53 protein-coding genes and 1 pseudogene (1 of these 54 running past the window's edge) are annotated in these 56075 nt (G+C 69.9%); 19 read left to right on the top strand and 35 right to left on the bottom strand.

Annotation, left to right across the window (positions count from 1 at the left end):
* The 5 genes from AC1DG4_RS15480 to AC1DG4_RS15460 all read left to right on the top strand — a co-directional run.
* On the top strand, positions 1 to 1214 hold the 3' portion of the coding sequence (locus tag AC1DG4_RS15480) for an erythromycin esterase family protein (RefSeq protein ID WP_477380875.1). The gene continues 109 nt to the left of window position 1, outside the view; 1214 of the gene's 1323 nt are visible here — the last part of the coding sequence; the start codon falls outside the window, past its left edge; it ends in the stop codon at positions 1212 to 1214.
* 65 nt (positions 1215 to 1279) lie between these two features.
* Entirely contained in the window at positions 1280 to 2203 is a 924-nt protein-coding gene (locus AC1DG4_RS15475; RefSeq protein ID WP_477380877.1) for a hypothetical protein, read from the top strand.
* Positions 2200 to 2547 carry a GntR family transcriptional regulator gene (locus AC1DG4_RS15470; RefSeq protein WP_477380879.1) on the top strand — a complete coding sequence of 116 codons (348 nt, stop codon included), beginning with the start codon at positions 2200 to 2202 and terminating at the stop codon, positions 2545 to 2547. The genes AC1DG4_RS15475 and AC1DG4_RS15470 overlap by 4 nt, the downstream gene beginning before the upstream one ends.
* A gap of 98 nt (positions 2548 to 2645) precedes the next feature.
* Positions 2646 to 3350, top strand: coding sequence for a nucleotidyltransferase domain-containing protein (locus AC1DG4_RS15465; RefSeq protein ID WP_477380881.1), 705 nt, complete (start codon positions 2646 to 2648; stop codon positions 3348 to 3350).
* An 87-nt stretch (positions 3351 to 3437) separates the two neighbouring features.
* Entirely contained in the window at positions 3438 to 4946 is a 1509-nt protein-coding gene (locus AC1DG4_RS15460) for an HNH endonuclease signature motif containing protein (protein WP_477380883.1), read from the top strand.
* Positions 4947 to 4963: 17 nt separating this feature from the next.
* Here the strand turns inward: AC1DG4_RS15460 and AC1DG4_RS15455 are convergent, their stop codons facing one another.
* Genes AC1DG4_RS15455 through ispG form a run of 4 tightly spaced genes read right to left on the bottom strand, consistent with a single transcriptional unit; the run spans position 4964 to position 7967 of the window.
* Positions 4964 to 5536 (bottom strand): nitroreductase family protein, encoded by a 573-nt coding sequence (locus AC1DG4_RS15455; RefSeq protein WP_477380885.1) that lies wholly within the window; start codon positions 5534 to 5536, stop codon positions 4964 to 4966.
* Positions 5537 to 5550: 14 nt separating this feature from the next.
* Positions 5551 to 6411 (bottom strand): alanyl-tRNA editing protein, encoded by an 861-nt coding sequence (locus AC1DG4_RS15450; protein WP_477380887.1) that lies wholly within the window; start codon positions 6409 to 6411, stop codon positions 5551 to 5553.
* A gap of 37 nt (positions 6412 to 6448) precedes the next feature.
* Entirely contained in the window at positions 6449 to 6775 is a 327-nt protein-coding gene (locus AC1DG4_RS15445) for a nuclear transport factor 2 family protein (RefSeq protein WP_477380889.1), read from the bottom strand.
* A gap of 40 nt (positions 6776 to 6815) precedes the next feature.
* On the bottom strand, positions 6816 to 7967 hold the full coding sequence (gene ispG / locus AC1DG4_RS15440) for a flavodoxin-dependent (E)-4-hydroxy-3-methylbut-2-enyl-diphosphate synthase (RefSeq protein WP_477380891.1): 1152 nt from the start codon (positions 7965 to 7967) through the stop codon (positions 6816 to 6818).
* Between the two features lie 182 nt (positions 7968 to 8149).
* Between ispG and AC1DG4_RS15435 the strand changes: the two genes are divergently transcribed.
* Positions 8150 to 10048 carry a chorismate-binding protein gene (locus tag AC1DG4_RS15435; RefSeq protein WP_477380893.1) on the top strand — a complete coding sequence of 633 codons (1899 nt, stop codon included), beginning with the start codon at positions 8150 to 8152 and terminating at the stop codon, positions 10046 to 10048.
* Between the two features lie 4 nt (positions 10049 to 10052).
* On the opposite strand, the gene AC1DG4_RS15430 is transcribed toward AC1DG4_RS15435, so the two are convergent.
* The 3 genes from AC1DG4_RS15430 to AC1DG4_RS15420 all read right to left on the bottom strand — a co-directional run bounded on the left by AC1DG4_RS15430 (position 10053) and on the right by AC1DG4_RS15420 (position 13617).
* Positions 10053 to 11384 carry a M50 family metallopeptidase gene (locus AC1DG4_RS15430; protein ID WP_477380894.1) on the bottom strand — a complete coding sequence of 444 codons (1332 nt, stop codon included), beginning with the start codon at positions 11382 to 11384 and terminating at the stop codon, positions 10053 to 10055.
* An 85-nt stretch (positions 11385 to 11469) separates the two neighbouring features.
* Positions 11470 to 12555 (bottom strand): 1-deoxy-D-xylulose-5-phosphate reductoisomerase, encoded by a 1086-nt coding sequence (gene dxr, locus AC1DG4_RS15425; protein WP_477380896.1) that lies wholly within the window; start codon positions 12553 to 12555, stop codon positions 11470 to 11472.
* Positions 12556 to 12648: 93 nt separating this feature from the next.
* A complete protein-coding gene (locus tag AC1DG4_RS15420) occupies positions 12649 to 13617 on the bottom strand; it encodes an FKBP-type peptidyl-prolyl cis-trans isomerase (protein ID WP_477380898.1) in 969 nt (322 codons plus the stop codon).
* A 261-nt stretch (positions 13618 to 13878) separates the two neighbouring features.
* Between AC1DG4_RS15420 and AC1DG4_RS15415 the strand changes: the two genes are divergently transcribed.
* Positions 13879 to 14568 (top strand): lysophospholipid acyltransferase family protein, encoded by a 690-nt coding sequence (locus tag AC1DG4_RS15415; RefSeq protein ID WP_477380980.1) that lies wholly within the window; start codon positions 13879 to 13881, stop codon positions 14566 to 14568.
* 9 nt (positions 14569 to 14577) lie between these two features.
* Here the strand turns inward: AC1DG4_RS15415 and AC1DG4_RS15410 are convergent, their stop codons facing one another.
* Complete coding sequence (locus tag AC1DG4_RS15410; protein WP_477380900.1) at positions 14578 to 15072, bottom strand: OsmC family protein; 495 nt, start codon at positions 15070 to 15072, stop codon at positions 14578 to 14580.
* Positions 15073 to 15151: 79 nt separating this feature from the next.
* Here AC1DG4_RS15410 and AC1DG4_RS15405 point away from each other — a divergent pair, with 79 nt between their 5' ends.
* Both AC1DG4_RS15405 and ald read left to right on the top strand, forming a co-directional pair.
* The gene (locus AC1DG4_RS15405; protein WP_477420377.1) at positions 15152 to 16147 is read left to right on the top strand and encodes an asparaginase; all 996 of its coding nucleotides are present in this window, start codon (positions 15152 to 15154) and stop codon (positions 16145 to 16147) included.
* A gap of 48 nt (positions 16148 to 16195) precedes the next feature.
* A complete protein-coding gene (ald, locus tag AC1DG4_RS15400) occupies positions 16196 to 17311 on the top strand; it encodes an alanine dehydrogenase (RefSeq protein WP_477380904.1) in 1116 nt (371 codons plus the stop codon).
* On the opposite strand, the gene AC1DG4_RS15395 is transcribed toward ald, so the two are convergent.
* From AC1DG4_RS15395 to prmC, 17 genes are all read right to left on the bottom strand, one after another.
* Positions 17283 to 20225, bottom strand: a complete 2943-nt coding sequence (locus tag AC1DG4_RS15395; RefSeq protein ID WP_477380906.1) for an FtsK/SpoIIIE domain-containing protein — start codon at positions 20223 to 20225, stop codon at positions 17283 to 17285. The two genes, ald and AC1DG4_RS15395, sit on opposite strands and share 29 nt — an antisense overlap.
* A 57-nt stretch (positions 20226 to 20282) precedes the next feature.
* The gene (locus AC1DG4_RS15390; RefSeq protein WP_477380907.1) at positions 20283 to 21101 is read right to left on the bottom strand and encodes a PP2C family protein-serine/threonine phosphatase; all 819 of its coding nucleotides are present in this window, start codon (positions 21099 to 21101) and stop codon (positions 20283 to 20285) included.
* A gap of 82 nt (positions 21102 to 21183) precedes the next feature.
* Complete coding sequence (locus tag AC1DG4_RS15385; protein ID WP_477421325.1) at positions 21184 to 22155, bottom strand: aldo/keto reductase; 972 nt, start codon at positions 22153 to 22155, stop codon at positions 21184 to 21186.
* A gap of 119 nt (positions 22156 to 22274) precedes the next feature.
* Positions 22275 to 23102, bottom strand: a complete 828-nt coding sequence (locus AC1DG4_RS15380) for a large exoprotein (RefSeq protein ID WP_477380911.1) — start codon at positions 23100 to 23102, stop codon at positions 22275 to 22277.
* A gap of 116 nt (positions 23103 to 23218) precedes the next feature.
* The gene (locus tag AC1DG4_RS15375; protein ID WP_477380913.1) at positions 23219 to 23983 is read right to left on the bottom strand and encodes a YaaA family protein; all 765 of its coding nucleotides are present in this window, start codon (positions 23981 to 23983) and stop codon (positions 23219 to 23221) included.
* 79 nt (positions 23984 to 24062) lie between these two features.
* Complete coding sequence (locus AC1DG4_RS15370; RefSeq protein WP_309357286.1) at positions 24063 to 24323, bottom strand: F0F1 ATP synthase subunit epsilon; 261 nt, start codon at positions 24321 to 24323, stop codon at positions 24063 to 24065.
* A gap of 2 nt (positions 24324 to 24325) precedes the next feature.
* A complete protein-coding gene (gene atpD / locus AC1DG4_RS15365; protein ID WP_477421324.1) occupies positions 24326 to 25762 on the bottom strand; it encodes a F0F1 ATP synthase subunit beta in 1437 nt (478 codons plus the stop codon).
* A 23-nt stretch (positions 25763 to 25785) separates the two neighbouring features.
* A complete protein-coding gene (locus AC1DG4_RS15360; RefSeq protein WP_477380917.1) occupies positions 25786 to 26685 on the bottom strand; it encodes a F0F1 ATP synthase subunit gamma in 900 nt (299 codons plus the stop codon).
* A 21-nt stretch (positions 26686 to 26706) separates the two neighbouring features.
* On the bottom strand, positions 26707 to 28347 hold the full coding sequence (gene atpA, locus AC1DG4_RS15355; RefSeq protein ID WP_477380919.1) for a F0F1 ATP synthase subunit alpha: 1641 nt from the start codon (positions 28345 to 28347) through the stop codon (positions 26707 to 26709).
* 49 nt (positions 28348 to 28396) lie between these two features.
* Positions 28397 to 29185: a F0F1 ATP synthase subunit delta gene (locus tag AC1DG4_RS15350; protein WP_477380920.1), complete on the bottom strand. Its 789-nt coding sequence runs from the start codon at positions 29183 to 29185 to the stop codon at positions 28397 to 28399.
* Positions 29185 to 29739, bottom strand: coding sequence for a F0F1 ATP synthase subunit B (locus AC1DG4_RS15345; RefSeq protein ID WP_477380922.1), 555 nt, complete (start codon positions 29737 to 29739; stop codon positions 29185 to 29187). The genes AC1DG4_RS15350 and AC1DG4_RS15345 overlap by 1 nt, the downstream gene beginning before the upstream one ends.
* A gap of 28 nt (positions 29740 to 29767) precedes the next feature.
* Entirely contained in the window at positions 29768 to 30004 is a 237-nt protein-coding gene (gene atpE / locus AC1DG4_RS15340; protein ID WP_292716640.1) for a F0F1 ATP synthase subunit C, read from the bottom strand.
* Positions 30005 to 30053: 49 nt separating this feature from the next.
* The gene (atpB, locus tag AC1DG4_RS15335; RefSeq protein ID WP_477380924.1) at positions 30054 to 30839 is read right to left on the bottom strand and encodes a F0F1 ATP synthase subunit A; all 786 of its coding nucleotides are present in this window, start codon (positions 30837 to 30839) and stop codon (positions 30054 to 30056) included.
* Between the two features lie 121 nt (positions 30840 to 30960).
* Positions 30961 to 31512 (bottom strand): hypothetical protein, encoded by a 552-nt coding sequence (locus AC1DG4_RS15330; RefSeq protein WP_477380925.1) that lies wholly within the window; start codon positions 31510 to 31512, stop codon positions 30961 to 30963.
* Positions 31509 to 32654: an MraY family glycosyltransferase gene (locus tag AC1DG4_RS15325; protein WP_477380927.1), complete on the bottom strand. Its 1146-nt coding sequence runs from the start codon at positions 32652 to 32654 to the stop codon at positions 31509 to 31511. Before AC1DG4_RS15325 ends, AC1DG4_RS15330 begins: the two co-directional genes overlap by 4 nt.
* A 24-nt stretch (positions 32655 to 32678) precedes the next feature.
* Positions 32679 to 33353: an L-threonylcarbamoyladenylate synthase gene (locus tag AC1DG4_RS15320; RefSeq protein WP_477380929.1), complete on the bottom strand. Its 675-nt coding sequence runs from the start codon at positions 33351 to 33353 to the stop codon at positions 32679 to 32681.
* A gap of 99 nt (positions 33354 to 33452) precedes the next feature.
* Positions 33453 to 34310, bottom strand: coding sequence for a peptide chain release factor N(5)-glutamine methyltransferase (prmC, locus tag AC1DG4_RS15315; protein ID WP_477380931.1), 858 nt, complete (start codon positions 34308 to 34310; stop codon positions 33453 to 33455).
* Positions 34311 to 34448: 138 nt separating this feature from the next.
* Here prmC and cysK point away from each other — a divergent pair, with 138 nt between their 5' ends.
* Both cysK and epsC read left to right on the top strand, forming a co-directional pair.
* Positions 34449 to 35387, top strand: coding sequence for a cysteine synthase A (gene cysK, locus AC1DG4_RS15310; protein WP_477380933.1), 939 nt, complete (start codon positions 34449 to 34451; stop codon positions 35385 to 35387).
* On the top strand, positions 35387 to 35971 hold the full coding sequence (gene epsC, locus AC1DG4_RS15305; protein ID WP_477380935.1) for a serine O-acetyltransferase EpsC: 585 nt from the start codon (positions 35387 to 35389) through the stop codon (positions 35969 to 35971). The genes cysK and epsC overlap by 1 nt, the downstream gene beginning before the upstream one ends.
* Before the next feature lie 7 nt (positions 35972 to 35978).
* On the opposite strand, the gene AC1DG4_RS15300 is transcribed toward epsC, so the two are convergent.
* Positions 35979 to 36401, bottom strand: coding sequence for a hypothetical protein (locus AC1DG4_RS15300; protein WP_477380937.1), 423 nt, complete (start codon positions 36399 to 36401; stop codon positions 35979 to 35981).
* 59 nt (positions 36402 to 36460) lie between these two features.
* Here AC1DG4_RS15300 and AC1DG4_RS15295 point away from each other — a divergent pair, with 59 nt between their 5' ends.
* Positions 36461 to 37525, top strand: a complete 1065-nt coding sequence (locus AC1DG4_RS15295) for a DNA polymerase IV (RefSeq protein WP_477380939.1) — start codon at positions 36461 to 36463, stop codon at positions 37523 to 37525.
* A 25-nt stretch (positions 37526 to 37550) separates the two neighbouring features.
* Here the strand turns inward: AC1DG4_RS15295 and prfA are convergent, their stop codons facing one another.
* From prfA to lysA, 5 genes are all read right to left on the bottom strand, one after another.
* The gene (prfA, locus tag AC1DG4_RS15290; RefSeq protein ID WP_477380941.1) at positions 37551 to 38630 is read right to left on the bottom strand and encodes a peptide chain release factor 1; all 1080 of its coding nucleotides are present in this window, start codon (positions 38628 to 38630) and stop codon (positions 37551 to 37553) included.
* A 32-nt stretch (positions 38631 to 38662) separates the two neighbouring features.
* Positions 38663 to 40627, bottom strand: coding sequence for a transcription termination factor Rho (rho, locus tag AC1DG4_RS15285; RefSeq protein WP_477380943.1), 1965 nt, complete (start codon positions 40625 to 40627; stop codon positions 38663 to 38665).
* Positions 40628 to 40824: 197 nt separating this feature from the next.
* Positions 40825 to 41796, bottom strand: coding sequence for a homoserine kinase (thrB, locus tag AC1DG4_RS15280; RefSeq protein WP_477380982.1), 972 nt, complete (start codon positions 41794 to 41796; stop codon positions 40825 to 40827).
* A gap of 10 nt (positions 41797 to 41806) precedes the next feature.
* Positions 41807 to 43126, bottom strand: coding sequence for a homoserine dehydrogenase (locus tag AC1DG4_RS15275; RefSeq protein ID WP_477380945.1), 1320 nt, complete (start codon positions 43124 to 43126; stop codon positions 41807 to 41809).
* Complete coding sequence (lysA, locus tag AC1DG4_RS15270; RefSeq protein ID WP_477380947.1) at positions 43123 to 44601, bottom strand: diaminopimelate decarboxylase; 1479 nt, start codon at positions 44599 to 44601, stop codon at positions 43123 to 43125. The genes AC1DG4_RS15275 and lysA overlap by 4 nt, the downstream gene beginning before the upstream one ends.
* Before the next feature lie 157 nt (positions 44602 to 44758).
* Between lysA and AC1DG4_RS15265 the strand changes: the two genes are divergently transcribed.
* Complete coding sequence (locus AC1DG4_RS15265) at positions 44759 to 45145, top strand: VOC family protein (protein WP_477380949.1); 387 nt, start codon at positions 44759 to 44761, stop codon at positions 45143 to 45145.
* Between the two features lie 431 nt (positions 45146 to 45576).
* The gene (locus AC1DG4_RS15260; protein ID WP_477380951.1) at positions 45577 to 46737 is read left to right on the top strand and encodes a YihY/virulence factor BrkB family protein; all 1161 of its coding nucleotides are present in this window, start codon (positions 45577 to 45579) and stop codon (positions 46735 to 46737) included.
* 10 nt (positions 46738 to 46747) lie between these two features.
* Here AC1DG4_RS15260 and AC1DG4_RS15255 read toward each other — a convergent pair whose 3' ends face one another.
* The 3 genes from AC1DG4_RS15255 to AC1DG4_RS15245 are packed head-to-tail and all read right to left on the bottom strand — an operon-like array spanning position 46748 to position 50420.
* Positions 46748 to 47683, bottom strand: coding sequence for an LmeA family phospholipid-binding protein (locus tag AC1DG4_RS15255; RefSeq protein WP_477380953.1), 936 nt, complete (start codon positions 47681 to 47683; stop codon positions 46748 to 46750).
* A gap of 1 nt (position 47684) precedes the next feature.
* On the bottom strand, positions 47685 to 49352 hold the full coding sequence (argS, locus tag AC1DG4_RS15250) for an arginine--tRNA ligase (RefSeq protein ID WP_477380955.1): 1668 nt from the start codon (positions 49350 to 49352) through the stop codon (positions 47685 to 47687).
* Between the two features lie 12 nt (positions 49353 to 49364).
* Entirely contained in the window at positions 49365 to 50420 is a 1056-nt protein-coding gene (locus AC1DG4_RS15245) for an N-acetylglucosamine kinase (RefSeq protein ID WP_477380957.1), read from the bottom strand.
* Positions 50421 to 50531: 111 nt separating this feature from the next.
* Between AC1DG4_RS15245 and AC1DG4_RS15240 the strand changes: the two genes are divergently transcribed.
* From AC1DG4_RS15240 to AC1DG4_RS15220, 5 genes are read left to right on the top strand one after another with little or no spacing between them, the layout of a single operon-like run.
* Complete coding sequence (locus tag AC1DG4_RS15240) at positions 50532 to 51473, top strand: MurR/RpiR family transcriptional regulator (protein WP_477421323.1); 942 nt, start codon at positions 50532 to 50534, stop codon at positions 51471 to 51473.
* Positions 51470 to 52222, top strand: a complete 753-nt coding sequence (locus AC1DG4_RS15235; RefSeq protein ID WP_477380961.1) for a sugar isomerase domain-containing protein — start codon at positions 51470 to 51472, stop codon at positions 52220 to 52222. Before AC1DG4_RS15240 ends, AC1DG4_RS15235 begins: the two co-directional genes overlap by 4 nt.
* A 55-nt stretch (positions 52223 to 52277) precedes the next feature.
* Positions 52278 to 53690, top strand: coding sequence for an N-acetylglucosamine/diacetylchitobiose ABC transporter substrate-binding protein (ngcE, locus tag AC1DG4_RS15230; protein ID WP_477420379.1), 1413 nt, complete (start codon positions 52278 to 52280; stop codon positions 53688 to 53690).
* On the top strand, positions 53690 to 54712 hold the full coding sequence (locus AC1DG4_RS15225; RefSeq protein ID WP_477380965.1) for a carbohydrate ABC transporter permease: 1023 nt from the start codon (positions 53690 to 53692) through the stop codon (positions 54710 to 54712). Before ngcE ends, AC1DG4_RS15225 begins: the two co-directional genes overlap by 1 nt.
* A complete protein-coding gene (locus tag AC1DG4_RS15220; RefSeq protein WP_477380967.1) occupies positions 54709 to 55611 on the top strand; it encodes a carbohydrate ABC transporter permease in 903 nt (300 codons plus the stop codon). Before AC1DG4_RS15225 ends, AC1DG4_RS15220 begins: the two co-directional genes overlap by 4 nt.
* 71 nt (positions 55612 to 55682) lie before the next feature.
* Here the strand turns inward: AC1DG4_RS15220 and AC1DG4_RS15215 are convergent.
* Positions 55683 to 56075: pseudogene (locus AC1DG4_RS15215) on the bottom strand (gfo/Idh/MocA family oxidoreductase); the annotation flags it as partial.

Genomic DNA, 56075 nt, shown 5'->3' with positions numbered 1-56075 from the left:
TCGTCGCGATCGGTGAGTCGATGCACCGCGTGCACGAGTTCTTCGCACTGCGCCATCGGGTGTTCCGGTTCCTGCATCGGCGCGCCGGGTTCACGGCCCTCGTGACCGAGAGCGGACTGCCGGAGGGAAGACTCGTCGACGAGTGGATCCGCACCGGGCACGGCGGCCTGCGGGCCGCCCTGCGGGACGGGGTCTCGTACCGTTTCGGGGCCTGCCAGGAGATGCTCGACCAGCTCACCTGGATGCGTGAGCGCACCGCGACAGGGCGCGCCACCCCGCGCTGGTACGGGATGGATCTGCCCGACTCCTCGGCGAGCGCGCTGCCAGGGATCCTCGCCGCGCTCGATGTGCTCGACGAGGCGGATCCGCGCTACGCCGCGCACATCCGCACGACGCTGCTGCCGCTGTTCGGATATCTCCCCGACGATCGCACGGGCCTGGCGCAGGCCGCACCCTCCATCCAGGCGTATCTGGCGCTGCCCGCACCCGATCGTGCGGTCATCACCGTCGGCATCGCCGACCTCGCCGCACGGATCCGCGCGCGGCGGCGCGAGGAGATCGCGGCGCTCCCCGGTGATGCACTCGCCGAGGAGCGGGTGGACTTCGCGATCCGCGCCGCCGAGAGCGCCCGCGCGGCCGACGCCTTCCTCCAGGCGATGACCGCAGGTCCTACCCGTACCTGGCCCGCCGCGAACATCCGCGACGCATGGATGGCCGACACGGTGGAGTGGATCCTGCAGCGGGAGCCGCGCATCGTGGTCGCGGCGGCCAACGGGCATGTGCAGCGCACCCCGTTCTCCGCTCCCCCGTTCGTCCCGGATCCGATGACGACCCTGGGGGGCCACCTCGCCGATCGGCTCGGCGAAGACCTCGTGGTGATCGGGACGGCGTTCGGCGGCGGTGAGCAATGGCTGCACCGCCCCGGCCCCGCCGACCCCCCGGGGCATTCCCGCCCTTTCATCGCACCGCTCGCCTCGCTCGAGCCGTCCAGCCTGGATGCGACGCTCGAGCGCTCAGGGATCGGCGACGCGGTCATCGACCTGCGCACCGCGCCTGAAGCGGCCGCCATCGCGCTCGACCTCACGACCGGGTGGCACAACGGCGACGTGATCCAGCCGGGCCGCGCGCGCGACGCGTTCGACGCGGTGGCCTTCGTCCGGTCGGTGACGCCCTGGCGGACCTGGATCGACGACCGGGGGCTGGATCGGCGCTGACCGTTGCCGATGTACCACTCGACAGATACATTATGTACCAGTCGATTGATACATAGGAGGTGCCCATGTGGATCGCAGTGCTCCTGGTCTACGGCCCTGCCGCGGCAGGCCTCGCGGGCGCGCTCGTTGCCCGCCTCGTGTGGATGCGGAACCTGCCCCGGTACGGTCGCGCCACGATGACCACGACCGTGCTCGCGGGCGCCGTCCCGGTGATCGCGTTCCTCGTCGCCCGCCTCATCATCTGGTGGTCCTCCCCCTCGACATCCGTGCAGGACGGCTATGAGCTGGAGCGATTCAGGGCCGTCCTTCCGTTTGCCCTCGGCATCGTGACCGTCCTGCTGCTGGCGGTGCGCTTTCCTCGGGGCGCTCGATCGACCTCGGCGGACATCTCGCCGCGCACCCTGCGTACGTTCCTCGGCGGATGGTGGATCGCCGGACTCCTGGCGGTCGGTGCGCTCGTCCTCGCACTGACGATCGCGTTGGGAGCCCCCTCCCGACCCGACGGCGCGGGTCGCTACACACAGCGTTGGGAGGCGATCGGCACGAACGGCGCCCGCTCGGGATTCGGCGCCTACGGCTGGTACTACTCGGTGCCTGCAATGATCGCTCTCGCCCTGCTCCTCGCAGTCACGGCGATCGCGTGGTGGTCGATCCCTCGCCGCGCCTGGGACGCATCGGTCGAAGAGGACGCCGCCCTTCGACGCCTTCGCGCCGAGAACGTCGGTCGAGCCGCGCTGGGTGCGATGCTCGTCCACCTCGGCTTCGTCCTCAACCAGCTGCGAGGCGCTGCCACCACCGCCTCGGAGCTGCTGTCCACTCGCGAGGGGACGATCACCATCCCCAGCCCGCTGGCCGCCATGGAACCCATCTTCGCGTGGGCCTCTCCCCTGGCCGAGGCCGTCGGGCTCGGGCTCTGGCTCCTCATCGCTCTCAGCGCCGTCCCGACGCCCGCGCGCCGGATCTCGCCGTCCCCGTCCTTCGCGCCATGATCATCACCCTCTCCGCCACCGGCGGCACGCCCGCCGAGCAGGTGCACGGCCAGCTTCGTGGACTGATCACGAGCGGCCGCCTCGCCGCGGATGAACGGCTGCCGTCAGTGCGCCAACTCGCATCCGATCTCGGCGTCGCCCCCGGCACCGTGGCCAGAGCATACAAGCAGCTCGAGGAAGAGGGCCTCGTGGTCTCCCGCACAGGCGCCGGTACGCGCGTGAGCCGGTCTGCGACCCCCGTCTCGCGGGCGGTCGCCGAGGCGGCGCGCGCTCTCGCTGCCGCAGCCCGACGCGACGGCCTCTCTCCCGCGGACGCCGAGCGCGTCCTGCGCGCGATGTGGTGATCGGGCGGGCCATCGATCCGCAGCTGCGCCGGGCGCGACACCCCGGCGACGGAAGGCCGCAACGCCGTCGCCGGTGATCCCGAAGCTACGCTGAGCCGATGCATCACCTCGCCCTCGCCGAGCGATTCGTCGCTGCTTACTTCCCTGCCGCGACGACCGCAGTGCTCGCCGGAAGCACGGTACGAGGCACGCGCACGCCGACGAGCGACCTCGATCTGCTGCTCATCGGAGAAGACCTCTTCGCGGATGCCCGTGCCGCGACCGGACCGTCAAGTCATGCCGCGACCTATGGCTTCGAGGGCGAGGCCGTCGAGGTGTTCGCCTACACACCTTCCGGGTTCGAGGAATGGGCGCGACGAGGCGTCGCCCAGCATCGACCGGTGATCGTGCACATGCTGATGGAGGGGTTGCCGTTGCGAACCGGTCCAGAACTGACGTCGCTGCGCGAGCGCTGGGCTTCTGTGCTCAGTGCCGGCCCGACGGTGAGCGATGCCGAGTCCGCGACGCGCCGCTACGTCATCACCGATCTGCTCGACGACTACCGTGATGCCCGCGATCCACTGGAGCGTCATCAGCTCGCCGCAGCACTATTCGATCGGACCGCCGAGCTGATCCTCCTCACGAATGGACGATGGATCGCATCGGGCAAGTGGCTGCCGCGCCGCTTCCGCGACTTCGATCCACAGCGAGCGGCGCTGCTCTCCGCACCGCTGCTGACCGGCGATCCCGCATCGTTCGCGGCTCAGATCGAGTACGAGCTCGACCTCGCCGGAGGCCGCATCCACGAAGGCTACGTGCGCTGACGATCCGCACAGCCCGCCCTCGCTCGAATTTCTTCCCGGATCCTGGATCGTCCCGCGGAATGTCCGTGGTGGACGAGAGAATCGAGCATGGAACTTTTCACCGACATCGAAGCACAGGTTCAGACCCTGCGCGCGCTGCTCGGTGACGCTCTCGAGTCGACCGATCTCGTCCCTCTCATCGAGGGACTCGACGACGCACAAGCGGTCGATGCGATCACGGCGGCGACAGCGCTGGTCAAGAGCGAGGAGAGGGTCCGCGCGGCGGCCACCGGCGTGATCGCGGCCCGTTCCTCCCGCGAGGCGGGGCAGGCCGGGCTGGCGCAGTCCCGCGGACACAGGAACGTCGCCTCCCTCGTTCAGGAGATCACGGGATCGACGAGAGCCGAGGCCAGCCGGCAGGTGCGGATCGGCGAGTCGCTCCTCGCCTCGGCGACGACGGTCTCTTCAGACCCGGCCGTCGGCGATTCGCCTTCGGATGGCGAGTCGAATCGCGCGGAGAAGCCGGTCGCGCCCTGGCACACCGGACTCGATCGCGCCCTTCTCGATGGGCGGCTCACCTCGGCGCAGCACGACGCCATCCGTCAGGGGCTCGCAGACCCTCCCCTCGCCGAGGAACTGACGGAGGGACACGACGCGACGGAGCGCGACGCGCTCATGCGCGAGTTGTGGGAGGTCGCCGCCGATCAGCTCATCGATGCGGCGGCTCACGACTCTGCCGAGATGCTGAGCGCTGCGGCTCGCGCGATACGCGACCGACTCGACCCCGACGGCGCGGCCCGACGCTTCCGGGAAAGGTACTCGCGGCGCTCGTTCCGCGTGTGGACCACCGCCGATGGGCACAAGCGGGGCGCGATCGACTTCGATGACGAGGGCTACGCGTGGGCGACCACGATCATCGCCAACGCCATGCGCCCGCGCACCGGCGGTGCCCGGTTCGTCGATGCCGAGGAGAAGGCCCGCGCGCAGGCTCTGACCGACGACCCTCGCACGAACGACCAGCTCACCTACGACCTGTTCCTCGACCTGCTCCGCACGGGGGCGCTCGCCGACGCCCCGGCCGTGTTCGGCGCGCGGCGCGCGGGGGTCCGCATCGTCCAGGTCGTGAACGGCGACGGCATCGCGGATCCGATCGCACATGCGGAGGAACATCTGCACACCTTCCCCGCGGCAGTCGCAGAGCAGCAGAGATGCGATGTCGGCGCCGTCACGGTCACGGTCGACTCTCGCGGGAACCCGCTCGACGTCGGCCGTGAACACCGCCTCTTCACGCCCAAGCAGCGTGTCGCACTCGCCGTCCGAGACGGTGGATGCCGATGGACGGGCTGCGACCGTCCTTCGTCCTTCGGCGAAGCGCACCACATCGATGAGTGGGTCCGCGATGACGGGCGGACCGACATCGACCGCGGCATCCTGCTGTGCAGGTTCCATCACATGCAACTGCACCATGGCGGCTGGCGGATCACCCGCCACGAGAAGGAAGACTTCGTCCTTCATCACCCTCGCGGGCAGACCTTCGCGCTCCCGCCCCGACCTGCCCTCCGATACGCCTGGGCGGGAGTGCAGCCATGGCGGAAGCGATTCCGGACGGCGGCATGACGGGATCGCGGAAAGCGTCAGTCGCGAGCCCAGGTGATCTCGTCGCGACCGACCCGCTCGCGGCTCGTGCCCGCGGAAGAGACATCCCCTGGCTCGTGGGAGGCGCGACCGAACGCGGTCATGGAAGTGACCTCCCAATGGGGCGGGATCTGGAACTCGGCCGCGAGCCCGTCGCGATCGAATGCCCGGAACTGGTGAGCGTCGAGTCCGAGATGAAGGCCCTGGATCGTCATGTGGGCGACGGCCTGGCCGAGGTCGTAGCGAGCGAATTCCGAGTACTCCCAGTCGGCGGTCCCCTCGACCAGCACATGCGCGCAGTTCACCACCAGGAGTGACGCGTCGGGGGCCCACATCGACGAGCTCCGGGCGAGATACGGCACGAGCCGCTGGTGGATCTCATCGCCCCGACGCGCGATGAGGAACATCCAGGGCTGGCCGTTCCCCGCGGACGGCGCCATCCGCGCGGCGTCCAGCAGCGAATCGACGTGCGCGGCGCTGATCTCGAACTCCGGGTCGAAGCCCACCGGGCTGAATCTGCCGGCCAGCGCCGGATGCACCCCGGGAACGGCCGGGACTTCGCAGATCGTCATGGACCCGTCCGACGCTAGGCCTGCACGGCCGACGTCGTCATCACGAGCAGCTGCGGATCGGACAGATCCAGCGACACCCTGATCGACGCGAACTCTGCGAGCGACGACACGTGCGTGCCGCCGCAGAGGATCGACGCGGTGCCCTCGGGCAGCCCGCACACCCAGCGACGGCGATCCACGATCGTCTCGCCGTCCACCTCGATCCGGCTCGATGCGCCGGATGCCACCCACGCCGCAAGCTGTGCGTTGATGCGCCTCTCGCGTTCGGCCACCGACGCGGCGAAACCCTCGGTGTCGAAGCCCGCCTTGCGCAGGCTCTTGCCGAGCCGGTACTCGTCGACCGAGCCGTTCTCGTGAATGAGGCTCGTCTGGTTCGCCCGGCCCTCGAAGTCGGGGGTGCCGAGCGCGTCGGATCCGGGATCCTTGCGCCACAGATCGGCGACCGCGAGATCCAGAGCCAGCGAGGCGAGGTGACAAGCGGTGTGCCCGCGGCTCAGCCCTGCACGGTGCTCCGCGTCGACCGTGGCCTCGGCCGCCGCGCCAGCGGCGAGCGCCGAAGGAACCGCCTCGACGCGATGCCCGACGAGCCAGGTCCAGCCCTCCGCACCGCGCTTGACGGGGATGTCCGCGCCGACCGCGACCTCGCCTTCATCGCTCACCGCCGCCATGACCGCCTCGGTGACCGCGACCTCCACGTCGTCCAGGCGAAGCGCACCCCGATCCCCCGGCTGGTCCGGCCAGGTGTGGTCGACAGGGTGGAACGGCGTCCGATCCAGCACGACGACCGCACCGTCCTCCGCCGGGTGCACGCCCACGACGCGCGCCGACTCGACGAGGGACCCCGAGGGGAAGGTGACGACGGTGCTGTGCGGCACGGAGACTCCAGACAAGGCGACGAGAAGGATGCCGACGTCAGTGCGCCGGCGGGATGGTGAAGCTCGCCAGGCGGTCGCCGGAGACCACGAAGATCCCGTCCGACTCGCCGTTGAAGACGCTGCTGCGCCAGCCGAAGCGGATCCGGGTCGTGTCACCTTCGGTGTCCGCGGACAGGACAGTCATGCGGGCGCCGGCGCCGATCGCGTCCGACCCCGCCCAGCCACGCACGCCCTCGGGGCCGGCCTTGACGTTGCCCCAGTCGCTGACAAAGCCGTCTGGCGTGAACGCGGCGACGAACGCCTCGGTGTCGGCATCGTTGATGGCGTCGATCATCCGCTGCACAGCGGCGGGAAGTTCGCTCATGATTCCTCCTCAGTAAGGTCTTACTCCGACTCGCGGACCCTCAGCTGGTGAGGACCTGCGCAGTACCGAGCGGCGCGTTCGGACCCATCTCGTCGGCGAGTCGGTTCGCCTCCTCGATGAGGGTCGCGACGATGTCCTCCTCCGGCACGGTCTTGATGACCTCGCCCTTGACGAAGATCTGCCCCTTGCCGTTGCCGGACGCGACACCCAGGTCCGCCTCGCGAGCCTCGCCCGGACCGTTCACGACACAGCCCATGACGGCCACACGCAGCGGCACGGTCATGTCCTTGAGCCCCTCCGTGACGTCCTCGGCGAGCGTGTAGACATCGACCTGCGCCCGCCCGCACGACGGGCACGACACGATTTCGAGCTTGCGCTCGCGCAGGTTCAGTGACTGCAGGATCTGGTGGCCGACCTTGACCTCCTCGGCCGGAGGGGCGGACAGCGAGACGCGGATCGTGTCGCCGATACCCTCGCCGAGCAGGATTCCGAAGGCGGTCGCCGACTTGATCGTGCCTTGGAAGGCGGGTCCCGCCTCGGTCACGCCGAGGTGCAGCGGCCAGTCGCCCATCGCGGCGAGCAGCCGGTAGGCCTTCACCATGACGACGGGGTCGTTGTGCTTGACCGAGATCTTGAAGTCGTGGAAGTCGTGCTCCTCGAACAGCGACGCCTCCCAGCGCGCGCTCTCGGCGAGCGCCTCGGGGGTGGCCTTGCCGTACTTCTCGAGCAGGCGCGGGTCGAGCGAGCCCGCGTTCACGCCGATGCGCAGCGAGACGCCCGCAGCCTTCGCGGCCATCGCGATCGCGCCCACCTGGTCGTCGAACTTGCGGATGTTGCCCGGGTTCACGCGCACCGCCGCACAGCCGGCGTCGATCGCCTGGAACACGTACTTCGGCTGGAAATGGATGTCCGCGATGACCGGGATCTGGCTCTTCTTCGCGATGATGTGCAGCACGTCGGCATCATCCTGAGACGGCACAGCGACCCGCACGATCTCGCAGCCGGAGGCCGTGAGTTCGGCGATCTGCTGCAGCGTCCCGTTGATGTCGGTGGTCTTCGTGGTCGTCATCGACTGCACGCTCACGGGAGCACCACCGCCGACGAGCACCTTGCCGACCTTGATCTGGCGGCTCTTGCGTCGCGGGGCGAGGACGTCGGGGATCCGGGGCATACCCAGGTTCACAGCTGGCACGTCATCCAGGGTACCCGTGCGCAGCTGGACGGGATCCGTGTGGTAGTTTCGGCGCATGTCCGCGAACCGCACTTGGTGGCCCGCCCGTTAGGCGGAGAGTTCGCGACCCACGATCCAGACCGCCTTCCGGGGCGGTCTTGTCATTTCTGCCGCGTCGGATCCCTCATTCAGGAGCACCTTCAATGACCACCGCCGACCGGATCCACGCCCTCGATTCGTCGTTCGTCCTGCTCGCCCGCGAAGACTCGGACAGCGTCGAGCTGCTCACCGGCGAGATCGTCGATGTGACGAACCTCGCCGACATCCCCCTGGGCACAGGGGGCGAGCGCCGCGAGGTGTTCGCCCTCGTCCCCTACCGCCAGGTGCGCGAGCGCGGCTTCGAGGCGCAGGACGACGGCGCGCCGCTGCGCTGCCTGATCGTCGACGAGCACCTGCACCTGCCCGCGGACGAGGTGCGCGCGGCGCTGCCTGCGGATCCGATCCCGCTGCATGACGGTGGCTTCGACCTCAGCGACGAGGACTACGCCGCGATCGTCGAGCGCGTGATCGCCGACGAGATCGGGCGCGGCGAGGGCGCGAACTTCGTGATCCGCCGCGACTACATCGCCCGCATCGACACGACCGTGCCCGGGGCGGAGCGCACGGCGGCACTCACCTGGTTCCGGGCGCTGCTCGAGCACGAGCGCGGCGCGTACTGGACGTTCGCGGTGGTGACCCCCGGCGTGGTCGCGGTCGGCGCGAGCCCCGAGGCGCACGTCGTCGCCCGGGGCGGCGTCGTGACGATGAACCCCATCTCCGGCACGTTCCGCCACCCGGCGGGCGGATCGACCACCGCGGCGCTCGGCGAGTTCCTCTCCTCGACCAAGGAGACCGAGGAACTGTTCATGGTGGTCGATGAGGAGCTGAAGATGATGAGCGCGGTCTGCTCCGACGGCGGGCGGATCACCGGCCCGCACCTCAAGCAGATGTCGCGGCTCACGCACACCGAGTACATGCTGCGCGGCAGCAGCCGGCTGGACCCGCGCGACATCCTGCGCGAGACCATGTTCGCGCCGACCGTGACCGGTTCCCCGATGCAAAACGCGTGCACGGTGATCCGCCGACACGAGCGCAAGCCTCGTGGCTACTACTCCGGCGTGGCGGCGCTCTTCACGCCGAACGACACAGGCGGCCACGACCTGGACGCGCCGATCCTCATCCGGACGGTGTATCTCAAGGACGGTGAGGTGAGCGTGCCGGTCGGCGCCACCCTCGTGCGCCACTCCGATCCGGCCGGCGAGGTCGGCGAGACCCACGGCAAAGCCGCGGGCGTGCTGGGCGCGATCGGCGCTGTCGCGCGCGACACCGCTGCCGAGGCCCGCGAGGACGCCGATGCGCCCGGATCGGGCGCGACCCCGGCCGACGATCCGGCGATCCAGGCGCTGCTGGCCTCCCGCAACGCCCGCCTCGCCGAGTTCTGGATCAACCCCCAGGACGGCGGCACCCAGGCGTCGGCCGCCGCACCCTTCGCCGGACGCACGGCCGTGGTCGTGGACGCGGAGGACCGTTTCACGACCATGCTCGCGCACCAGCTGCGCCATCTCGGACTCGACGTGCGGATCCTGCCGTGGGCCGAGGCCGACGATGCCGAGATCGACGCGGCGGACCTGCTCATCGCGGGCCCCGGCCCCGGCGATCCCAGGGACGGTTCCTCCCCCCGCATCGCCCGGATGCGCGACCTTGTTGCACGCCGCCGCGAGACGGCGCGCCCGCTGCTCGCCGTGTGCCTCAGCCACCAGATCCTCGCGGACTCGCTCGGGATCGAGCTGGCCCCGCTCGCCAGCCCGCATCAGGGCCTGCAGAAGGCGGTGCCGGTGTTCGGCGAGGACGCCTCGATCGGCTTCTACAACACGTTCACGGCGCGCGTCTCACCCGGTACGACGGAAGCCGGCGTCGCCGAGGTGTCCGCCGACGCGGTATCCGGCGACGTCTACGCGCTGCGCGGCCCGGCTTTCGCCTCGGTGCAGGGCCACCTGGAGTCGATCCTGTCCCGCGACGGGATGACGACGCTGCAGCGCCTGGTCGAGCACGCCCTGAACTGAACGCTCAGCCGATCGTCACCGGGTGGAACAGGTCGGCGACGAGCAGCAGGCCGCCCATGCCGACCAGCAGCGCCGCCACGACGATCGTCAACGGCACGAGCCGGGTGGCGTCGACGGGCTTGGGCTTCGGGCGCCGGAACACCTTGGCCCAGGCGCGCTTCAGCCCATCCCACAACGCGACCACGATGTGGCCGCCGTCCAAGGGCAGCAGCGGGATCAGGTTGAACACGAACAGCGCGATGTTCAGCGACCCCATGAGGCTCAGCAGCACGGCGAAGCGGTTCAGCAGCGGAGCGTCGGCTGCGGCCACCTCGCCGGCGATGCGGCCGACCCCGATCACGCTGAGCGGGCCGTTCGGATCCCGCGGAGTGCCGGTGACCAGTGAGACGCCGACGTCCCACAGCCGCACCGGCAGGTTGCCGATGAGCTGCACGACGGCTCCGGTGTTCGCCATCGCCTGATCGAACCCGGCGGACACCGGCTGCTGCACGTAGGCGAGCTGAGCGCCGACTCCGGCGTAGCCGACCGTGTGCATCACGGCGTTGCCCTTGTCGTCGACGACCGCGCGCCCGTTGCCGTCCGCCTCCTGCCGCTGGGCGGCGACAGGGGTCAGCTGCAGCGTGAGCCGGGATCCGCCCCGCTCGACGACGAGCGGGAGGGCCTTGCCGGGCGAGGCCTGGATGATCGCGCTGGCCTCGGCGAAGGTGCTGACGTCCTTCCCGTCGACCGAGACGATCCTGTCCCCCGGCTTGACTCCGGCCTGTGCCGCGGGGGCCACCGGGTCCGATGCGGAGCACGAGGTCTGGGTGGATCCCGCCGGCAGCACGCACTCCGAGACCGACGCGATCGTGGTCGTGCCCTGCTGAAGTCCGATTCCGCTCAGCAGCACCGTGAACGTCACGACCGCGAGCACCAGGTTCATGAACGGGCCGCCGAACATGACGACGACCCGCTTCCACACCGGCAGCAGGTAGAAGACGCGACTCGCGCGCTCAGGCTCGATGGTCTCGTCGTTCGCAGCCCTCGCGTCCTGGATGAGGCTGCGGAAGGCGCCGCGCGAACGACTCCGCCCGCCGCTCTCGCCCTGATCGCCGGGTGAGGGCGGGTACATGCCGGACATGGAGATGAAGCCGCCGATAGGCAGCGCCTTGACGCCGTACTCCGTCTCGCCGATCTTCTTCGAGAACAGGCGCGGCCCGAAGCCGATCATGTACTGGCCGACGTGCACGCCGAACAGCTTGGCGGGAATAAGGTGCCCGAGCTCGTGCAGGGCGATCGAGACACCGAGCCCGACCAGCACGAACAGCAGGCCGCCGATGTATAACAGGATCTCCACCCCGCTACGTTACCGGTGCCGGGCTAGGAAACGGCCGTGCCGGACCTGTGCACTCGCCAGGATCCACCCGGTCCGGCCCGGCGGATCAGCCCTGCGCGGCGATCATCCGGTCGGCGGTGGCGCGCGCCCAGGCCTCGGCGGCGGCCAGCGACTCGACCGTGAGCTCGTCGGGCGGCTCGTGGGCGTCGACGACGCGCTCGATGGTGTCGACGATGGCGAGGAAGCTCAGCCGCCCCTCGTGGAACGCGTTCACGGCCTGCTCGTTCGCGGCGTTGTAGACGGCCGGGAAGGTGCGCGCGGCCCGACCGACATGCTTCGCCAGCGCGACCGACGGGAAGGCCGCGTTGTCGAGCGGCTCGAAGGTCCAGCTCGCCGCCTTGGTCCAGTCGATCGGCCGCCCCACGCCGCCCACGCGGTTCGGCCAGTCCAGGCCCAGCGAGATGGGCAGGCGCATGTCGGGCGGGGAGGCCTGCGCGATCGTGGATCCGTCTACGAACTCCACCATCGAGTGCACGATCGACTGCGGATGCACGACGACCTCGATCCGCTCATAGTCCACATCGAACAGCAGGTGCGCCTCGATGACCTCGAGGCCCTTGTTCACGAGCGTCGCCGAGTTGGTCGTGACCATGCGTCCCATGTCCCACGTGGGATGCGCGAGCGCCTCCGCGGGGGTGACCGCGGCCATCTCCTCCCGGGACCGGCCCCGGAAGGGCCCTCCGGACGCGGTCACGACGAGCCGGCGGACCTCCTGCTTCGTCCCGGACCGCAGCGCCTGCGCGAGCGCGGAGTGCTCGGAATCGACGGGCACGATCTGACCCGGCGCGGCGAGCGCGGCGACGAGGGAGCCGCCGACGATCAGCGACTCCTTGTTGGCGAGCGCCAGGGTGCGGCCGGCCTTCAGGGCGGCGAGGGTCGACCCGAGCCCGATGGATCCGGTGATCGCGTTGAGCACCACATCGGCCTCGACGTCGCGGACCAGCTGCTCGGCCTCGGCGGCGCCGAGCGCCGTGTCGTCCACGCCGAATTCCTCGGCCTGCTGCTCCAGCAGATCCGCCTGCGTGCCCGCGGCGAGGCCGACCAGTTCGAAACGATCCGGATGGGACCGGATCACGTCGAGGGCCTGAGTGCCGATGGAGCCGGTGGAGCCGAGGATGAGGACGCGACGCATGGCCTCAGCCTAGGCCGTGTCCCGTCGCGCGGATCGGGGCCCGCCACGTCAGCGACGTGGGCGGGCCCCGATCAGCGTCAGGAAGCGCTCAGCTCACTGAGCGGGGGCCGCCGACGGCAGCGTGCCGAGGATGTCGATCACGAACACCAGCGTCGAGTTGGCGGGGATCGATCCGGAAGCCTGGGCCCCGTAGCCGTCGGCCGGCGGGATCACGACGAGCACCTGCGAGCCCACCTTCTGGCCCTCGAGCGCCTTCTTGAAGCCGGTCACCACGCCGGTGGTCTGGAACTGTGCCGGCGTCCCCCGCTTCCAGCTGGAGTCGAATTCCTTGCCGTCGGCCCAGGTCACGCCGCGGTACTGCACGATCACGTAGTCGCCGCTTCCCACGGTCGGCCCGTCACCCTGCTTGAGGTCGGCGATCTTCGTCTCCGTCGGCGGGTCGGACTTGGGGATCGTGATGTCGGGCGCGCCGTCTTTGGCGAGCTTCACGGTCGGCATCCCGGCGACGGGGGCGACCGCCTTGCCGTCGGCGACGGTCGAGAGCTTCTTCGTGGACTGCGCGTAGACGACGACGGACGGCTGCCCCTGGCCGAGGAGCTTGCCCGGCACGGCGAGGACGACGGAGGATCCGAGCGGCTGGCATTCCAGCGCCGCGACGAACAGCGACTGCTGCTTCGGGTCGAGGAGGACGGGGAGCTGATCATCCGTGCCCCGCTCGCTCGAGTCCAGGGCGGCGTTGTCGGCGGCGCCGACGATCCGGTACTGCACCGACACGAGGTCCCCGGCGACGACGTTCTTGCCGTCGCCCTTCTTCAGGATCGTGCGTTCGACGGAGGTGGCGGCGTCGATGTCGGATCCGGACGGCACCGTGACCTTCAGGTCCTTGCCCTCGCCATCGACCTTGACGGCGTCCGAGGTCTTGCCCGGCTTGGCGTTGAGCAGGCATGAGGACGATGCAGACGGAGACGGTGACGCGGAGGGGTTCCCGGCTCCGGCGCAGCCGGAGAGCAGGAGAGCCGTCGCTGCGACGGCGGAGAGAGCAGCGGCAAGGCGGATGCGCACGGAGGACCTCGAGACGTAGAGACGAACCCGCCCATCCTGCCCTATCGGGCTTTGCCGCCGCTGGGAGGCAGGGCGACCCGCCTCGCCGCTCCGCGTCGCGTGCTCATTCCGATCACGGAATGGATCCTGATCTAGCCTTGTCTGGTGACCCCGGAACCCGAACCCGCAGCGTCTGCGGCCCGCGACGAAGCCGTCGCGGATCAGCACCAGGCCGAAGACGAAGAGGTGCATCGGGCCGGCGCGACCTATCTGCTCGGCCGGATGATCCTGATCCCGCTCACGCGGTTCATCTACCGCCCTCGCATCGAGGGCCGCGCGAACGTGCCGATGGACGGCCCGATCATCATCGCGTCGAACCACCTCTCCTTCATCGACTCGATCGCGATCCCCGTCGCGGCCCCCCGGCGCGTGCATTTCCTCGCGAAGTCGAGCTACTTCGAAGGCACGAGCCTCAAGGGCCGCTTCGTGGCGAACTTCATGCGCGCGGTCGGCGCGATCCCGGTGCGCCGGGGCGCGGGGCAGGCGGCACTGGACGCGCTGGACGCGCAGCGGAAGCTGCTGGATCAGGGGCTCGCCGTCGCCCTGTACCCCGAGGGCACGCGGTCGACCGACGGCCGCCTCTACAAGGGACGCACGGGGGTTGCCTTCCTCGCACTGCAGACGGGCGCGAAGGTCGTGCCGGTCGGCGTGATCGGCACCGACAAGGCGATGCCCGTGGGCGCCAAGATGCCGAAGATCGGCTCGAAGGTCACGATCCGCTTCGGCGAGCCGCTGGACCTCTCGCACCACGGCACCGCGAACTCCGGCCGCGCCCGCCGCGGCGCGACCGACGAGATCATGACGGCGATCCACGCGCTGAGCGAGCAGGAGCTCGCCGGCGTCTACAACGAAGTCCCGGCACAGGGCGCGATCGAGAAGATCAAGCAGGCCCTGCCCCACGAGCGGCGCTGACCGCGCGGGTCACACCCGGGTGGCGGCCGGGTCCGCGACCAGGATCGTGGCCTCGTGGTGCACGGGGAACGACACCGAGTTCGCGATGAAGCACCAGGCGTTGGCCTGCGCATGCGCGGCCTCGGCGGCCGCACGCATGGACTCGTCGGCGACCGTCACCACCGGATGCAGCGTCACTTCGGTGAACGCGCCGCCGCCGCGCCCGTCCTCCTGCATCGTGCCGGTGGCCTCGTCGCGGTAGTCGACGACGACGACCCCCGCCGTCACGCAGGCGTGCAGGTAGCTCAACAGGTGGCACTCGCTGAGTGCCGCGAGCAGCATGTCCTCAGGGTTCCAGCGGGTGGGATCGCCTCGGAACGGCTTGTCGGAGGAGGCCAGCAGATCCGGCTTGCCCTCGACGCTGACCGTGCTCGCGCGGTCGTAATCGCGATAGCCCGAGGTGCCGCTGCCCCTGTTCCCGGTCCAGGTCGTGCGGAGAGCGTAGCGATGCGTGCCGAGGGTCATGGATCCATCGTGCCAGGATCCCGCTCGCCCCGGCCGAAATGCGCCGTCGGCGGTGTGCGCGCCCACTAGGCTGGCACTCGTGGTGCAGACTCTGACCGTCCAGGATGCCGTGGAACTCGCCGTCGTCGAACGGAACGGATTCATCGAATCCCGCCACATCGGCGCCGCGGTCGTGCTCTCGCCGGAGGGCGAGGTCGTAGTCCGTCACGGCAACTCCGATGCACTGGTGCTGCCCCGCTCCAGCCTCAAGCCGCTGCAGGCCATCGCGTGCCTGACGGCCGGCGCCCCGCTCGAGGGCGAGCAGCTGGGCCTCGCGACGGCGAGCCACATCGGCACCGACCGGCACGTCGCCGTCGTGCGCGAAGTGCTCGCGGCCGGGGGCCTCACCGAGGACGACCTGGGCTGCCCTGAGGACTGGCCCGGCGATTCGGCCACCAGGGACGAGCTCGTACGCGATCACGCCGGCAAGGCGCGCATCCGGATGAACTGCTCGGGCAAGCACGCCACGATGCTGCGCGCCTGCATCGCGAACGACTGGCCGACCGCCGGCTACCTCGATCTGGATCACCCTCTGCAAGTGCACATCAAGGACGTCGTAGAGCGACTCAGCGGTGAGCGCGTCGCGGCCACGGCCATCGACGGCTGCGGCGCGCCCGTGCACGCGATCACGCTCACCGGGCTCGCCAGGGCCCTGCACCGCATCGGCACCGCCTCGGAGCGCTCGCCGTTCGCGCTGCACCGGGTCGCCGGCGCGCTGGTGCGCACGGTGCGGGAGAATCCGTGGACGATCGAGGGCCCTGGGCGCCCGGACACCATCGCGATCGAGAAGCTCGGCGTGTTCGCGAAGCACGGCGCGGAGGGCGTGATGGTGATGGTGGCCCCGAACGGCGCCACGGTCGCCCTGAAGATGCTCGACGGCTCCGGCCGCGCGGCGACGATCGTCGCCGCCACTCTGCTCGCCCGTGCGGGCGCGCTGACCGACGCGCAGGTGGACAGCCTCGCCTCGGCCCTTCCACTTGCCGTCCTCGGAGGCGGCAGCGGCGTGGGGGCCATCCGCCCCGGCGCCGGAATCTAGCGCCCTCAGAAGGGGCCGTACCCGTCACTGGGAAGGAAAGGAGCCACGATGAGGATCTCTGTCCCCAGCGAGGTGAAGAACAACGAGTTCCGCGTCGCCCTCACGCCCGCGGGCGTGCATGACCTCGTGCAGGCCGGTCATGACGTCTTCGTGCAGTCCGGCGCAGGCGCCGGCTCCTCGATGTCTGATGCCGACTATCTGGAGGCGGGAGCGACGCTGCTCGATGACGCCGACGAGGTCTGGGCCCGCGCCGAGCTGGTGCTGAAGGTGAAGGAACCGATCGCCAGCGAGTACCACCGCTTCCGCAGCGATCTGGTGCTGTTCACGTACCTGCACCTCGCCGCCGACCGCGCGCTCACCGACCGGCTCGCCGAGTCGGGCATGACCGCGATCGCCTACGAGACCGTGCAGCTGGCCTCCGGCGCGCTGCCGCTGCTCGCCCCGATGAGCGAGGTCGCGGGCCGCCTCGCGCCGCTGGTCGGCGCGAACACCCTGATGCGGTCGCACGGCGGCCTCGGCCTGCTGATGTCGGGCGTTCCCGGCACCCGTCCCGCCACCGTCACGGTGATCGGCGGCGGCGTCGCGGGCGCGAACGCGGCCGTGATCGCAGCGGGGATGGGCGCGGATGTGACCATCTTCGACACCAACATCGCGCGACTGCGCTACCTGGACGACTTCTTCGGAGGCCGGGTGAAGACCGCGGCGTCGAACCCGCTCGACCTGCGCCGTGCCGTCGTGAACTCGGACCTCGTCATCGGATCGGTGCTGATCCCTGGTGCGAAGGCGCCGAAGCTGGTCACGAACGACATGGTGGCCGAGATGCGCCCGGGCAGCGTCCTCGTGGACATCGCGGTGGACCAGGGCGGCTGTTTCGAGGACACGCACCCGACGACGCACGACGATCCCACGTTCCGCGTGCACGACACGGTGTTCTACTGCGTGGCGAACATGCCGGGCGCTGTGCCGAACACGTCCACGTCGGCGCTCACCAACGCGACGCTGCCGTACGTGCGACAGATCGCGGGACGCGGCTGGCAGGCGGCGCTGCGCGCAGATGCCGCCCTGGCCGGCGGTCTCAACGTGACCGGCGGCAAGGTCGCCAACGCCGGCGTGGCCACCGCGCACGATCTGCCCCTCACGCCGCTGGACGAACTGCTGGGCTGAGGTTGCCCTGCGGGGCGGGCAGGATCACCCTGGACGGCCGACCGTCCGGATCGATGGTCCAGGCCCGCCCTGCATGCAGCGCCGCATAGGGCGGCAGTTCGCGCACCCCGGCGAGCACGCGCAGGTCGCGGGCGGCCTCGGCGAGCACCACGACCTCGCCGGTGCGGGCGACCCGCTGCCAGAGCGCATACTGCCGCTGCCAGGCATCGGCGTCGCCGACCAGCATGAGAAGGCCACAGAGCTCCCGTACCCGGTGCGCGGACCGCTCTCGTCCCGCGCCGGTCCCACCGTCCGCACGGATCCGCGCCACCTCCGCCGCCGCCCCGACCTGCCCTGCACCGTCCGGCAGCGTCACCGGGCCGCCTTCTCCGAGCACCTGCACGGCGGCGCGCCCGAATCGCGCGGCGAGCGTCTCCGCCGTGCGCGACGGCGCCGTGCTCACCACGCCGACCAGCGACGCCCGCGGCTCCCACCGCGGTGTGTCCACGCGCACGGATGCGCCCCTGCGACGCGACGCCGGAGGCGCGGCGTCGGCGGCCTCCGCCTCCGGCAGCGCGAACTGCACCTCCGCGCCGCTCAGCCGAGCGCGCCCCGGCGGACGGTCGGGATCGTACGAGCCTGGCTCTCCCCCGGCCGTGAGGTGCTCTGTGCGGCTCGCAGCGCGCAGCAGAGCCCGTTCCGGCAGCAGATCCGCGAGGGCCGAGAGCTGCCCCGTGCACCGTGAGGCGCTGAGCAGCACCGTGCCCCCGCGCTCCGCGGCGAGACGGATCACTCGCTGCAGGCGCTCCGTCCAGGCCGAGGCGTACTCGAGCGGGAAGGCCGCGAGGTGCCGTTCGACGTCGTCCACCGCCAGGAGTGACGGCACCGGGCGGTGCCCTTCCGCGATCTCGTCGATCACAGACCACGCCTGCTCGGTATCCGCAGGCAGCAGCATCCCGTCCGGCGCCTGCTCCACCGCCGCCCGCAGGACGCTGCTCTTCCCGGAGCCCGGCCCGCCGAACACCGTGAGCCCTCGGTCCTCGCCGAGCCGGAGGGAGCGCAGCACCTGCCGCTGCTGCTCCGGCTCGTCCGCGAGCCCGAGCACGATGTCCCCGTGCGGAGCCGACGGAAGGTCGACTCGGTGCAGCCGCCTCGGCAGGGGCGGCTGCCAGGGACTCTGCGCCCGCGTTGCGCCGGGCCAGCGGGTCGCGAGCGCCGCGAGCTCCTCTGCACCGGTCCGTGCGACGCGGAACACCACAGGCGCTGCGTCCTGAGGGCGGCGGAGGTACGCCAGTCCGCGCCCTCCGGCATCGCCCGGCAGCGCGGCCGCGGCGTCGCTGCCGATCATGGCCCTGCTGTCCACCGGATCCGTGACGCGCAGCGCGATGCGCAGCGGGCAGTTCGCCGCGAGTGCGTCGCGGATCACCCCGGTGGCGCGCTGCGTGCCGAGGATCAGGTGCACACCGAGCGCCCTCCCCCGGGCGGCGATATCGGTGAACACGGCTGCCAGGTCCGGATGCTCCTGCAGCAGCGCCGCGAACTCGTCGACGACGATCACCAGCCGGCCCAGCGCTCCCCCGGTCTCGGCGACGCTGCGTGCGCCGATTCTCGCGAGGACRCCCTCCCTGCGCCGCAGTTCGGCCCGCAGACTCCGCACGCCGCGCTCGGCCTCCGCGGCGCCGAGATCGGTGATCACGGCGGCGACGTGCGGCAGAGCGCGCAGTCGCTCGAAGGCCGTGCCGCCCTTGAAGTCGGCCAGCACGAATCCCACCTGCTCCGCGGAGTACGTGGCGGCGAGCGCGGCGACCCAGCTCACGAGGAGCTCGCTCTTGCCCGCTCCGGTGACGCCGGTCACGAGCGCATGCGGACCCTCGCCGACGAGGTCGAGCGCGACGGGCCCTGCGGCATCCCGCCCGATCCCTGCCCACAGACCCTCCGACATCTCCGGATGCGTCCCGGCGATGCCGTCCGCCTCCTCGCCCGACGCGGACGGGAGCACCTCGCTCAGCGCCACCGCCACAGGGATCCCCTCCTCCTCCCCCTGTTCCCGCGTCAGGTGCTGCACGATCGCCACCGCCTGGTCGCGCGAGATGCCCTCCGCCCGGCAGCCGCGGGTGCCCTCGGAAGTGGTCAGCAGGGCGGATGCCGGCTCGACGACGTCGAGCATCGCGTGGTAGCCCGCGGGCGGCGGCGTTCCCGGAGGGAGCAGGCAGAGCCGGTGCCCGGACGGCGCGGTCCGCTGCACGCCGACGTGCACGATGCTCGCGTCGTGCGAGGCCGGACGTGCCTGCGGCAGTCCGCCCAGCCCGAGCGCCGCGACGCCATCGCCTTCAAGGCGGACCGCGCCACTCGCGTGCCGAAGACACAGCTGCAGCGCCAGCGCTCTCGCCACGGCCAGGGCGATCGGCGCGGGCCCTCGCACACAGAGGCCGTCGGAGAGGCGCACCGGCACCGGCACACCCGGCAGATGGCGATGCTGGGCGCGGTAAGCGTCAGCCCGCTCTCCCCCGCCGCTGAACCTCAGCGACGAGATCCCCTCCCCGCGACCCGCCGCGATCTCCACGGTCTCCGCGAGGGCGACCGGGCGCGTCGGCGGATCCGCCAGGCACGCGGCGGCATCCGGCGTCGCCCGCAGCCGACGCCCGCGCTCGGCCGCCTCGTGCTCGGCCACGACCTGTTCGACCTGCGCCCACGCCCGCGCCTCATCGGTCCGTGCGACGCGGGCGGCGCGCCGCCGCTGCCGCACGCCGTCCACGAACGAGCCGAGGATCATGACCGGTCCGAGCGCCGCGAAGCACAGAGACAGCGGCGAGCCGGTGACCGCGAAGAGCACGACGCCCGAGACCACCGGCACGATCGCGGCCAGCAGAGGGAGCGAGCCGCGCGGCGGGGGCGCGGCGACAGCGGGGAGGACGATCGTCTCGAGGGGATCCATCCCGCCATCCCACCGCGAACCATCCCGCGGTGGGACCGGCTCAGCGCAACCGGTGCACTACCCGACGGGGATCGGGGCTGTGGAGGAGGATCCGTCGTCGCTCGAGCTGCGCCGCGCGTCCACCACGATGACCGTGACGTTGTCGCGCCCGCCGTTCTCCAGCGCAGCGGAGAGCATCGCGTCGACCGCGGCGTCGGCCGTCGGGTTGAGCCCGAGGAAGTGCTGAATCCCGTAGTCGGTGAGCTCTTTGGTGAGCCCGTCGGAGCAGATCACGAACCGGTCGCCGTCCTGCACGCTGAACTCACGGTAGTCCGGCGGCAGCGCCTCGCTGACGCCCACGGCACGAGTGATCACGTTGCTGTACGGATGCCCTTCGGCCTCCTCGGGGCTGAGCCGGCCCGCGGTGATCAGCTCCTGGACGACGGAGTGGTCCGTCGTGACCTGGTTGAGCACGCCRTCGCGGAGCAGGTACACCCGGGAGTCGCCGATGTTCAGCGACACCCAGCGCGCGTCGTCGGCGACGAGGGTGAAGAACACACCGGTCAGCGTCGTCCCGGTGCCCTCATCGGTGGTGTCAGGGTGAGCGGTGATGTCCTGCACCGCGGCGACCAGTGCCGCCTCGATCGTCTGCGTCGTGATCTCGCCCGCGGCGACGGCCTCCTCGAGGCGGGCGATCGTGCGTTGACTCGCGATCTCGCCGCCCGCGTGGCCGCCCATGCCGTCCGCGACGACGAACAGGGGGAACTCGGCCAGGAGCGAGTCCTGGTTGTTCTCCCTCCGACGACCGGTGTCGGTCGCACCCGCCCAGGACAGGACGACCGTGTCGCCGGACGCCAATGCGACCTCGCGCGCGTGTGCCGCGGAACCCTGGCTCATCGCGGTCCTCCCCATCCTCGGGCGATCGGAATGACCGCTGAAATCTCACACATCGTATTGGATTCCTGCGTCGACACGCGCCTCAGACCGCCGGATCCGCCGGGAGCRGAAACAGCGCGTCGATCGCGGCGACGTCCTGCGCGGTCGGCGTCCAAGCGGCACCGGCATGCGCGTTCGCCTCGATCTGCTCGGCCGACGTGGCCCCGGCGATCACGGAGGCCACGCCGGGCTGCGCGAGCAGCCAGCCGAACGTCGCCTCGAGCATGCTGATGCCGCGCTCGTCGCAGAACCGGCGATAGGCGTCCAGCGCATCCCAGGGAGCGTCCTTCCAGAGATGGGCCCTGGTCCGCATGATCCGACTCTGCGCCGGCCCGCCGTCCCGCGTGAACTTGCCCGTGAGCAGGCCGTTGTGCAGCGGGAAGAACGGGAAGAACCCGAGCCCGAAGCGGTTCGCGGCCGGGAGCACCTCGCGCTCCGCCGCACGGGACAGCAGCGAGTACTGGTTCTGCGAGGAGATGAAGCGCGCGCTGCGCTCGGCGCGCAGCTCCGCCTCGGCGATCTGCCAGCCCGTGAAGTTCGAGTGGCCGAAGTAGCGGATCTTGCCCTCGCGGACGAGCTCGTCCAGGGCGTCGAGGGTCTCCTCGATGGGAGTGTGCGGATCCGGCCAGTGCAGCTGGTAGAGATCGATCCAGTCGGTGCGCAGGCGGCGCAGCGACTCCTCGACGGCCTTGCGGATGTAGCGGCGCGAGCCGAACCCGGCCGGGAAGTCGTAGCCCATGTCCCCCGCAGGGTGGCCGAACTTGGTCGCCAGCACCACACGGTCCCGGCGGCCATCGAGGGCCTCCCCCATCAGGGTTTCGCTGAGACCGGGATCCTTGCCGTACATGTCCGCGGTGTCGAGGAACGTCACGCCGTGGTCGATCGCCGCATCCAGGACCTGAACAGTGCCCTGCAGCGTCTCGGTCGCCGTCCCCGCACGTCCGAAGTTGTTGCATCCGAGTCCCACGGCGGAGACCAGGAGCCCGGACGATCCGACACGACGTTCAGCGCTCATACTTCCAAACTACAGGCCGACCAGGGATGCGGATGCCGGGCATGCAGGAAGCCCCGGTCGAAGGACCGAGGCTTCCCGGAGTGACGTCCCGGTCCGAGGACCGGGACGTCACCGTCGTGTCAGGCCGGGGGCTGCTCGCCGTTGTCCGGAGCGGCGTCCGGCGCGGCAGCCGGCGGGGCCGGGGGCGCGGGCGGAGCCGGCGGGGTCACCGGAGCCGGCGGAGTAGCAGCCGGCGGGGCGGCCGGAGCATCCGGAGCGGCGGCGGGCGGAGCGGCCGGCGGCTGGAACGTCGGCTGCGGAGCCTGCGGCGCCGGCGGCTGGAACCCCTGCTGCGGCTGACCGGGCTGACCCGGCTGACCGAACTGCGGGGCCTGCGGCGCAGCCGGCGGGGCGTAGCCCTGGGCTGCCGGCGGCTGGTAGCCCTGCGGGGCGCCGTAACCTGCGCCCGGAGCCGCAGCAGACGTCTGCACCGGGATGCCCTGCCACACCGTACGATCGCCGAGGAAGCCGTTCGACGCCCACGAGGCGGGGACGATGTTCGGGTTCCAGCGCGACTTGTCGAAGGCGTTGATGCCGAGCCACACGATGCTCAGGAAGATGTACAGCACAACCCAGGCGCCGCTCTTCTGCAGCTTGAGCCCCACTCGCCAGGCGGCGAGGACCATGAGGACGGCCATAGCGATGCCCACGAGCCAGCCGAGAACCGGCACCCACGTCAGCAAGAAGCCGAACGCGAGCCACGGGCTCAGGTCGCCGAGCTTCAGGAAGATCATCACATTGTAGAAAGGCACCCACGCCCGCCACTTGCCCTGGACGCCCGCCTTCTCGAAGATCTTCATGAGGAAGAGCGAGCCGAGCACGTAGAAGACGACGGCGAAGATCAACCACGTCAACGCGGCGATCAGATAGGCGGCCGCGAGCGCGGTGCTGTCTCCGTAAGAGTCCATGTTTCCCTCCGGGGAATCGGTTTGTGATGCAGTCGCATCGAGGATGCATCAGCTGAGAAGAAGCTGAGTGCGTCGACGCGAAACACCCTACCGCGTCCGAGCGTCGCACTCACGAACTATTTGCGGGCCGTCGGCTGATCTGTGACCAGCTCCAATATCCCGGTATCGGTCGTCTCCTGCAGCCGGAGGCCCGCGCGAGCCGCCCAGTTCAGCAGAGTGCGGCGGGACCCGATCTTCGGGCGGTCCTGCGCCAGGCGCCGCACGAGCTCTCCCTTGGCATGCTTGTTGAAGTGGTTCAACGCCTTCCCCTGCTCCGTCACGACCCGCACGTACGCCGACGTCAGATCCACCGGGAGAGGACCCAGATCCGCGTACGCCTCGGACCGCAGGTCGAGCACGAAGGCGGGCGCTTGGGCCATGAGCGCAGTGGAGACCGCGTCGGCCCACAGCCTCCGCAGCGGCGGCAGCCCCGGCACCGACGCGCCGGCGCCGAGCCGGTAGGACGGGATCTGATCCAGGGCGCCAACCGGCCCGTAGGGTGCACTGTGCACCAGCACGTGCGCCCCCAGCCAGCGCCGCGCATAGCCATCGAGCGTCGCCGCGTCCAGCGCGTCATAGAGGACGCCCGTATACCGGTCCACGGCCGGCATCACCGCAGCGGTGCGCAGCCCGGCGTTGTCGTGCAGGGCCTCGGAGAGCTGCTTGTCGCTGAGCTTGAGCACCCGGCGCGTCGCCTCCGCATCGGCGGCCAGCGCCACGAGCGCGTCGATCACCTGCTCGCGCACGGGCGCCAGGTCCGGCAGCGCCCATCCGGCAGGATCCACCGGTGCGCTCTTCCCGCCGGGACGCTTGGTCTCGCTCGGCGGCAGCAGGATCATCATGCGCGGAACTCCTCAGACGGATGCAGACGCGCAAGCGCCGGACCCCCGAGGGGATCCGGCGCTTGCGTGAGTGGTTCGATCAGGCGACGAGTGCCGCGTTGCCCGCGACGATCGTCAGGGTGTCGCCCTCCATCGAGACGAAGCCGTCCCGAGCGCTGGCGAGCACCTTGGTGCCGTCCAGCTGGGTGATGCGGACCTGCCCCTCGGCGAGGATCGCGAGCACGGGCTCGTGCCCCGCCATGAAGCCCAGCTCGCCCTCGACGGTCTTCGCGACGACGAGGCTGGCCTCACCGGTCCAGACCTCCGCATCGGCGGAGACGAGGCTGACGTGCAGAGCCATGATCAGGCGTTCTCCTTCTGGATGCGAGCCCAGTTCTCCTCGACGTCCGAGATCCCGCCGACGTTGAAGAAGGCCTGCTCGGCAACGTGGTCGAAGTCACCGCGGCAGATCGCGTCGAACGACTCGATCGTCTCCTTGAGCGGCACCGTGGAGCCCTCGACACCGGTGAACTTCTTCGCCATGTAGGTGTTCTGGGACAGGAACTGCTGGATGCGACGGGCACGGGCGACGACGATCTTGTCCTCTTCGGAAAGCTCGTCGACACCGAGGATCGCGATGATCTCCTGCAGTTCCTTGTTCTTCTGGAGGATCTGCTTGACCGTGGTCGCCACGCGGTAGTGGTCCTCGCCCAGGTAGYGGGGGTCCATGATCCGCGAGGTCGAGGTCAGCGGGTCGATCGCCGGGTACAGACCCTTCGACGCGATCTCACGCGAGAGCTCGGTGGTCGCGTCGAGGTGCGCGAACGTCGTGGCCGGGGCCGGGTCGGTGTAGTCGTCGGCCGGCACGTAGATCGCCTGCAGCGAGGTGATCGAGTGACCGCGCGTCGAGGTGATGCGCTCCTGGAGCACACCCATCTCGTCGGCGAGGTTCGGCTGGTAACCCACGGCGGACGGCATGCGGCCGAGCAGCGTGGAGACCTCGGATCCGGCCTGCGTGAAGCGGAAGATGTTGTCGATGAAGAGCAGCACGTCCTGCTTCTGCACATCGCGGAAGTACTCCGCCATGGTCAGGGCAGACAGGGCGACGCGCAGACGCGTTCCCGGCGGCTCGTCCATCTGGCCGAAGACGAGGGCGGTCTTGTCGAAGACGCCCGCCTCCTCCATCTCGGCAATGAGGTCGTTGCCCTCACGGGTGCGCTCGCCGACACCGGCGAACACCGACACACCACCGTGGTCCTGCGCGACGCGCTGGATCATCTCCTGGATGAGGACGGTCTTGCCGACACCGGCGCCGCCGAACAGGCCGATCTTTCCACCCAGCACATAAGGCGTGAGCAGGTCGATCGACTTGATGCCGGTCTCGAACATCTGAGTCTTGGACTCGAGCTGGTCGAAGTTCGGCGCCTTCCGGTGGATGGGCCAGCGCTCGGTGACCTCGATCGTCTCGCCGGGCTCGAGGTTGAGCACCTCGCCGATCACGTTGAAGACCTTGCCCTTGGTGACGTCGCCGACGGGGACCGAGATGGCCTCGCCGGTGTCGCGCACCTCCTGGCCGCGGACCATGCCGTCGGTGGGCTTGAGCGAGATGGCGCGGACGAGGTCGTCCCCGAGGTGCTGAGCGACCTCGAGCGTGATCTCCGTCGACTCCTCGCCGATGGTGATCGTCGTCTTGAGTGCGTTGTAGATGTCGGGGATCGAGTCGTGCGGGAACTCGATGTCGACGACAGGGCCGGTGACGCGAGCAACGCGGCCGACGACCGTCGTAGCGGTGGCAGTCATATTTCGTCTCTCTCCTGAGGGTCTTACTTGCTCGACGACAGCGCGTCGGCGCCGCCGACGATCTCGGCGATCTGCTGCGTGATCTCGGCCTGGCGCGCGTTGTTGCGCAGGCGGGTGTAGTCGGTGATGAGCTTGTCGGCGTTGTCGCTGGCCGACTTCATCGCCTTCTGCGTCGCGGCCTGCTTGGCGGCGGACGACTGCAGGAGGGCGTTGAAGACGCGGCTCTGGATGTAGACCGGCAGGATCGCGTCGAGCACCGTCGCCGCATCCGGCTCGAACTCGTACAGCGGGTAGACGGCACCAGAGGTGTCGGCTTCGTCCGCCTCCGCGATCTCCAGCGGAAGCAGGCGCACTGTCTCGGGCGACTGCGTCATCATGCTGACGAAGCGGTTGTAAACGAGGTGGATCTCGTCGACGCCGCCCTGCTCGCCACCGCGCTCGAACGCCTCCAGCAGCGCGGCGGAGATGGCCTCCGCCGTGTGGAAGGACGGCGTGTCGGTGTCACCGGTCCACTCCGCGGCAGCCTCGAGCCGCCGGAACTGGAAGTAGCCGACGGCCTTGCGGCCGACGAGGTAGAACACCGGCTCGCGCCCCTCCGAGCGCAGGAGCTCTGCGAGCTCCATGCCCTCGCGCAGGATCTGCGAGTTGAACGCGCCGGCCAGACCCCGATCGCTCGAGAAGATCACGACCGCGGAGCGGCGGATCGTCTCGGGCTCACGGGTGAGCGGGTGGTCGACGTTGGAGTGCGTCGCGACGGCGGACACGGCCCTCGTCACGGCCCGCGCGAAGGGCGAGGACGCGTTGACGCGCGCCATCGCCTTCTGGATGCGCGAAGCCGCGATGAGTTCCATCGCCTTCGTGATCTTCTTGGTCGTCTGAGCAGAAGAGATCTTCTGCTTGTAGACCCTGAGTTGTGCGCCCATAGCTCTGAGAATCCCCCGCGCTTACGCGCGGCGGCCCTTGACGATCTTCTCCTGGTTCACGTCGTCGACGTCCGCGGCGCTGTGCTCCTCGTGACCGGGAGCGCTGATGCCGTGGCCCTTGCCGCCCTGGAACTCGAGGAGGAAGGCATCGGTGGCCTTCTCCAGCTCCGCGGCCGTGTCGTCATCGAGGACGTTCGTCTCGCGGAGCGTGTCCAGCACAGTGGTGTTGCGACGCAGGTGATCCAGCAGCTCGCGCTCGAAGCGCAGCACGTCCTCGACCTCGATCGAGTCGAGCTTGCCCTTGGTTCCGGCCCAGATCGAGACGACCTGCTCCTCGACGGGGTACGGCGAGTACTGCGGCTGCTTGAGCAGCTCGGTCAGACGCGCACCGCGAGCCAGCTGACGGCGCGAGGCCTGGTCGAGGTCGGACGCGAACATCGCGAAGGCCTCGAGCGAGCGGTACTGCGCGAGCTCGAGCTTCAGCGTTCCGGAGACCTTCTTGATCGACTTGACCTGGGCGTCACCGCCGACGCGGGACACCGAGATGCCGACGTCGACAGCCGGACGCTGGTTCGCGTTGAACAGGTCGGACTGCAGGAAGATCTGGCCGTCGGTGATCGAGATCACGTTGGTCGGGATGTACGCCGAGACGTCGTTCGCCTTGGTCTCGATGATGGGCAGACCCGTCATCGAACCGGCGCCGAGCTCGTCGGACAGCTTCGCGCAGCGCTCCAGCAGACGGGAGTGCAGGTAGAAGACGTCACCCGGGTAGGCCTCGCGGCCCGGCGGGCGGCGCAGCAGCAGCGACACGGCGCGGTACGCCTCGGCCTGCTTCGACAGGTCGTCGAAGATGATCAGGACGTGCTTGCCGCCGTACATCCAGTGCTGACCGATGGCCGATCCGGTGTACGGGGCGAGGTACTTGAAGCCGGCCGGGTCGGACGCGGGAGCCGCGACGATGGTCGTGTACTCCAGGGCGCCGGCCTCTTCCAGCGCGCCCTTCACGGAGGCGATGGTCGAGCCCTTCTGGCCGATCGCGACGTAGATGCAGCGGACCTGCTTGTTGACGTCGCCGGACTCCCAGTTGGCCTTCTGGTTGATGATCGTGTCGATCGCGATCGCGGTCTTGCCGGTCTGGCGGTCACCGATGATCAGCTGGCGCTGGCCGCGGCCGACCGGGATCATCGCGTCGATGGCCTTGATACCGGTCTGCATCGGCTCGTGGACGCTCTTGCGCTGCATGACGCCGGGCGCCTGCAGCTCGAGTGCACGGATCCCCTCGGCGGCGATCTCACCGAGACCGTCGATGGGGTTGCCGAGCGGGTCGACCACGCGGCCGAGATAGCCGTCGCCGACCGGGACGGAGAGCACCTCGCCGGTGCGGGTGACCTCCTGGCCGGCCTCGACACCGGAGAACTCGCCGAGGACGACCACACCGATCTCGTGCTCGTCCAGGTTCAGCGCGAGTCCCTTGGTGCCGTCGGCGAAGGTCACGAGCTCATTCGCCATGACGCCGGGCAGGCCCTCGACGTGCGCGATGCCATCCGCTGCGTCGATGACCGTGCCGACCTCGGTGGCCACGCCGCCCGTGGGCTCGTACGCGGCGACGAAGTCCTTCAGCGCGTCACGGATGACGTCGGGGCTGATCGAAAGTTCTGCCATTGTCTTCCCTTTGTGTATGGGTGCGCGGCTTCCCGCGCGAAGTCGTGTTTCAGCCCGCGAGCTTGTGCCGGAGATCGGCGAGGCGGGCGGCGATGCTGCCGTCGATGACGTCGTCTGCGACCTGCACGCGCAGGCCTCCGACGACGGAGGAGTCCAGCACCTCGTTCAGCGCGATCTGGCGGCCGTAGCGACCGGTCAGCACCGCGCGGAGGCGGTCGCGCTGGGGCGCGTTCAGCGGAGCGGCCGTGTGCACGGTCGCGACGATCCGATCGCGCTGCGAGGACACGATCCGCATCGCCCTGCTCAGCAGCCGGCGCACGCGGCGGCCGCGCGGCTGCCGCACCAGTGAGGTGACGATCAGCGACGTGGCCGGGTGCAGGCTCGCACCGACCAGCTTCTGCACGAGCGCGGCCTTGCCCTCGCCGCCACCCAGGCGACTGCCCAGGGCGAGCTCGAGGTCGGAGTTGTCGGCCACCAGGCGCGACACCGAGAACAGTTCGCCCTCGATATCGGCATCGGGTGCGGCGATCGCCGCGGCGCGCACCGCCAGCTCCTCCACGCCGTCGACCAGGTCGGCGGCGGAGGACCAGCGCTGAGCGACGGCCGTCTTGAGCAGATCCTGCACGGGGGCGGACGCACCGGCGAAGACGCGGGCGACAAGCGTCGTACGGGCCTCGGCCGGGACGGACGCATCGGCGAGCGCGCCGCCCAGCGCGGAGGACCCACCGATCAGGCGCGCGGCGGAGAACAGCTCTCCGGCGGCGTCGAAGGTGATCCCCTGCGCGGCGGTCAGAGCGCTGCTCGACGCCTCAAGGGCCTGAGCGGTCGCGCTGCCCATTACTTCGCCGCCTCTGAGGCCTCGAGGTCCGCCAGGAAGCGGTCCACGACGGCCGTCGCGCGTGCGTCGTCGGAGAGGGTCTCGCCGACCACGCCACCGGCGAGGTCGAGAGCGAGGCCGCCGACCTCGTTGCGCAGCGAGACGAACGCCGTCTGGCGCTCTGCTTCGATCTGCGCGTGCGCGGCCGCGGTCACGCGTGCGGCCTCGGCCACAGCGTTCTCCTTCGCCTCGGCGACGATCTTCTTGCCGTCCTCACGGGCGGTCTCGCGGATCGTGCCGGCCTCGGTACGGGCCTCGGCGAGCTGGCGGGTGTACTCCTCCAGCGCGGCCTCGGCCTGCTTCTGAGCCTCGTCCGCCTTCGCGATGTTGCCCTCGATGGCGGCAGAGCGCTCGTCGAGCATCTTCGTGAAGCGGGGAAGGGCGACCTTCCACACGACGAAGAGGATCACCAGGAAGAAGAAACCAGACCAGACGAGGTCATACACCTCCGGGAGGATCGGGTTCTTCGGCGCTTCACCCTCGGCCGCGAGGTGCGTGACAAGAGCGTTCAGCATCCTGTCTCCTTCGGGATTCGGGTACGGATTACGGGAAGGGGATGAAGCCGACGGCGATGCCGATGAACGCAAGCGCCTCGGTGAAGGCGATGCCGATCCACATCAGAACCTGCAGGCGACCGGCCAGCTCGGGCTGGCGGGCGACACCCTCGATCGTCTTGCCGACGACGATGCCCACGCCGATGGCCGGGCCGATGGCGGCGAGGCCGTAGCCGATTGCCGCGAGGTTGCCGTTGACTGCTGCGAGAACCGTAGTAGCGTCCACGGGTTTTTCCTTTCGTTGTGGGCGGCAGGTTCGCCGCCCGCAGGGGTTGTCAGTGCTCTTCTGCGACCGCGAGCTGGATGTAGACCGCGGTGAGGACGGTGAAGACGTAAGCCTGGAGGACAGCGACCAGGATCTCGAGAGCGGTGAAGGCACCGCCGAAGGCGAGGGTTCCGATACCGAGCGCGGCCCAGCCGCCGCCCGCCGTGAAGAAGAAGAACCAGGTCGCCGAGAAGCACAGCACGAGCAGCATGTGCCCGACGACCATGTTCATCAGGAGTCGCAGCATCAGCGTGACCGGGCGGATCACGAACGTCGAGATGAGCTCGATCGGCGTGACGATGAAGTACACCGGCCACGGCACACCGGACGGGAACAGCGCGTTCTTGAAGAAGTTCTTCGGGCTCTTCTTGAGACCGGCGTAGATGAAGGTCACGTAGCTGACGACAGCGAGCGTCAGCGGCACGGCGGCCACGCTGGATCCGGCGATGTTCAGGAACGGGATGATGCCCGTGATGTTGAAGAACAGCGTCATGAAGAAGATCGTGGTGAGGATCGGCAGGAACCGGTCGCCGTCCTTGCGGCCGAGCAGGTCGTGCGCGATGCCGCCGCGGACGAAGTCGAGGCCCATCTCGACGACGCTCTGGAAGCGGCCGGGGACGATCTTCATCCGACGGGTGCCGAGCACCAGGAACAAGACGATCGCGACCGTGGAGATGGCCTGCACCAGCGTGATGCGGTGTACGGTCAGACCAAAGAGGTTGAACAGTTCGCCGGGGAAGAACTCGTCGATCGACGGACCGTGGAACCCGCCGTTGTCGGCCAGTCGAGGGATCATGGTCGCAGCAAGATTAAACAGCGCGGGCTCCAACTTCGGGGCACCGGGGGCTACCGGGGCGTCGGTCGATGTGCTTCACAGCGCAGCGCTCGCGTGACGAGCGGGCTCGGGTTCCAGCCTATCAGACCCGTGAGTTGCCTGAATCCGCGTCCGGAGCCTGCTGGGAACCCTTTCCTGCCCCCGGGGCGACGTCCTCGGGGGCGATCGTCGGCAGGGACGCATCGCTCACGACGGGGAGGCGCATCTTCAGGAACACGACGGCGTCGATCGCGAGCGAGACGACCACCCCCGCGAGCAGCGCCCAGAAGAAGATGATCGGCTCCAGCCAGGGCTGCCCGCGCAGCACCAGGATGAGGACGAAGAACAGCCCGAGCTTGAGGAACCAGCCACCCATCACGATGGCGAAGAACAGCTGCACGTACAGCTCCTGACCGAACCACCGGTTCGCGATGAGGATGCTGGCGGCGGTGATCGCCCCGAAGAGCACGGCGATGAGCGCACCGATCAGGCCGCTCCACACCCCGGGGGCGCCCTTGAGCACTCCCCCGATGATCCCCGCGACGATCGCGAGCACGACCGCGGCGGCGCCCGACGCGATGAGCGCCGTGCGCAGGATCGGGGTGCTGGTGACGGGATTCGATCCGGAGGAGGGCTGGTGGCTCGCGGAGCTCATTTCGATTCCTTCTGGGTGGCGCGCGGGCGCGACGGGATGAGGGTGACGACGAGGCACGCCGCGGCCCCGACGATGCCGAAGACCACGCCGGCCGCGTACTCGCCGTACCAGCCCTCTCGGGAGCCGATGTACATCAGCAGCACGGCGATCGAGATGATCGCGGTCCAGGCGTAGAAGATGAGGACCGCGTCGCGTCCGCGGTGCCCGAGGTCCAGCATGCGGTGGTGCAGGTGCTTGCGGTCAGGCGAGAACGGCGACTTGCCCGCGCCCATGCGGCGCAGCACGGCGAGGCCGAAGTCGAGCAGCGGCAGGAGCACGACCACGACGGGCAGCAGGATCGGGATGAACGCTCCGAGCAGCTGGGAGCGACCGATCTGCGCGTTCGTGAGCTCGGCCGGGTTCAGCTGGCCGGTGATGGCGACCGCGCTCGTCGCCATGAGCAGACCGATCACCAGTGCGCCGGAGTCGCCCATGAAGAGCTTCGCGGGGCTCCAGTTCATCGGCAGGAAGCCGATGCATGCCCCGATCAGCACCGCGGCGATGAACGGGGCGAGGCTGAAATAGCTGGACTGGCCGATGTCGCGGGCGATGATGTACGAGTACGCGAAGAACACGCCGTTCGCGATGAGGCAGACACCCGCGACCAGACCGTCGAGTCCGTCGATGAAGTTCACCGCGTTCATCACGATCACGATCGCGAACATCGTGATCACGATGCTCAGCGCGTTGGATGCGATCACCGGTTCGGGAAGCGGGAGCGAGGCGATCTGGAGGCCTCCGACGATCGTGACCAGGCCGGCCGCCAAGAACTGCGCGCCGAGCTTGATCATCCAGTCCAGATCCCACAGATCGTCGATCACGCCCACGATCGCGATGAGCAGGACCGCCCCGAGCACCGACCACATCGTCTGCGGCTGCGCCCAGATGATGTGGAAGAACGGACTCGCCGCGCTGGCGGCGAAGGCGGCGAAGATGCCGAGCAGCATCGCCACTCCCCCGAGCCGCGGCGTCGGTGTGGTGTGCACGTCCCGTTCACGGATGCTGGGGTACAGCTTGAATCGCAGGCTCAGCTGCCACACCGCCCACGAGCAGACCAGGGTCACGGCTGCCGTGAGGATCACGGTGAACAGGTACTGCTTCACGTCGTCGCTCTCCTCCGCCCGGGATCAGGGCTGCTCGTCGAGCAGGTCCCCGAGCACGCGGGCGAGCTCGTCGCGGGAGATCGCGCCCTCGCGGAGCACGCGCACCTTGGCGTCCTCGCCCCCGGGGCGCACGAGCGAGGTGGCGTCGATGATCGTGGAGGCGATACCGCGGGTCGCGGGTCCGGCGTCGAGGTAGACCTCGATGCTGTCGCCGAGCATGCTCTTCGCCTGGTCGAGCTCGACGGCGGCGGGCTCTCCGGTGAGGTTCGCGCTGGAGACCGCGAGCGGACCGGTCTCCTCGAGCAGCGCGAGCGCGACTCGGTGATCGGGCATGCGCACCGCGACGGTGCCGTGGGTCTCGCCGAGATCCCAGACCAGCGAGGGCTGCGATGGCAGCACGATGGTGAGGCCGCCCGGCCAGAACTCGTCGACCAGGCGCTGCACGGGCTCGGGCACGGTCTCCACAAGGGCGGCGAGGGTGGCAGTGCTGCCGACCAGGACGGGAGGCGGCTGCTGGCGACCTCGTCCCTTGGCGTCGAGCAGGCGCTGCACCGCGGCGGGGCTGAAGGCGTCGGCGCCCACGCCGTAGACGGTGTCGGTGGGGAGCACGACCAGCTCGCCACGGCCGATGGCCAGACGGGCCTGGCGCATACCGGTGAGGATCTGATCCGCGTCGCGGCTATCGAAGACTGAGGACATGACCGCCCCAGTCTACGGGGCGCAACACCGTACGCCCTGAGCGGGGCGCCGAATCTCGGGCGTCGACCCTCGACCGGCGGCCTGCCGCGGCGGATCCGGCTACGGGCGGAGAGCGGTCGTCGCGCGGTCCCGGTGTGTGAGGTCCCTGTGCGTGGCGGCGGCGTGCCAGCCGTCCTGCGCCAGGAGCTCCCGGATCGCCGCGCCCTGCACCTCCGCATGCTCGAGCACGAGAGTGCCGCCAGGGTGCAGCAGCTCCCACGCCCGATGACTGATCGCGCGCACCACGTCGAGGCCGTCCGGGCCGCCGTACAGCGCGAGCGCGGGGTCGTGCAGACGCACCTCGGGGTCGCGCGGGATGGCGTCGTCCGGCACGTACGGCGGATTGGAGATGACCACGTCCACCGTGCCGTCGAGCTCCGTCAGCGCAGCAGCGAGGTCTCCGAGCACGAGCGAGAGGTTCTCCTGCCCCGCGGTGTTCCGCAGCGCCCAGGCGTGCGCCTCGGGCGAGAGCTCGACCGCGTGCACCCGCGCGTGCGGCACCTCCGTCGCGAGGGCCAGGGCGATCGCCCCTGACCCGGTGCAGAGGTCGACGCCGACCGGGGAGGGCGAGGCGGCCGCGAGGAGCGCGTCGATCGCGAACTGCGCGACGATCTCGGTCTCGGGCCGCGGCACGAACACGCCGGGGCCCACGGCCAGCTCGAGGTGGCGGAAGGGCGCGGTGCCGGTGAGATGCTGCAGCGGCTCCCTCGCGGCCCGGCGCGCGACGAGCCCGGCCAGCGCCGTCTGGTCCTCGTCGGTCAGCACGTCTCCGCGGATCGTCGCGGCCTGCACGCCGCCGCGGCCGAGCCCCAGGACGTGCCCGATGAGCAGTTCGGCGTCGACGGAAGGATCCGGCACGCCGGACTCGCCGAGGGTGGTCGCGGCGCGGCGAAGGGCTTCGGCAAGGGGCACGGACATAGTCCTCCAGCGTAATGCGGGCGTCACATTCACCGGGCGCACACACCCTCGTCCTAGGCTGTGCTCGATCGGGTCCTCCTCAGTACCGGGACGGGGCCGTCGCATCAGCGAAGAAGTGCGCCCATCGAAAGGTCCGTCATGGCAGGCATCCACTCCGACATCACCAGCACGTTCGGCAACACCCCGCTCGTCAGGCTGAACCACGTCACCGAGGGCCTCGACGCCACGGTGCTGGTCAAGCTCGAGTCCTTCAACCCCGCCTCGAGCGTCAAGGACCGCATCGGGATCGCCATCGTCAACGCCGCGGAGGCGTCCGGCGAGCTGAAGCCCGGCGGCACGATCGTCGAGGCGACGAGCGGCAACACCGGCATCGCCCTGGCCATGGTCGGCGCAGCGCGCGGCTACCGCGTGATCCTGACGATGCCCGCGTCGATGTCGAAGGAGCGCCGCGTGCTGCTGAAGGCGTTCGGCGCCGAGCTCGTGCTGACCGACCCCACGCTGGGCATGAAGGGCGCGATCGAGAAGCTGCAGGAGATCATCGCGGAGACGCCGGGCGCCGTCTGGGCCCGCCAGTTCGAGAACGCCGCGAACCCGCAGATCCACCGCGAGACCACCGCGCAGGAGATCCTGCGCGACACCGACGGCAACGTCGACTTCTTCGTCGCAGGCATCGGCACCGGCGGCACGATCACGGGCACCGGTCAGGCGCTCAAGGCGGCCAACCCCGAGGTGAAGGTCATCGCCGTCGAGCCGACCGACTCCCCGCTGCTCAGCGAGGGGCACCCCGGACCGGCGAAGATCCAGGGCATCGGCCCGAACTTCGTCCCCGCGATCCTGGACCGCGACGTCATCGATGAGATCATCACTGCCGGTTTCGACGAGTCCCTCACCACGGCCCGCGATCTGGCGGCGAAGGAGGGCCTCCTGGTCGGCATCTCCGCCGGGGCGGCCGTCGCCCAGGCGCTGAAGGTCGCCGCGCGTCCCGAGAACGCCGGCAAGACCATCGTCGTGATCGCCCCGGACACCGGGGAGCGCTACCTGTCCACCGCGCTGTTCGAGGACCTGCGCGAGGACTGATGCCGCACTCTGGCATGTCGTGGGCCGGGCGGGTGCGCGAGGACATCGCATCCGCCCGGCTTCGCGACCCCGCCGCACGCGGCGGATTCGAGATCGCGGTGCTCTACCCCGGCCTGCACGCCATCTGGGCGCACCGGATGAATCACGCCCTCTGGATGCGCGGCTGGCGCTTCCCGGCCCGGATGGGGTCGCAGGTCGCCCGCTGGCTCACCGGCGTCGAGATCCACCCCGGCGCCACGATCGGTCGCCGCTTCTTCATCGACCACGGCATGGGCGTCGTGATCGGGGAGACCGCGGAGATCGGTGACGACGTGATGCTCTACCACGGCGTCACGCTCGGCGGCCGCACCCGCGATGCGGGCAAGCGTCACCCCACCCTGCAGGACGGCGTCGTGGTGGGCGCCGGCGCGAAGATCCTCGGCCCCGTCGTGATCGGAGCGCGCTCCGCGATCGGCGCGAACGCTGTCGTCACGAAGGATGCGCCGGCCGACTCCGTGCTCACCGGGGTCCCCGCCAGGGCGAGGCCACGCGTCGAGGGCGAGAACACGGCACGGATCCTGTCGGTCCCCGACTACTCGATCTGACTCGCGATCAGCGCTTCTTGGCCGCGGCCTTGAGCGCAGCAGCCTCGCGCACCTCGCGTTTGATCAGCAGCAGCGGCAGCACGACCGTGCACAGCGCGGTGATGATCCAGACGACGACGGGTCCGAGGATCCAGCCCAGGGCATCGGTGATTCGCAGGCCCCCGATGGGCAGCAGCACGACGATGAGCAGCGCCGCGAACGTGGAGATGATGCCGATCCCGCCCAGCAGAGCCGGCGCGTAGCGATTGGCCATCGACGTGATCCACGGCGCGAGCAGGCTCTGCAGCACCGTGAAGATCAGCACGCACAGCACGAAGCCCCACCACTTGCTCCACTCGATCGTGAAGCCCGTCAGCAGCAGATCCGCCACGATGAGACCGAGCGCCGATGACGCGAGGAAGATCAGGGTGCGCGTGAAGAAGAGGCCCATAGCCGGAGCATAGCGCGGGACGGGTGCGCGCCGGGCTCCCGCCGCGTACTGTCGGGGTCATGCGCTGGGTGCTCCACGTGGACCTCGACCAGTTCATCGCGGCCGTCGAGGTGCTGCGCCGTCCCGAACTCGCCGGGCTCCCCATCATCGTGGGCGGACGCGGGGATCCCACCGAGCGCGCGGTGGTGTCGACCGCGTCCTACGAGGCCCGCACGTTCGGCGTGGGATCGGGGATGCCGTTGCGGATCGCCGCCCGCAAGGTGCCGGATGCGGTGATCCTGCCCGTGGACGCCCCCGCGTATCTGGCCGCCTCCGCCGAGGTCATGTCGGTGCTCCGCGCCCAGCCAGGGGCCGTGGTGCAGGTGCTGGGCTGGGACGAGGCGTTCGTGGGCGTCGACACGGACGATCCGGAGGCTTACGCGCGGCGCCTGCAGCAGGCCGTCCTGGACCGCACCCGGCTGCACTGCAGCGTCGGGATCGGCGACACGCTCGTGCGGGCGAAGATCGCGACCGGCTTCGGCAAGCCGCAAGGCGTCTTCCGGCTTACCGCCGAGAACTGGGACGCGGTGATGGGTGCGCGAGCGGTGATCGAGCTGTGGGGCGTCGGCACGAAGGTCTCGAAGCGGCTCCTCGCCCTCGGCATCCGCACGGTCGCCGATCTCGCCACGGCGCCGGAGCCCGCGCTCACCGCCGAGTTCGGTCCGCGGATGGGCCTCTGGTACCAGGAGCTCGGCCGCGGCGGCGGATCTGCCGTCGTCGACGACACGCCCTGGGTTCCGCGCGGGCACAGCCGCGAGACCACCTACCAGACCGACCTCGCCGACCGTGCGGAGATCGAGCGGGCTGCGCTGGCGCTGCTCGAGCAGGTCCTGGACGACGTGACCGAGGACGGACGGCCCGTGGTCGGCCTCGGGCTGAAGGTGCGCTACGCGCCGTTCACGACGAAGACGTTCACGAAGCGCATCCCGGAGACCGCCGACCGCGAGGTCGTCGTGGCGAAGGCGAAGGAGCTCATCGCCCGGATCGCCCCCGACCGGCCGGTGCGCCTGCTGGGGATGCGCGCGGAGATGGCGCTGCCGGCGGATGCGCGAGACGGTCGTACGCCCACGCGCGGCGCCTGGTGAGGCGCCGTCCGCATCTGTCGCGTGCTCAGGCCTCGGTGCCGAGGGCGGCGAGCCGCGCCTCCTCGTCCGCGTGGATCGCGGACTCGATGATCGGCTCGAGCGCGCCGTCCATCACCTGGTCGAGGTTGTAGGCCTTGAAACCGGTGCGGTGATCCGCGATCCGGTTTTCCGGGAAGTTGTAGGTGCGGATCCGCTCCGAGCGGTCCATGCCGCGGATCTGCGAGCGCCGTGCGTCGGAGGCCGCGGCGTCGAGCTCCTCCTGCTGCTTCGCGAGCAGCCTGGCACGCAGCACGCGCATGGCCGCCTCGCGGTTCTGCAGCTGCGACTTCTCGTTCTGCATCGAGACGACGATTCCGGTCGGCACGTGCGTGATCCGCACGGCGGAGTCGGTCGTGTTCACGGACTGGCCGCCGGGACCGGACGAGCGGAACACGTCGATCTTGAGGTCGTTCTGGTTGATCGCGATCTCGTCGGGCTCGTCGACCTCGGGGAACACCAGCACGCCCGTCGTGGACGTGTGGATGCGTCCCTGCGACTCCGTCGCCGGGACGCGCTGCACCCGGTGCACGCCGCCCTCGTACTTGAGGTGCGCCCAGACGCCCTGGGAGGGGTCCGTCGAGGATCCCTTGATCGCGACCTGCACGTCCTTGTAGCCGCCGAGATCCGACTCGGTGCGCTCCAGGAGCTCTGTCTTCCAGCCCTTGGACGCGGCGTACTGCACGTACATGCGCAGCAGATCGGCGGCGAAGAGGGCGGATTCGGCTCCGCCCTCCCCCGCCTTGATCTCCATGATCACGTCGCGCGCGTCGTCCGGATCCCTCGGGATCAGCAGGCGCCGGAGCTTCTCCTGCGCGACCTGCAGCCCCGACTCCATGCCCGGGATCTCCGCCGCGATGGACTCGTCCTCGCGGGCGAACTCCCGCGCGGTCTCGAGATCCTCGCCCGCGGCGATCCAGTCGTCATGCGCCTTCACGATACGGCTGAGCTCGGCGTAGCGGCGGTTGACCCGCTTCGCCCGCGCGGCGTCGGCGTGCACCTCGGGGTCGGAGAGCTCCCTCTCCACCCTGCGGTGCTCGTCGCGCAGCGACTCGACCTGCTCGAACATGACGACCGGATCCCTGGCTCAGGCGCCGCGGATCAGCGGATGCTGTTCTCGGACGCGTGGCTGTGGCCCGTGCCGGAGGCCGGCTTGCCCAGCTGCGCGTTCTGCATCTGCAGCAGGAACTCGACGTTCGACTCGGTCTCCTTGAGCTTGCCGAGGACGACCTCGAGGGCCTGCTGCGGGTCGAGCCCGGCGAGGGCGCGGCGCAGCTTCCAGGTGATCTTGACCTCGTCGGGGCTCAGCAGCATCTCCTCGCGACGGGTCGAGGACGCGTTGACGTCCACGGCCGGGAAGATCCGCTTGTCGGCCAGCGCGCGGCTGAGCCGCAGCTCGCTGTTGCCGGTGCCTTTGAACTCCTCGAAGATGACCTCGTCCATCTTGGATCCGGTCTCCACGAGCGCGGTCGCGAGGATCGTGAGCGATCCGCCGTTCTCGATGTTCCGCGCGGCGCCGAAGAAGCGCTTCGGCGGGTAGAGCGCCGAAGCGTCCACGCCACCGGTGAGCACGCGGCCGGAGGCCGGAGCGGCGATGTTGTATGCGCGGCCGAGGCGGGTGATCGAGTCGAGCAGCACGACCACGTCGCGGCCCAGCTCGACGAGGCGCTTGGCGCGCTCGATCGCGAGCTCGGCGACCGTGGTGTGGTCCTCCGCAGGGCGGTCGAAGGTCGAGGCGATGACCTCGCCCTTGACCGTGCGCTGCATGTCGGTGACCTCTTCGGGACGCTCGTCGACGAGCACGACCATGAGGTGCACCTCGGGGTTGTTCTGCGCGATCGCGTTGGCGATCTGCTGCAGCACGATCGTCTTGCCGGCCTTCGGGGGCGCGACGATGAGTCCACGCTGGCCCTTGCCGATCGGGGCGACCAGGTCGATGATGCGCTGCGTGAGCTTCTCCGGCGCCGTCTCCAGGCGCAGACGCTCCTGCGGGTAGAGCGGGGTCAGCTCGGAGAACTCGACGCGGTTCGCGGCGTCGTCCGTGCTCAGGCCGTTGATCGAGTCGACCTTGACCAGCGCGTTGTACTTCTGGCGACCCTGCTGCTCGCCCTCGCGGGGCTGCTTGATCGCGCCGACGACCGCGTCGCCCTTGCGCAGGTTGTACTTCTTGACCTGGCCGAGGGAGACGTACACATCGCTGGGACCGGACAGGTAGCCGGCGGTGCGCACGAACGCGTAGTTGTCGAGCACATCGAGGATGCCTGCGATCGGGATGAGGACGTCGTCCTCGCCGATCTCGGTCTCGAACTCGTCGATGTTCTGGTTCGTGCCGCCGCGGCGCTTGTTGCGCTGACGGCCGCGGGCACTGCCGTCCTCGTCGGCATCCTGGGCGCCGCCACGGCCGCTCTGGTTGTTCTGGTTGCCCTGGCTACCGTTCTGGTTGCCCTGGTTGCCGTTGCCCTGGCCGTTCTGGTTGCCCTGGTTGCCGTTGCCCTGGCCGTCCTGACCGCCGTTGCGGTTGCGGCTGCGCGAACGGGACCGGCTGCGGCTGCGGCCGCTCGTCTCCTCGCCGCCGTCCGCGGAATTGTCCGCCGACTGCGCATCGGCGGACGCCGACTCGGCGGGCGCCTCCTTCACTGCAGGCTCGGATGCGGCCTCGGCCGGAGCGTCCGCGGCGGACTCCGCCGGGGCGTCCTCGGTCTTCTTCGCCCKGCTGCGACGCGGGGCCTTCGCCTTCGGAGCGGCCTCGGCCGGAGCATCGGCGGCGGGCGCCTCCGCGACGGGAGCCGCCTCGACGGCTGCCGTGTCAGCCGGGGCGTCCTCGGTCTTCTTCGCCCGGCTGCGACGCGGGGCCTTCGCCTTCGGAGCAGCCTCGGCGGGAGCCTCGGCGGCGGGTGCGACCTCGGCGGCGGCGGGCGCGGCCTCAGCGGCCTTCGCCGCAGCCGCAGCCGTCGCCGTGTTCGCACGGCGCGGGGCGCGCTTGCGCGGCGCCTTGGGTGCGTCCTCTGCGGACGCGTGATCGGCCGAAGCCGAAGTGTCGATCTGGGTCTCGGAGATAGTCTCCACGAGTACTCCTCTTGTAAGTCGTGGGTATTTCGGCGCGCACACGGCAGATGCCGGGGCGCGACCGCACGATCATGCCGAGAACAGGCTGTCCCCTGCATGCCACCCGGGGAACACGCACGTATAGAGCTCGGTGACCGGCTCGTCCTGCGGTTTCGGGTGCTGTGCGGCTGACGCAGGAAGTGCGTCGCGGGTCGGGATCACGATTGTGACGAAGAACCCTCCGCTAGTTCCCTCACTGTACCACCTCGCACATCGACGGCGACCATCTGCGGGATCCACGGAGTGTCCGTGACCGCGTCGGCGATCCGCACCGCTTCGAGGCGGCTGCCCGGCCCGTCGCACAGCACCAGCACGCTGGGACCGGCACCGGAGACGACCGCTGCGAACCCTTCCGCGCGCAGGGCGCGCACGAGCCGGTTCGTCTCGGGCATCGCGGGTGCGCGGTAGTCCTGGTGCAGCCGGTCATCCGTCGCGTCCAGGAGCACGTCGGGACTCTGGGTGAGCGCAGCGATGAGGAGGGCGGAGCGGGAGACGTTGAACACCGCGTCCTCGCTCGGCACCTGCTCGGGCTGCAGGCTGCGCGCCGCCTTCGTCGACATCGTGTAACCGGGCACGAGCACGAGCGGGGAGACCCCGCGGTGCACGAGCAGCTTCTTGTGCTGCGGACCGCGTGCGGCGGTCCAGGCGATGGTCAGACCGCCGAACAGAGCCGGTGCGACGTTGTCGGGGTGCCCCTCGAGCTCCGTCGCGAGACGAAGCAGCGCGGCGTCGTCGAGCTCGACGATCCCCGCCAGGAGCCCCTTCGCGGCCAGCACGCCGGCGGCGACCGCGGCGCCGGAGGAGCCGAGGCCGCGCCCGTGCGGCACGCCGTTGCGCGCCACGAGACGGATCCCCGGCATCGCGACGCCCGCGTCGGCGAAGACGTGCGCGATCGAGCGGACGACGAGATTGGACGCATCGCGGGCGATCTCCTCCGCGCCGGATCCGGAGACCTCGACCTCGAGCAGCCCCGACTCGAGGGCCGTGACCTCGAGCTCGTCGTACATGCTGAGCGCGAGGCCCAGGGTGTCGAACCCGGGGCCGAGGTTGGCGCTCGTGGCGGGGACGCGCACCTCGACGGTGCGCCCCGGCATCGGCACTTCGGCGGGCTCAGGGACCGGGCGGAGCATGGAACTCACGTCACTCCCCCTCGACGCGCAGCACCGACAGCACGCGGGTGACCGCGTCGCTGTCTGCGAGGCGGGCGACGGTCTCGCTGAGCGCCTGCTCGGTGGCGCGGTGAGTGCCGATCACGATGCGGGCGGTGCTGCTCTCCTCGCCCCGCTCGATCGTCTGCAGCGCGGTCGCGATGGAGACGCCGTGGTCGCTGAGGATCCCGGCCACGGTCGCGAGCACGCCGGTGACATCGGCGACCTCGATCGTGATCTGGTAACGCGTGGTGATGTGGCCGAACGGCGCCATCGGCAGATTCTGCCTGGCCGACTCCCCCACGCCCACGCCGCCGGCGATGTGGCGGCGCGCGGCGGAGACCACGTCGCCGAGCACGGCCGACGCGGTCTGCACACCGCCCGCACCCGCCCCGTAGAACATGAGCGGGCCGGCGGCCTCGGCCTCGACGAACACCGCGTTGTTGCCGCCGTGCACGCTCGCCATCGGGTGTTCGCGGTCGATCAGCGCCGGATACACGCGCACCGAGACGGCGTCCCCGCCGTCCTCCGGCAGGCGCTCGCACACCGCGAGCAGCTTGATCACGTAGCCCGCGCGACGGGCATCGGCGATCATGTCGGCCGTCACGGACTCGATGCCCTGGCGATGCACGTCGTCGAGCGAGACCTGCGTGTGGAACGCGAGGCTGGCCAGGATCGCGGCCTTCTGCGCGGCGTCGTACCCCTCGAGGTCGAGGGAGGGATCCGCCTCGAGATAGCCGAGCTCGGTGGCGATCCGCTGCGCCTCCTGGGCGCTCAGGCCCTGGCGGTCCATGGAGTCGAGGATGTAGTTCGTGCTGCCGTTGACGATGCCGAAGATGCGCTTGATCCGGTCGCCGGCGAGCGAGTCGCGCAGCGGACGGATGATCGGGATCGCCGCGGCGACGGCTGCCTCATATGACACGGAGGCGCCGACCTGATCCGCGGCCTCGAAGATCTCCGCGCCATGGGTGGCGAGCAGCGCCTTGTTGCCCGTGACGACGTCGGCCCCGCTGCGCAGCGCCTGCAGCACGTAACCGCGCGCAGGCTCGATCCCGCCCATGAGCTCGATCACGATGTCCGCGCTCTGGATCAGTGCCTCGGCGTCGGTCGTGAGCAGCTCGCGCGGCAGCTCCGCGTCGCGCGGGGCATCCACGTCGCGGACCAGGATCCCCGCGAGCTCGAGACGGGCGCCGCTGCGCTCGGCGAGGTCGCTCTGGTGCTCGAGGAGCAGGCGCGCGACCTGCGATCCTACGGATCCCGCCCCGAGCAGGGCGACGCGGAGGGTGCGGCGAAGGCCGTCGAGTTCCGTCATGCTTCTCCTTCTCCGGCGCGAGCGCCGGTGGCTTCCTTCGTCCGGCGGGCGGCGATGCCGGCGTCGCGGGAGAGGAGGTCGTCGAGGGTCTCCCCCCGCACGATCACCCGCGCGTGGCCGTCGCGGACGGCGACGACCGCGGGGCGCGGGGTGTGGTTGTAGTTGCTGGACAGCGCGTGACAGTACGCGCCGGTCGCCGGCACCGCGAGCAGGTCGCCCGGGGTGACGTCGGAGGGGAGGTACTCGTGATCGACGACGATGTCCCCCGATTCGCAGTGCGAGCCCACGACGCGCGCGAGCACCGGTGCGCCCGTGCCCTCGCGGGAAGCGATGCGCGCGGAGTACTGGGCGCCGTACAGGGCGGGCCGGGCGTTGTCGCTCATGCCCCCGTCGACGCTCACGTAGAGCCGGTCTCCGCGCTCGCCGAGCGGCACCTCCTTGGTGGTGCCGACCTCGTACAGGGTGATGCCGGCCTGGCCGATGACGGCGCGGCCCGGCTCGAACGCGAGCGTGGGGATCGGGATCCCGCGCACCTCGCACTCGCGCGCGACCGCCTCGACGATCGCCGCAGCGAGTTCCTCGATGGGGGTCGGGTCATCGGCCGCGGTGTAGGCGATGCCGAAGCCGCCGCCGAGGTTGAGCAGGGGCAGCTCCCCGCCCTCGCGCAGTTCGGCGTGCAGATCGACGACGCGCGAAGCCGACTCGGCGAAGCCGGCGGATCCGAAGATCTGGGATCCGATGTGGCAGTGCAGGCCGCGCAGCTTCAGGCTCGGGATCTCGCGGATCCTCTCGACGAGCGCAGGCGCCGCCTCGAGCGAGGTGCCGAACTTCTGGTCCTCGTGCGCGGTGGCGAGGAAATCGTGCGTCTCCGCATGCACGCCGCTGTTCACGCGGAGCAGCACCCTCTGAACGTATCCGTCCGCCCCCGTGCCGTTGCCCGCGGCGCTGCGGCGCTCGGCGATCGCGCCGAGGCGCTCGATCTCGATGGCGGAGTCGAGGATGATCGTGCCGACGCCGACCTCGACCGCGCGCTCCAGCTCGGCGACGCTCTTGTTGTTGCCGTGGAAGCCGATCCGCGACGGCTTGACGCCGGCGGCGAGCGCGATCTCGAGTTCTCCGCGACTGCAGACGTCGACGCGCAGCCCCTCCTGGGTGACCCAGCGCGCGACCTCGGTGCTGAGGAACGCTTTGCCCGCGTAGTACACGCGCGCCTTCGTGCCGTGAGCGGCCGCCGCGGTGTCGAACGCGCCCTTGATGCGCGCCGCGTGGGTGCGCACCTCGGCTTCGTCGAGCACATAGAGGGGGGTGCCGAAACGGGCACGCAGTTCGGCGACTCCGACACCGCCGAACTCGAGCCCTCCGTCGGCGTCGCGCCGCGCCGAGGCGGGCCACACCCCCGGGGCGAGATCGTTCGGATCGGCCGGTTCCTTCAGCCATTCCGGGGCGAGCGCGTCGTCGGGCGATGCGGGAAGCACAGGGCACCAATCGTCGTGGGTGTCTCGGGTGTTCGAGCCCGGCCCAGAGCGTGCCGAGTTCTGAGAATTCTAAAGCACGGCGCCGGTGCGCCCCGACGGGTGTGACGCCGCAGGACGGCGTAGCGCGGCACGCCGGCGCGTCTGGTTGGATGACGGGATGCGCGGATTCCATCACGTCGAGCTCTGGGTCGTCGACATGACGCGGGCTGCCGTCGAATGGGGTTGGCTTCTCGAGCAGGTCGGCTTCGAGCAGGACAAGACGTGGGCCGACGGCTGCTCCTGGCGGGCCGGGGATGCCTCTCTGACGATCTGCTCGGCTCCGGCGCTGCACGGAGATCGCCACGATCGTCGCCTGCCCGGACTGAACCACCTGGCTTTCCACGGCGGATCCCGCGCCGAGGTCGACGCGCTCATGGCTGACGCGGCTTCGCACGGCTGGCAGCCTCTGTACGCCGAGCGCTATCCGTACGCCGGCGGCCCAGATCACTACGCCGGGTGGCTCGAGAACGAAGACGGGTTCAAGGCCGAGATCGTCGCGGACTGACAGCGCGTCCATCGCCCGCCTCGGATCCCGCCCGCAGGGCTCGCTCCCCGGCTGCACCGGATCCCGCCGAATACACCGGAACTTCACGCCAATAAGCCGTGCTCTCGCCAGCAAACCGTGCTCTCGCCAGCAAACCGTGCACTCGCCACCAAGCCGTGCACTCGACAACGACCCGTGCACTCGCCACCAAGCCGTGCACTCGCCACCAAGCCGTGCACTCGACAGCAACCCGTGCACTCGCCAGCAACCAGTGACCTCGGGAGCAAACTCCGCACGCGCTCCCACCGACACGCCCTGTGCAGCCCCCGGACTCCGGCACCCCAGATCCGCGTCGTCCCCGTGAGCGCACACCATAGCGTCCCCTCACGGGGACGACGCGGAGGGGACGACGCGGAGGTGAGAGGGAACGGGCGCCTCGGTACGCTCGACGCATGGGCACCCGGACCGACTCCGAGCAGGCACCGACGAAGCCGTGGATCGCACGGACCCTGGACGCCGCCATCGCGCGCGGGCTGCGGTGGCGCATCGTGCGCGCGTGGCTGCTCTACGCGGAGAAGCACGGCCCGGCTCTCGCCGACGGCGTCACCTACCGGGCTCTGTTCAGCGTGTTCGCGGCGGTGCTCCTCGGGTTCACGCTCGCGGGACTCTGGCTGTCGGGGAATCCTCAGGCGCTGGCGGCGCTCGTGGAAGCCGTCGACAGAGTCATCCCCGGGCTGGTCGGCCACGGCGGCATCGTCGATCCGGACTCCATCCGCGCCCCTGCCGGCCTGTCGATCGCGGGGGTCGCCTCGCTCGTCGGTCTCGTGGGTGCCGCGCTGGGCGCGATCGCATCGCTGCGGATCGCGCTGCGCACGCTCGCCGACCGGATCGCGGACGACGTGCTCTGGTACTGGGTGCTGCTGCGCAACCTCGGTCTCGCCGTGGCCATCGCGGTCGCGTTCGGGCTTACCTCGGCGATCACCGTCCTCAGCAGCCTCGGGGTGACCTGGGTGGCCGGACTGCTGGGCGACACCCACTCCATCGCCGCGATCTGGCTCGAACGCCTCCTCGCGGTCGTGATCATCTACGTGCTCGATGCCGCGGTGATCGCGGGCCTCTTCGCCGTGCTGTCGGGCGTGCGCGCCCCCGCGAAGCGGCTGTGGCAGGGAGCCGCCCTGGGCGCGGTCGGGCTGCTCGTGCTGCAACAGCTGTCCAGCCTGTTCCTCGGCGGCGCGAAGTCCAACCCGCTGCTCGCCTCGTTCGCAGCGCTCGTGGCGCTGCTGCTCTGGCTGAATCTGTCCGCGCAGGTGCTGCTGCTGGCCGGCGCGTGGATCATCGTCGCCGTCGAGGATGAGGAGGACCGGCCCCTCGGCCGCGCCCGTTCCCTCGCCGAACGCCGGCTGGACCGCGCCGAGCTTCTGCTGCGCGCGGCCGAGGCCGAGCGGGACGCCGCACGCGAGCAGCTCGGCAAGGAGCACCCTGACGCGCTGGCCGAGCGGGACGCGGTGCTCGCCGAACCCGAGCCGACCCCGCGCCCACCGTGGTACCGGCGCCTCTTTCACCGCTCCGCTCGGCGCGGGGAGCATGCCGACGAGCGGAGCGGCACGTCTTAGCCGCTCCCGGCTAAGACGTAGGGCAGGTCCCGTTCTCGAGGAGCTTCGGATCCGTCGTGATCGCACTGTCTGCGGAGAACGTCGCCACCAGTGCTTCGCCCTCCACGCGCAGCCCGCTCAGGTGCACCCCCGCCGGCAGCCGATCGGCGATGCAGAGCATCTGCGTGGCGAACAGCGGCTTGAGCGCGCTCGCGAACGGCGAGGACGTGTCGGAGGCGTCCAGCGTCATCGCGCCGATCGTCGCCGAGGTCGGCGTGAAAGTGAGCTCTCCGCCCGCCGCACCCGGGGTGAGCGCGAGGGCGAGCGGCACGGTCGCGCCGAACAGCTTCACGGATCCGGTCGCTTTGACGTCCTTGCCGTCCAGCGTCACGGAGTCGATCGGGGTGGATCCCGCGGCCGCCGTGATGGCCTTCTCGAGCTGATCGGCCGTGATCCGGAAGGTGCCCTTGGCGCTCCCCAGCTCACCGCCGCGGATCGGCACGCCGGTCGCATCGACGTCCACCGCGCTCGTGATCGGTCCGATCGCGACGCTCCGGGAGGAGAGGCGCACGTCGTCCAGCCGGCCCGCCACGAGCTGCGGCAGCACGATCCCGCCGACGTTCACGTCGATCTGCTGATCCGCGGGGAGCTTCAGCGCCGTGATCACCTGAGAGCGGATCTGCTGCGCGACGACGGCCCGCGCCACGAACTCGCCGCCCACGACGAGCGCTGCGAGCACGACCACGATGATCCCGAGCACCCAGGGCCAGCGCGCACGCCTGCGCGGCGGCGGCACGGCCACGGGCGCGGACGGCAGCGGAGGCCGAGGCGGAAGCCCGGCACCGGACGCGGCGTCAGGAGCCGGAGACGCACCCGTCGGAGGCGGCAGCGGTACCGTCGGGTGCTCGAGACCGAGATCCCGCGGATACGGCTCGGTCGGGTGCGTGCCCTCTTCCGCGCCGCTCACGTCACATCCGCTCCGGCGCGGACACCCCGAGCAGGCCGAGGCCGTTGCGCAGCACCTGGCCCGTGGCATCGTTCAGCCACAGGCGCGTGCGATGCACGTCCTCGATGGGGTCGTCGCCCTGCGGGATCACGCGGCAGTTGTCGTACCAGCGGTGGTACAGGCCGGCGAGCTCCTCCACGTAGCGCGCGACCCGGTGCGGCTCGCGCACCTCGGCGGCGAACGCCACGATGCGCGGGAACTCCTGGAGCGCGCCGAGGAGCGCCGACTCGGTCTCGTGCGTGAGCAGCTCGGGCGCGAACACCGAGCGGTCCACGCCGGAGTCGGCGGCGTTGCGCGCGACATTGTGCGTGCGCGCGTGCGCGTACTGCACGTAGAAGACCGGGTTGTCGTTCGTGCGCTTCTGCAGCAGCTCGGGATCCAGCGACAGCGGGGAGTCGGCGGGCGAGCGCTCGAGCGAGTACCGCAGCGCGTCGGTGCCGAGCCACTCGCGCAGGTCGTCCATCTCGATGATGTTGCCGGCGCGCTTGCTGAGCCGGGCACCGCCCACGGACACGAGCTGCCCGATGAGCACCTCGACATCCTTCTCCGGATCGTCGCCGGCGGCGCCCGCGAGCGCCTTCAGACGGTGCACGTAGCCGTGGTGGTCCGCGCCGAGCAGGTAGATCTTGTGCTCGAAGCCGCGGTCGCCCTTGTTCAGGTAGTAGGCGGCGTCGGCGGCGAAGTAGGTGTACTCGCCGTTGGAGCGGCGGATCACGCGGTCCTTGTCGTCGCCGAAATCTGTCGTGCGCACCCACACGGCGTCGTCCTGGTCGAACACGTGGCCCTGCGCGCGGAGCCGGTCCACGGCCTGGTCGACGAGGCTGGGCGCGCCGTCCTCACCCTTCGCGTGCAGGATCCGCTCCGAGAACCAGACGTCGAACACGACGTTGAACTTCGCCAGCGAGTCCTTCTGCTCCGCCAGCTGGTACTGGTAACCGAGCTCCCGCGCGACCAGGAGCTGCTCGCTCCGCTCGAGCGAGAGGAAGTCGGGACGATCGGCCAGCACGCGCTGCGCGATGTCCGCGATGTAGCTGCCCGCGTAGCCGCCCTCCGGGGTCGGCTCGCCCTGGGCGGCGGCGACGATGGACCCGGCGAACCGCTCCATCTGCGCGCCCGCGTCGTTGATGTAGAACTCGCGGGCCACGGTCGCGCCGCTCGCGTCCAGCAGACGCGCGATGGCATCGCCGAGAGCCGCCCAGCGGGTGTGCCCGATGTGCAGCGGCCCTGTCGGGTTCGCCGAGACGAACTCGATGTTGATCGAACGGCCGGTCTGCGAGTCGTTGCGCCCGTACTCCTCGCCCGCATCCACGATCACCTTCGCAAGGGCGCCGGCGGCGCCGGCCTCGAGGCGCACATTGAGGAAGCCCGGCCCTGCGACCGAGGCCTCGGCGATGCCGTCCACGGCCCCGAGCCCGTCGGCGATCTGCTGCGCGAGCTCGCGCGGGTTCGCGCCGAACTGCTTCGCCAGGCGCATCGCGACGTTGGTCGCCCAGTCGCCGTGCTCGCGGTTGCGCGGACGCTCCAGCACGATGTCGCCCGCGGTGAGCGCAAGGGGCTCGCCCGGTCGTCGCTCGTCCGCGATGGGGGCGAGGACGGACAGGATCGCAGTGGCGAGGGCTTCGGGATTCATAGGCTATCGATTCTAGGGCGTGTCGCCCTTCGGAACCGTCCCGAGAGGGCTGGGGATCCCTGCGGGCGCCCCGGCGCGCATCGCCTCACCGATCCCCGCGCGCACCCGCGCGAGCGTCCGCTCGTCGACGTCGACGCCCGCGTGCCGCAGCGCGAGCATCGTCGCCCCGGCCGCGCCGCTGTCCACGAGCACGAACGGCACGTCGCCGAAGGCCTCTGCGACGTGCGCACGCAGCATCTGCTGCGGCGGGCCGGGACGCAGCACGATGCTCCCCCCGATCACGACGGGCCCCGGCCCTGCCTGCACGAGTCCGATCGTGCGCACCAGCTGCTCGCCCGCCTCGCGCAGGATCCCCTCCGCGACGGGATCGTGCTCCTCCGCCGCGTCGAACACGAGCGGCGCGAACGCGGAGAGCTGCACCGGCCGCTGCGCGTACAGCACGCGGATCAGGTGCTCCAGGCCAGCCGGGCGGCCATCGGTTCCCGGTGCGTGGGCGCCCTCCCCTGCGATGCCGGCGGCCTGCAGCACGCGCGGGGTGAGGATGCTCTCAGGACCGAGCCCGTCCAGCTCCGCGATGGCCGCCGCCGCCGCGCCGCGGCCGATCCAGAAGCCGCTCCCCCGATCGCCGAGGAGCCAGCCCAGCCCGTCCGCGGTGGCGACGATGCGGCCGCCCTCCACGCGCACGGCGCTCGCGCCGGTTCCGCACACCACGCCGTAGCCGACCGGAGCGACGGCGCCGCTCGCGTACATGGCCAGCAGATCCGATTCGAACGTCAGCGCCCCGGCGAAACCGTCTTCTTTCAGCGGATCGAGGATCCACTCCGACGCGCCGCCGCGCGAATCGTGTCCCGCCATCGCGACGACCATCCGAGACACGTCCGAAAGACGTGCCCCGCCCGCATCGAGAGCGGCGGCGATCGCGCCGCGCACCTCGGCGAGCGCGGCAGGAATCCCCGATGAAGTAGGGTTTCCGCTGCCACCACGGCCGAATCCGATGACGTGCCCCTCACTCGTCGCCAGCACCGCCCTGGTGGAGGTCCCTCCCGCGTCCACACCGATCACGAGCATGTTGAACCCCAATTTGTTATCTGTCCTACTTGATTTTTCATCCGCGACCCGATGAGAATGTTTTTCATCCGAACCATGTCGTTCCCCTACCCGTTTTCACCGGAGGCAATGGTGCCACTCTTGCAGGACRTCGGCAACGAGTTGTCGATCACGCAGCGCATCTCGCTGCGGCGTCCGGCGATGCCGAAGGCCATGGCGAAGATCGCCGACGTGATCGCGACGCACCCCACGGCCCCTGTCGAGCTGACCATCACCGAGCTCGCCGACCGGGCGGGCACCTCCGCCGCCACTGTCACCCGGTTCTGCCGCGCGATCGGCTTCGACGGCTACACGCAGTTCCGCGTCGGCGTCGCCGCCGAGTCGGGGCGAGGTGACGCCGGCACCACCTGGCGCACCGACATCGCCGACGACATCGGGCAGGACGACCCCGCCGACCGAGTGCTGCTCACTCTGCTCGGCCTGCACACCCGCAGCATGGAGATCACGACGGGCCTGTTGGATCTGGACGACGTCCAGCTCGTGGCCCGTGCGATCTCCGAGGCGCGGCACGTCGACATCTACGGGGTCGGCGGCAGCGGCGTCATCGCCGACGAGTTCCGCGGCCGCCTCTACCGGATCGGGGTGAACGCGCACTCCTGGTCGGACGTGCACGACGGCCTCACCAGCGCGGTGCTGCAGGACGGCTCCTCGGTCGCCGTGGGCATCTCCAACACGGGCCGCACCGAGGAGACCATCGAGATGCTCTCCCACGCCCGCGCGGCGGGAGCGCTCACCGTCGCGATCACGACCGACTCCGACTCGTGGCTGGCCTCCAGCGCGGACGTCGCGCTGATCACGGCGTCGGAGAACCCCGCGCAGCGCCCAGACGACCTCTCCATCAAGCACGCGCAGCTGCTCGTCATCGACCTGCTCTACGTGCTCGTGGCCCAGCGCACGCTCGGCCAGGCGGCGACGCGCCTCGCCGCGAGCGCGATGGCGGTCTCCGCGCACCGCCGTTCGTCTTCCCCTCTCGAAGAGCCCCGCCCCCGCCGAAAGAAGGAGTCCACCCGATGAGCGCCTCCCCTCAGGATCTGCTCCGCGAAGCCCAGACGCGCCTCGAGCGTCTCACCGCCGACGCGCAGAACGGCGCGCTGGACCCCGCGATCGACCTGCTCGTCACCGCGCTGCGCGACGGCGGCGTCATCCAGGCGTTCGGCACGGGGCACTCCGAGGCCTTCGCGATGGAGATCGCAGGGCGCGCGGGCGGGCTCATCCCGACCAACCGCATCGCGCTGCGCGACATCGTGCTGCACGGCGAGCGCCCGGCCGACGTGCTCACGGGATCCCTCGAGCGCGAGCCCTGGGTGGTCGACGAGCTCATGGCCGTCTCCCCCGTGACCGAGAACGACGTGTTCGTGATCGCCTCGAACTCGGGCGTCAACGGATCCATCGTCGGCGTGGCCCTGTGGGCGAAGGAGCACGGCCACAAGGTCATCGCGGTGACCAGCCTCGAGCACACCGCGCGCGTCGAGCCCAAGCACCCCAGCGGCAAGCGTCTCAGCGAGATCGCCGACGTGGTGATCGACAACCTCGCCCCCTACGGCGACTCCACCCTGCAGGTCACCGAGACCATCTCGGCGGGCGCGATCTCCTCGATCACGGCCGCGTTCATCGCCCAGCTGCTCACGCTCGGCGTCGCCCGCACCCTCGCCGAGGCCGGTGAGGTGCCGCCGATGTACATCTCCGCGAACATCCCTGGCGGCGACGAGCACAACGCGGCTCTCGAAGCCCGCTACCTCGATCGGCTCCGCCGCGGCGCCTGAGCGCCCCACAGACTCATCCTCTCCCTCACCCCTCACTAAGGAAGGCAACAATCACATGGAAACCAAAGACGCTTCCATCAGCCGCCGCTCGCTGCTGCGCGGTGCGGCGCTCGCGGCGGTCATGGTGCCCCTCGGCGTCAGCCTGGCGTCCTGCGCTGCCCCCGGCGGCAGCTCGGGCGGCGGTGCCGCCGGCGGCACGAAGTCGGCTGACAACCCGTTCGGCGTGGCCGCGAACTCCAAGGTCGACGCGGTGATCTTCGACGGCGGCTACGGCGTGGACTACGTCGAGAACGCGGCGAAGATCATGGGCAAGGGGAAGACCGGGGCCTCGGTCAAGGTCTCCGCCTCCACCAAGATCGCGCAGGAGCTGCAGCCGCGCTTCGTCGGCGGCAACCCGCCGGACCTCATCGACAACTCGGGCGCCAACCAGATCGGCTGGAACACGATCCTCGACCAGCTCGAGACGCTCGACGATGTTCTGGACGCGAAGAACCTCGAGGGCACCAAGATCAGCGACACGCTCTACGGCGGCGTCAAGGATCCCGGAACCTTCGACGGCAAGTTCGTCGCCCTGAACTACGTGATGACCGTCTACGGCATCTGGTACTCCGACAAGCTCTTCAAGGACAACGGCTTCACCGTCCCGAAGACCTGGCAGGACCTGAAGCCGCTCGGCGAGGCCGCGAAGGCCAAGGGCAAGTACCTCTTCGTCTGGGGCAAGGAGGCGGCGACGTACTACCAGACCCTCGTCGTCGACTCGGCCGTCATCCAGAGCGGTGACGACGTGCGCCTGCCGCTGGAGAACCTGAAGGAAGGCTGCTGGTCGCACCCGACCCTGCAGTCGATCCTGACCATCTTCTACGACCTCATCCAGGCCGGTTACATGAAGCCGGGCGGCGCGGGCACGCAGTTCACCCAGGCGCAGTCGCAGTGGAGCCTCGACGAGGCTGCTCTCCTCTACCCCTCGGGCTCGTGGATCGAGAACGAGATGAGGAAGCAGACCGCTGACGGCTTCACCATGAAGGGCATCGGCGAGATCCCCCTCGACGACAAGCAGACCACTCCGGCGGGCACCCTGCGCGCCGAGGCCGGCGAGCCGTTCATCGTCCCGACCAAGGCGAAGAACCCCGCGGGCGGCAAGGAGCTGCTGCGCACCATGCTGTCGAAGGAGTCCGCCACCGCGTTCGCCAAGAGCAAGCTGGCGCCGACCATCGTCAAGGACATCGTCCCCGCCGACGGCTTCGGATCCACGGCTCTGGTGTCGCAGAAGGAGCTCCTGGACAAGGCGGGCGACAACGTCTTCACCATCAAGGCGTTCGGCCTGTACGGCATGAACTCCGACCAGCTGCCGATCTGGAACTCGTTCCTCGACGGCAAGATGTCGGTCGCCGATATCACGAAGGCGCTGCAGGATCTGACCGACAAGATCCGTAACGACAGCTCCATCACCAAGATCGAGATCAAGTAATGACCATCAGCAGTCCGGAGATCGACGGTGGACTCGACACCGCCGCCGTGACTGCTGCTCGCGCGGGGGGCCGCAAGGCCCCCCGCCTCGGGCAGCGCCGGCTGACCCTCGACTACGTGTCGTTCCTGCTGGTGTTCCTCGTGCTGCCGGTGGCGCTGTTCCTCGTGTTCGTGATCTCACCGTTCATCCAGGCGCTCTACTACGCGATGACCAACTGGACCGGCTTCTCGCCGAACATGAGCTTCGTCGGACTGAACAACTTCGTGAAGCTGTTCCAGGATCCGACGTTCCTGCACGCGATGGGGAACAACATCCTCCTGGCGATCGTCGTGCCGCTGATCACGATCGTCATCGCCCTCGTCTTCGCGAGCATGGTGACCGTCGGAGGACCGTCCAGCGGCCAGGTGCGCGGGCTCAGGGGATCCAGCTTCTACCGCGTCGTGTCGTTCTTCCCGTACGTGATCCCCGCGATCGTCATCGCGATCCTGTGGAGCATGATCTACCAGCCGTCCAACGGACTTCTGAACGGTGTGCTGCGCAGTCTCGGCGTCACCAACATGATCGATTGGCTCGGCGACCAGCGCACGGCCATGGGCGCCACCATCTTCGTGATCGTGTGGAGCATGGTCGGCTTCTACATGGTGCTGTTCATCGCCGCCATCAAGGGGATCCCCGCAGAGACCCTGGAAGCCGCGCGCATCGACGGCGCAGGGCGGTTCCGCACGGTGGTCTCGATCCTGCTTCCGCAGATGCGCGACAACGTGCAGACCGCCTACATCTACCTGGGGATCATGGCTTTGGACGCCTTCGTCTACATGGCGGGCCTGAACGCGTCCGGCGGTCCGAACAACAGCACCCTGGTGATGAGCCAGTACCTGTTCCGCACCGCGTTCGAAAAGGGTCAGTTCGGTCTGGCCACGGCGATGGGCGTCGTGCTCGCGGTGATCACCCTGGTCTTCGCGGGTCTCGTGATCGGCGTGTTCCGCCTCGTCGGCGGCAAGGATGAAGGGGGACGCTCATGAGCCTCGACACGCGCGCGGCGGTGACCGTCGACAAGAAGGCGGCCAAGGCCATCCGCGGCTCCAAGTCGACCACCAGCGACAAGGTGGTGGGAGGCATCTCGCACACGGTGCTCGCGATCTGGGCGATCGTCGTGATCCTGCCGATGCTGTGGACACTGCTCGGCTCGTTCAAGACGACGAAGGAGATCTTCAAGTCGCCCTTCGGGCTCCCGGCCAACTGGAGCTTCGACAACTACGTCAACGCGTGGGTGAAGAACAACTTCGGGCCCATGTTCCTGAACACGGTCATCGTGGTGGGCTGCGCGCTGATCCTGGTGATGCTGCTCGGCGCGATGTGCGCCTACGTCCTCGCCCGGTTCTCCATCCCGGGCAGCAGGGTGATCTACTACCTCATGCTGGCCGGGCTCACCTTCCCGGTGTTCCTCGCCATCGTCCCCCTGTTCTTCATCCTGCAGGGCATGGGGCTGCTGAACACGCTCCCCGGGCTGATCATCACGTACGTCGCGTTCGCGCTGCCGTTCACGGTGTTCTTCCTGTACTCGTTCTTCAAGTCGCTGCCCTACGAGATTCAGGAGGCCGCGTACGTGGACGGCGCCAGCGAGTGGCGCACGTTCTTCCAGGTGATGCTGCCGATGGCACGGCCGGGGCTCGCCGCGGTGGCGATCATGAACTTCCTCGGCCTGTGGAACCAGTTCCTGCTGCCGATCTCGTTGAACACGAACCGGGACAACTACGTGCTGTCCCAGGGCATGGCGAGCTTCGCCTCGTCGGCCGGCTACCAGGTGGACTTCGGTGCCCTGTTCGCCGCGGTGATCATCACGATCGTCCCGGTGCTGTTCGTGTACATCCTGTTCCAGCGTCAGCTGCAGGGATCCGTCTCGCAGGGCACCTCGAAGTAGGCGCTCCCGCAACACCCCGAAGGGGCCGTCCTGTCCAGGACGGCCCCTTCTCTCATCGGTCGATGCCTGGATCAAGGCCTCGTGTCTTCGAGGGGTCGGCGCCGTGTGGGCTGGTGTGCCACGAAGTAGTCCCGGATCTCGTCCGGCACGACGGGGATCTGCTGCGGCCGGGAACCGGACCGGATCGAGAGAGCACCGGCGACTCCGGCCGCGACCGCATCACGAGCCGCCAACGGATTCGTATCGGTCGGCCGGCCGGAACGGACGAACTCCACGAACTCGCCCACCGTGAGCGGGTCCGCTCCCCCGTGCCCCCCATCACCGCCATCCTCGATCGGATAACGGACATGCCCGCCCTCGAGATAATCGCTGCGCGCATTCCAAAGACGGATCTCACCACCCGTACCGTCATCGAAGTTCTCGATCCGCCCCTCCGTGCCGATCACCGTGTAGTTACGCCAATA

Source organism: Microbacterium sp. 05N427 (assembly GCF_056397105.1).
Note: the sequence above shows the minus strand (reverse complement) of the source record. Positions and strands in the feature narration are given on the sequence as shown.

Excerpts from the sequence above, each read along its gene's own strand:
- AC1DG4_RS15475 (WP_477380877.1), top strand. The coding sequence starts at position 1,280 with ATGTGGATCGCAGTGCTCCTGGTCTACGGCCCTGCCGCGGCAGGCCTC.
- AC1DG4_RS15470 (WP_477380879.1), top strand. The coding sequence starts at position 2,200 with ATGATCATCACCCTCTCCGCCACCGGCGGCACGCCCGCCGAGCAGGTG.
- AC1DG4_RS15465 (WP_477380881.1), top strand. The coding sequence starts at position 2,646 with ATGCATCACCTCGCCCTCGCCGAGCGATTCGTCGCTGCTTACTTCCCT.
- AC1DG4_RS15460 (WP_477380883.1), top strand. The coding sequence starts at position 3,438 with ATGGAACTTTTCACCGACATCGAAGCACAGGTTCAGACCCTGCGCGCG.
- AC1DG4_RS15455 (WP_477380885.1), bottom strand. The coding sequence starts at position 5,536 with ATGACGATCTGCGAAGTCCCGGCCGTTCCCGGGGTGCATCCGGCGCTG.
- AC1DG4_RS15445 (WP_477380889.1), bottom strand. The coding sequence starts at position 6,775 with ATGAGCGAACTTCCCGCCGCTGTGCAGCGGATGATCGACGCCATCAAC.
- AC1DG4_RS15435 (WP_477380893.1), top strand. The coding sequence starts at position 8,150 with ATGACCACCGCCGACCGGATCCACGCCCTCGATTCGTCGTTCGTCCTG.
- dxr (WP_477380896.1), bottom strand. The coding sequence starts at position 12,555 with ATGCGTCGCGTCCTCATCCTCGGCTCCACCGGCTCCATCGGCACTCAG.
- AC1DG4_RS15415 (WP_477380980.1), top strand. The coding sequence starts at position 13,879 with ATGATCCTGATCCCGCTCACGCGGTTCATCTACCGCCCTCGCATCGAG.
- AC1DG4_RS15410 (WP_477380900.1), bottom strand. The coding sequence starts at position 15,072 with ATGACCCTCGGCACGCATCGCTACGCTCTCCGCACGACCTGGACCGGG.
- ald (WP_477380904.1), top strand. The coding sequence starts at position 16,196 with ATGAGGATCTCTGTCCCCAGCGAGGTGAAGAACAACGAGTTCCGCGTC.
- AC1DG4_RS15380 (WP_477380911.1), bottom strand. The coding sequence starts at position 23,102 with ATGGACTCTTACGGAGACAGCACCGCGCTCGCGGCCGCCTATCTGATC.
- AC1DG4_RS15375 (WP_477380913.1), bottom strand. The coding sequence starts at position 23,983 with ATGATGATCCTGCTGCCGCCGAGCGAGACCAAGCGTCCCGGCGGGAAG.
- AC1DG4_RS15370 (WP_309357286.1), bottom strand. The coding sequence starts at position 24,323 with ATGGCTCTGCACGTCAGCCTCGTCTCCGCCGATGCGGAGGTCTGGACC.
- AC1DG4_RS15360 (WP_477380917.1), bottom strand. The coding sequence starts at position 26,685 with ATGGGCGCACAACTCAGGGTCTACAAGCAGAAGATCTCTTCTGCTCAG.
- atpA (WP_477380919.1), bottom strand. The coding sequence starts at position 28,347 with ATGGCAGAACTTTCGATCAGCCCCGACGTCATCCGTGACGCGCTGAAG.
- AC1DG4_RS15350 (WP_477380920.1), bottom strand. The coding sequence starts at position 29,185 with ATGGGCAGCGCGACCGCTCAGGCCCTTGAGGCGTCGAGCAGCGCTCTG.
- AC1DG4_RS15345 (WP_477380922.1), bottom strand. The coding sequence starts at position 29,739 with ATGCTGAACGCTCTTGTCACGCACCTCGCGGCCGAGGGTGAAGCGCCG.
- atpB (WP_477380924.1), bottom strand. The coding sequence starts at position 30,839 with ATGATCCCTCGACTGGCCGACAACGGCGGGTTCCACGGTCCGTCGATC.
- AC1DG4_RS15330 (WP_477380925.1), bottom strand. The coding sequence starts at position 31,512 with ATGAGCTCCGCGAGCCACCAGCCCTCCTCCGGATCGAATCCCGTCACC.
- AC1DG4_RS15320 (WP_477380929.1), bottom strand. The coding sequence starts at position 33,353 with ATGTCCTCAGTCTTCGATAGCCGCGACGCGGATCAGATCCTCACCGGT.
- prmC (WP_477380931.1), bottom strand. The coding sequence starts at position 34,310 with ATGTCCGTGCCCCTTGCCGAAGCCCTTCGCCGCGCCGCGACCACCCTC.
- cysK (WP_477380933.1), top strand. The coding sequence starts at position 34,449 with ATGGCAGGCATCCACTCCGACATCACCAGCACGTTCGGCAACACCCCG.
- epsC (WP_477380935.1), top strand. The coding sequence starts at position 35,387 with ATGCCGCACTCTGGCATGTCGTGGGCCGGGCGGGTGCGCGAGGACATC.
- AC1DG4_RS15300 (WP_477380937.1), bottom strand. The coding sequence starts at position 36,401 with ATGGGCCTCTTCTTCACGCGCACCCTGATCTTCCTCGCGTCATCGGCG.
- AC1DG4_RS15295 (WP_477380939.1), top strand. The coding sequence starts at position 36,461 with ATGCGCTGGGTGCTCCACGTGGACCTCGACCAGTTCATCGCGGCCGTC.
- prfA (WP_477380941.1), bottom strand. The coding sequence starts at position 38,630 with ATGTTCGAGCAGGTCGAGTCGCTGCGCGACGAGCACCGCAGGGTGGAG.
- thrB (WP_477380982.1), bottom strand. The coding sequence starts at position 41,796 with ATGCTCCGCCCGGTCCCTGAGCCCGCCGAAGTGCCGATGCCGGGGCGC.
- AC1DG4_RS15275 (WP_477380945.1), bottom strand. The coding sequence starts at position 43,126 with ATGACGGAACTCGACGGCCTTCGCCGCACCCTCCGCGTCGCCCTGCTC.
- AC1DG4_RS15265 (WP_477380949.1), top strand. The coding sequence starts at position 44,759 with ATGCGCGGATTCCATCACGTCGAGCTCTGGGTCGTCGACATGACGCGG.
- AC1DG4_RS15260 (WP_477380951.1), top strand. The coding sequence starts at position 45,577 with ATGGGCACCCGGACCGACTCCGAGCAGGCACCGACGAAGCCGTGGATC.
- argS (WP_477380955.1), bottom strand. The coding sequence starts at position 49,352 with ATGAATCCCGAAGCCCTCGCCACTGCGATCCTGTCCGTCCTCGCCCCC.
- AC1DG4_RS15245 (WP_477380957.1), bottom strand. The coding sequence starts at position 50,420 with ATGCTCGTGATCGGTGTGGACGCGGGAGGGACCTCCACCAGGGCGGTG.
- AC1DG4_RS15235 (WP_477380961.1), top strand. The coding sequence starts at position 51,470 with ATGAGCGCCTCCCCTCAGGATCTGCTCCGCGAAGCCCAGACGCGCCTC.
- ngcE (WP_477420379.1), top strand. The coding sequence starts at position 52,278 with ATGGAAACCAAAGACGCTTCCATCAGCCGCCGCTCGCTGCTGCGCGGT.
- AC1DG4_RS15225 (WP_477380965.1), top strand. The coding sequence starts at position 53,690 with ATGACCATCAGCAGTCCGGAGATCGACGGTGGACTCGACACCGCCGCC.
- AC1DG4_RS15220 (WP_477380967.1), top strand. The coding sequence starts at position 54,709 with ATGAGCCTCGACACGCGCGCGGCGGTGACCGTCGACAAGAAGGCGGCC.